Source organism: Amycolatopsis sp. WAC 01375, assembly GCF_003947325.1.
Taxonomy (GTDB): domain Bacteria; phylum Actinomycetota; class Actinomycetes; order Mycobacteriales; family Pseudonocardiaceae; genus Amycolatopsis.
Genome location: NZ_QHHW01000045.1, coordinates 1 through 55,911, shown reverse-complemented (window position 1 = coordinate 55,911; position 55,911 = coordinate 1). Strand labels below are relative to the sequence as shown.

Here is a 55,911-nt window from a genome sequence, read left to right as displayed (position 1 = left end):
TCGAACTCGTCCACGGCGGCGCGACGCGCCAGGGTTCGGAGCTGAACGCCTTGCGCCACTTGACTTCCCGTATCGAGAGCGGCGAGATCGACTCGGTACTGCTGCACGACGCGGCCCGTCCGCTCGTCACCCCGGAACTGATCGCGGACGTCCTCGCCGACACCCGGCGGTACGGGGGAGCGGTGCCCGGGGTCGCGGCCGACGACATCGTGCGCGTGGACGGCGACACCGTTTCCGGCGCGCTGCCCGGCGCGATCCGCGTGCAGACACCGCAGGGTTTCCGCGCCGCCCCGTTGCTCGAGGCGTACGAAACGGCCGAGCGTGAGGGTTTCGTCGGCACGGACACGTCTTCGTGCATGGAAAGGTTCTCCGCGCTGCCGGTGCGGTGGGTTCCGGGCAGCGCGGAGAACCTCAAGATCACCTACCCGCACGACCTCGTTGTCGCCGAGCAGGTGATCGGCCGAGGTTAGGGATCTCCCTGGTCGGCCTTGGTCGGTATGGCGGGCAGGACGGCGACCGGCCGGCGCGCCTCCATCGGGATCACGCAGTCCGGATGTGGTTGCAGCAACTGGATCGGCGCGGCGGCGTCGCCGGGAGCCGGGATCGTGAGCACCGCGCGCAGGGTCCAGTCGGCCGTCGAGTGGTACTGCCAGGAGACGAGTGCAGGCCGGAAGACGTCCGTGTCGGCGAGGGTGGTGACGCGGAAGGCGCTCGCCCGTTCCTCGCCGCGGAGGATGAGGACGTCGGCGCAGGTGTCCCACTGGAACACCGCGGCACAGACCTCCGGTTCCTCCCGGGGACCGAAGATGTAGACGACCCACCGGCGTCTTCGAAGCTCTTCGAGCAGTTCGTCGATGCTCAGGTGGTTCATCGAGCCCCCTAACGGGTTTCGGGAACTCTGCGGAGAGTAACAGGTGTACTAGAGCACCGTCCAGAATGTGTACTAGTACGTAATAATGGGGTGTGAGCAGGATCCTTGGTGCTCGCCCATTGGTGTGCTAGAACGCTTGTGCGCACCGCGCGACCTTGTGAGGAGTCACCTTGCCCGCCGTCGATCGACCCGAACCGCCGTATCTCCAGATCGCGGGAAGCATTCGCGACGACATCGTTTCGGGCAGGCTCAAGGAAGGCGACACGGTCCCGTCCGCGCGAGAGATCGCCAGGAACTGGAACGTCGCGATGGCGACGGCGATGAAGGTGCTCTCGACGCTCCGCGCCGAAGGTCTGGTCCGCGCGAAACGCGGCATCGGGACAGTGGTGCAGACCAGGGCGCTGCACCACTCCGCGCACGATCGGACGATCTCGATCGCGCGAACCGGCAAGGTCTATCCATCGGGCCACTACGCGAAAATCCGCGAAGCAGGCCTTCTGCCCGCACCGGACCGGGTGGCGGGCGCGCTCGGAATCGATGAAGGTACTCCGGTGATCCGTCGGCGACGGACCACGTATGCGGGCGAAGGCCGGCCGGTGTCGACGTCGGTCTCGTGGTTCGACGGCGCTGTCGCGGCGAAGGCTCCTTTGCTGTTCGAGCCGGTGCGGATCGTCGAAGGCACGGTCAAATACGTGGCGGACCGGACAGGTCGCGTTCTGGCTTCGACTCATTCTCAGCACGCCGCGGGGCTGGCGGGTGCCGAGGAGGCGGCGGAACTCGGCGTGGCCGAAGGTTCGGCGATTCTGTTGAGTCGCAACAGGTTCTTGTCCGCCGAGGGTGACGTACTCGAGTACGGCGAATCGGCGGCCTTGCCGGACCACTGGATTTTTTACGAATACAACATCGAGGACGGGGCATGAAGCACATTCACGCGGGTAAGGTCCGGGACCTTTACGAAATCGACGGCGACATTCTGCTCGTCGCGTCGGATCGCGTTTCGGTCTACGACGTCTCGCTGCCGACCCCGATCCCGGACAAGGGCGCCCTGCTGAACCAGCTTTCCGCCTGGTGGTTCGAAAAGCTGGCCGACGTGGTGCCGAACCACGTTCTCTCCACGACCGACGTCCCCGCCGAATTCGCCGGGCGCGCCACGCGCTGCAAGCCACTGAAGATGATCCAGGTCGAATGCATCGCGCGCGGCTATCTCACCGGTCTCGGAATGCGCGAATACCAGCGTGACGGCAAGGTCTCCGGGGTCGAACTGCCCGCCGGTCTCGTCGAGGCCGACAAGCTGCCCGAGCCGATCTTCACGCCCACCACGAAGATCTCCGACACCGGCCACGACGAGTTCATGACCTTCGCCGACGTCGTGAACGACATCGGCAGGGAGACCGCGGACCGCATCCGCGACCTGACACTCGAGGTCTATACCAAGGGCGCGGAGCACGCGGCGAAGAACGGCATCATCATCGCCGACACCAAGATCGAATTCGGCTTCGACGCCGACGGCGTACTGACACTCGGGGACGAGGTCCTCACTTCGGACTCGTCGCGTTTCTGGCCCGCCGACGACTACGAGCCCGGACGGACGCAGCACGCGTTCGACAAGCAGTTCGTCCGCGACTGGTCCACGACCACCGGCTGGGACAAGACACCGCCCGGTCCCGCCATCCCGGACGAGATCGTCGAGGCGACCCGCAAGCGCTACACCGAGGTCTACGAACGGATCACCGGGAAGACCTGGATTCCCGGTGGTGGTCATGCCTGAACAGCAGGTCTACGACCCGTACCGGCTGATCGACGACGTCGAGGGCCTGCTGATCCAGCGCGGCCACCGGCCGGAGCGGCTCGACGGCCGGACCGGTGACCGGGTCGCCGGCGCGAGCAGGTTGTTGCGGGGCTTGGGAATCGATCCCTTGCGCGCCCCCGGCGACGCCCTCGACCTCGACGGTCAGATCGCGTACCAGTCCCGGGTGCACGGCGACTGACGCAATTAGTCACCTACTTGCGCGGAAAAGCGTGCGCAAGTAGGTGACTAATTGCGGGGGGATCAGGGGGAGCGGGTCAGCGTCGGGTCGGTCTCGGTGACGCCGTCGAGGGCCTCGTCGATCGCGGCGAGCAGATCCGCGTCCAGCTTCACGCCGGCCGCCTTGACGTTCTCGTGCACCTGCTCCGGCCGCGAGGCCCCGATGATGGCCGAGGCGACGTTCGGGTTCTGCAGCACCCACGCCACGGACAGCTGGGCCATCGTCAGGCCCGCCTTGTCCGCGATCGGCTGAAGCCGCTGGACGCGCTCGAGGACGTCGTCGTTGAGGAAACGGGCGACCATGTTGGCGCCGCCCTTGTCGTCGGTCGCGCGGGAGCCCTCGGGCAGCGGCTGACCGGGCTTGTACTTGCCGGTGAGCACGCCCTGCGCGATCGGCGACCAGACGATCTGGCTGAGGCCCTCACGCTCGGAAGCCGGGATGACCTGGGCCTCGATGACCCGCCACAGCGCGTTGTACTGCGGCTGGTTCGAGATGAGGGGCACCTTCAGCTCGCGGGCGATCGCCGCGCCCTGGGTGATCTGCTCGGCGGTCCACTCGGAGACGCCGACGTAGAGCACCTTGCCCTGGCGGACCAGGTCGGCGAAGGCGAGGAAGGTCTCTTCGAGCGGGACGGTCCGGTCGAACCGGTGCGCCTGGTAGAGGTCGACGTAGTCGGTGTCGAGGCGCTTCAGCGAAGCGTTCGCCGACTCGATGATGTGCTTGCGGCCGAGGCCCTGGTCGTTGGGACCCTTCGGGCCGGTCGGCCAGTAGACCTTGGTGAAGATCTCCAGGCTTTCGCGGCGCAGGCCCTTCAGTCCGCGGCCGAGCACCGATTCGGCGGCCGTGTTCGCATACGCGTCGGCCGTGTCGAAGGTCGTGATGCCGACGTCGAGCGCCGCCTTGATGCAGGACTGGGCCTGGTCCTCCTCCACCTGGGACCCGTGGGTGAGCCAGTTGCCGTACGAGATCTCACTGACATTGAGGCCGCTGCGGCCCAGTCGTCGAAACTCCATGGGCGCGACTCTACCCCAGGCCGTTAGGCAGGCTAACGACCTGGGTTTCGCCTGATCAGACCTTGTCGCCGGGCTTCACTCGCGGCTTGGGGACCCGCAGCTTGCGGATCTGGCTGGCCCGGATGAACGAGTACCAGCCGACGGAGGTGCCCTTGACCGTCTCGTCCGGGAACTTCAGGCGGACCATCTTCGCGATCCGGCGCCCGCTCAGGAAACCCTCGACGATCATGCCGAGCAGCATCACGGTGCACAGCAGCGTCGCGTACCGCTGCACCTCGGGGTACGGCAGGATCAGCGCGACGAACACCAGGATCGCCAGCGGCATGAACAGGCCGAGCAGGTTGCGCCGCGAGTCGACCAGGTCGCGGATGTACGCCTTGACCGGGCCGCGGTCGCGGGGGAGCAGGTACTTGTCCTCGCCCGCCATCATCCGCTCGCGGCGTTCCTTGGCGGCGTTGCGCTGCTTCGCCTTGTACTCCGGGTCGGCCTTCGCGGACTTGCGGAGTTCCTTGTTCCGCTTCATCGCCTCCCGCATGGTGGTCGGCGGGGGCGCCACCGGGCCGCGGCGCTTGGCCTCGGCCTCACGCCGCTTGGGTGTGGCCTTGCCCTTTCCGGGCGTGTACGCCTTGGCCTGGACCTCGACGGCCTCGTTACCGGGCGTCTCGGTGTCCGTCGTGGCGGAGTCTGTGGTGCTACGGCGCAGGAACCTCACCCCACCAGGGTAGTCGCGGGCGTCACGGTGCCACGCACCAGGCCGAGCGATATGTCACCATGGAGGGGAACAGATCGGGACTCCGACGTGTTGGACCATGTGCAAGACGAGTACCCGCAGCGAGTTCGACCAGAGGGAGAACCATGACGACCGCTGAGCAGGCAGCCGCAGCTCAGGCCGAAACCGCCGAGGAGACCCACGGCGTCACGTTGACCGACTCCGCCGCCGTCAAGGCGAAGGCCCTGCTCGAGCAGGAGGGTCGCGACGACATGCACCTGCGCATCGCCGTCCAGCCCGGTGGGTGCGCCGGCCTCCGTTACCAGCTGTTCTTCGACGAGCGCACGCTCGACGGCGACCTGTTCCGTGACTTCGACGGGCTCCGCGTCGCCGTCGACCGGATGAGCGCGCCGTACGTGACGAGCGCCGTGATCGACTTCGTCGACTCGATCGAGAAGCAGGGCTTCACGATCGACAACCCCAACGCGACCGGCAGCTGCGCCTGCGGCGACAGCTTCCACTGACGCACGTCGGGCATGAAGAAGGGCCGCGAACCTCACCCAGGTCGCGGCCCTTCTTCATGCCCGCGGCTCTTCACGCCGCAGCGGGATCAGACGTAGGCGTCCAGATCGGCGACCTGGGCGAGGCACCGCTCGTCCACGGTCCACGGCGGGGCGATCTGCCGGGGCAGCGGCAGGTTCTCGGCCTGGAGGGACGACGGGATACCGGCACAGTCGGCGATGAGTTCGCCGATCGATTCGGGCTCGAGCTGATACGCGGAAGTGGTCACGAACGACAAGTTAATGACTCATGGTGGAGTAGGACACCACTACCAACCGGTAGTGTTGATGGCCGTGCTCGAAGCAACCCGTATGGGGCATGACCTGCGGGTAACTTAGCCGTCCTCGCCTCGGCGAGGCCGACCGATCAAGGAGAACCGGTGGCAGACAGCGCCAGGATCGCAGTATCCGGCAGTATCGCAACCGATCACCTCATGCACTTCCCGGGCAGGTTCGCCGAGCAGCTCATCGCCGAGCAGCTGCACCGGGTGTCCCTGAGCTTCCTGGCCGATGATCTCGTCGTCCGGCGGGGTGGGATCGGCGCGAACATCGCCTTCGGTCTCGGCGTGCTCGGCAAGCGCCCCATCCTGGTCGGCGCGGTGGGCTCCGACTTCGCCGACTACCGCTCGTGGCTCGAACGGCACGGCGTCGACACCGCCGGCGTGCTGGTCTCCGAGGTCGCGCACACCGCCCGCTTCGTCTGCACCACCGACGAGGACCTCTGCCAGATCGCCACCTTCTACGCCGGTGCGATGTCCGAATCCCGCAACATCGAACTGGCGCCCGTCGCCGCGCACGCCGGTGAACTGTCGCTCGTGCTGATCAGCCCGGACGACCCAGAAGGCATGGTCCGGCACGCCGAGGAATGCCGCCAGCGCGGCTACACCTTCGCCGTCGACCCCTCGCAACAGCTGGCGCGGATGGACGGCGCGCAGGTGCGTTCCTTCGTCGAGGGCGCGAAGTACCTGTTCAGCAACGACTACGAATGGGAACTGCTGCTCCAGAAGACCGGCTGGTCCGAGGCCGACGTCCTCGACCGAGTCGGCATGCGGATCACGACGCTCGGGGAGAAGGGCGTCGAGATCATCGGCAAGGACGGCCTCGCGCTGCAGATCGGCGCCGTCCCGGAACGCGGCAAGGTCGACCCGACCGGCGTCGGCGACGGCTTCCGCGCCGGGTTCATCGCCGGTATCGACGGCGGCCTCAGCCTGGAGCGTTCGGCGCAGCTGGGCTCGCTGATCGCCGTGCTGGTGCTGGAAACCGTGGGCACGCAGGAATGGTCGTTCGACCGCGCTGACGTCCTGGGCCGCCTCAAGGACGCCTTCGGCCCGGAGTCCGCCGAGGAGATCGCGGCGATCCTGCCGGAGTGAGCTTGAGCCTGGCTTGAAGGTCCGTGAAGGCCTCCTTGAGGGACCCAGAGTCCCTCAAGGAGGCCTTCACGGACTTGCTGGCCTATCGCGAAAGCCACTTTCGGGACCTCAGGCGTCGCGAAAGTGGCTTTCACGACGCATCTCGACCATGGGTTTCAGCGACGGCACCTGTGGTAGCGAAGACCCCCTCTTCGCTACCACACCCCTGCCCCAACGTTGCGAAAGCCACTTTCGCAACGTTGAACGTTGCCAAAGTGGCTTTCGCAACCTGTCACCTTTGCCCTGCCCGTCAATAACCCCTCAAGCGGATGCAGCGAAGGGCCCCTTCATACACTTGGGGTGTCTTCCCAGGCTCGTGAGCGTGCCGGGATCCGGCGGCACGTGTGTCTGGAGCCGGATTTCGTGTGTTTCAGGCCGGATCTCACGTGGTGCGGCGAGTTCCGTCCCCGATCACGTGAGTTCGGTCTTCCGTCACGCGTGTTCGCCCTGGCAGGCGGCCGAGGTCTACACGCGTCGGGTCAGGATGGCGGCGATTTCCGCGGGCCGCGAAACGTGGGGGCAGTGCCCGGCGTCGATCTCGATCGCGGTCACGCCGAGCCGGTCCCGGGCGGCCCGGCGCATCCACTCCGGTTTCAGGGTGCGGTCCCGGGTGGGGACGATCACCGTCGACGGGATCTCCGGCGCGGGCCCGGCGGGATGCGTCGCGAGAACGGCGGGGCTGAACAGTCGCAGGCTTTCCAGCGCCAGCCGTTCGGTCTCGGGATCGCAGTCGTGGAAGAGGAACTCGGCCGCCTTCGCGGGGTCGGCCGTCGGGTCGACGCCGATCCAGTCCGGTTCGAGTGCGGTCCTGGCCTCGTCTCGCAGGCTCTTCCCGCCCGCGAAATCGGGGATGTAGGCGGCGACCCACACCATCGCCCGCGCGCCGAGCGCTTCGGCGATCGCGGGAAGCAGCACGCCGGATCCGGAATGGGCCACGACGACCGGCCGTCCGCCGCCGTACTGCTCCCGCGCGTGCTGCGCGTAGCCCTCGATCGGCAGATCCGCCGGGGTCAGCAGGTCCACGGCGATCGCGCGGTGCCCGGCGGCGGTGAGCACCTTGGCCACCCGGTTCCAGCCCGCGGGGCTCTGCGACGTGCCATGAACGAGGACGAAGTCCATCCCGCCATGCTGGCCTCCACGTCGCGAACGGTGAAGGCCGGCACGCGAAGTCGTGACTAGAGCTTCACCGGGTAGACGGGTTCCGGCACCTCGGGCTTGATGCGGTTCTCCACGAAGATGCCGTGCCACAGCATGAACATCAGCAGCGCCCAGAGCTGGCGGCTGCGGTCGTGCTGGCCCTCTTTGTGCTCGTCGAGCAGCGCCAGCGCGGCCTTCTTGTCGATCAGCGCGTCGGTCCGGGAGTCGGAGATGATGCCCTTGGCCCAGTCGTACATCTCGTCGCGCAGCCACAGCCGGATCGGCACCGGGAAGCCGAGCTTGCGCCGGTTGAGCACGTGCCCGGGAATGATCTTCGCCAGCGCCTGGCGCAGTGCGTACTTGCTGGTCCCGTGCGTGAGCTTCTGGTCGACGGGGATGGTCGCCGCGACCTTGAACACCTCGGGGTCGAGGAACGGCACGCGCAGTTCCAGCGAGTTCGCCATGGTCACCTTGTCGGCCTTGACCAGGATGTCGCCGCGCAGCCAGGTGAACAGGTCGACGTGCTGCATCCGCGCGACCGGGTCCCAGCCTTCGGAAACCCGGTACCAGGGAGCGGTGACGTCCTTGAAACCGACGCCTTCCTGGTAGGTGCGCAGCACCTTCCGGAGCTGCTCGTCGCGGAAGTTGCGGGCGTTGCCGTAGTAGCGGTCCTCCAGCGGCAGCGCGCCCCGCCGCAGCAGATCCTTCCCGCGGGTGCCCTCGGGGATCTTCGTGGAGACCTTTCCGAGGATCTTGCGCACCCCGCCGGGGATCTTCTCGAACGGCGCCAGCGAGATCGGCTCGTTGTAGACGGTGTAGCCACCGAAAAGCTCGTCGGCGCCTTCGCCGGACAGCACGGCCTTGACGTGCTTACGCGCTTCGCGGGCGATGAACCACAGCGGTACGAGCGCCGGGTCGGCCACCGGATCGTCCAGATACCAGACGATCAGCGGCATCGCCTCCATCATCTCTTCGGCCGACACCACCCGGACCACGTGCTTCACCCCGATCGCGGCGGCCGTCTCGGCGGCGACGTCCACCTCGGAGTAGCCCTGGCGGTCGAAGCCGCTGGTGAACGCGATGAGGTTCGGGTTGTGCTCCTTCGCCAGCGTCGCGGTCGCGGTCGAGTCGATACCGCCGGAGAGGAACGCGCCGACCGTGACGTCCGGGTCGGAGATCATGTGCTTGCCGACCGAGTCGCGCATCACGTCGGCGATCCGCTCGTACAGCGCGTCCGCTTCGGCCTGGCCGTTGACCGGCTTCGCGGTGAACTGCGGGTGGAAGTAGCGGGTGAATTCGATGTCGCCGCCCGGCACCAGCCGGAACGACGTGCCGGACTCGACGCGGCGGATCCCGGCGTGCAGAGTCTCGGGCTCCGGCACGTACTGCAGCACCAGGTAGTGCTGCAGGGCCGTCTTGTCCAGCTTCTCCTCGACGCCGAGCACGCTCGAAAGCTCCAGCAGGCTCTTCTTCTCGCTTGAGAAGGCGACCTTGCCGGGGCCGGCGGAGTAGAACAGCGGCTTGATGCCGAACGGGTCGCGCGCGCCGAAGACGACCTTCTCCTGGGAGTCCCAGATCATGAAGGCGAACATGCCGCGCAGCTTCTTCACCGCGTCGTCGCCGAGGTAGTGGTACGCCGCGACGATCGCCTCGCCGTCGCCCTCTGTGGCGAACTTCGCACCGTGCTCGGCGGCCAGCTCGTCGCGCAGCTCCTTGTAGTTGTAGATCTCGCCGTTGAAGTTCAGCGTGTAGCGCTCGGGAGCCTCCGGCGGGCCCCAGATCAGCGGCTGGTGGGCGTGGTCGACGTCGATGAAGGCCAGCCGGTTGAAGCCGTAGACCACCTCGGCGTCGGCCCAGGTGTCGTGCTCGTCGGGGCCGCGGTGCCGCTGGCAGCGCATGGCCGCGTCGACGGCGTCACGGGCGCTCGCAGCGTCGGCTTCGGTCGAACAGATCAGTCCAAGCAGGCCGCACACGTCTAGTTCACACACCTCTTGTTGGCCGAGCGGGGAGAAGGGCCCAGTATGCCGGTGGGCGTGTACCCCCGGATGTGGTGGGGGATACGCGTGTTGGGGTCACCCCTTGGTCAGCGCGGCCCCGTAACTCGGCTAGGCTCCGCGTGAACAAGAAGATCGGTCGAGGAGGCTCTGGGTGAAAGGGCAAGGCGCAGTGGGAAATCCAGAGCGCATCCCGGTTAAGCGGGCTGGTCGCGTCGCAGCGCTGGCCGCGCTGGTGATGCTGACCGCGACGGGCTGTTCCGGGGACGAGATCCTCCGCTTCGGCTGGCCTGTCGGGGTGACCCCGCAGGCGCACGACATGCGCACCCTGTGGACGTGGACGGTCGTCGCCGCGCTGGTCGTCGGTGTCATCGTCTGGGCGCTGATCTTCTGGACCGCGATCTTCCACCGCAAGAAGAAGACCGCCGACGGCGCGGAAGAGGAACTGCCCCGTCAGTTCCAGTACAACATCCCGCTGGAGCTCTTCACTGTCGTCGTCCCGACGATCATGGTCTGCGTGCTGTTCTTCTTCACCGCGACCACCGAGAACCGCGTGCTCGCCGAGACGGACAACCCGGACGTCACGGTCGACATCGTCGCGTTCCAGTGGAACTGGGAGTTCAAGTACAAGAGCGACTCCAAGAACCACGACGACCCCGAGATCACCACGGTCGGCAGCTCGACCGAGATCCCGCTGCTCGTCCTGCCGACGAACAAGACGATCCAGTACAACCTGCGGTCGGCCGACGTCATCCACTCCTTCTGGGTGCCGGAGTTCCACTTCAAGCGGGACGTCATGCCGGATCCGGAGAAGAACAACCAGGACTTCACCTTCCAGAACTCGATCGACAAGGAAGGTTCGTTCGTCGGCCGCTGCGCGGAACTGTGCGGCACCTACCACTCGGGGATGAACTTCGAGGTCAGGGCGCTGTCGCCGGACAAGTACGCGCAGTACATCCAGCTCCGTGGCACGGTGAACCCGAAGAGCGGCAAGCCGAACACGGCTTCCGAGGCGCTGACGGCGATGAACTGCGGCGACCTGTGCTCGCCCTACGCCGTCACCACCACCCCGTTCAACACCGACCGCACCGCGCGGGTCGCGTCCAACTGACCCGGCTGTTCGAGCCCGAAACAGGAGTGAGGCAACGTCCATGAAGGTCGAAGGACGGATTTTCTTCCTCGTCGCGGTCTTCTCCGTCGTCGTGGCGGGTATCTACGCGTACATGACCGGAACGATGACCCGGGACGGCGTCGAGCCGGTCGGTGTGGTGGCCCTGATCCTGACCGGTGGCCTGGCCTTCCTGGCCGGGAGCTACCTGCAGTTCGTGGCGCGGCGCATCGAGCCGCGCCCGGAGGACCGGGAAGACGCCGAGATCAGCGACGGCGCCGGCGAGCTGGGCTTCTTCAGCCCCGGCAGCTACTGGCCGATCGGTCTCGCGGCGGCCGCCGCGCTGACCGGTGTCGCGCTCGCGTTCTTCCACATCTGGCTGCTCATCATCGCGCTGGGCCTGGTGATCGTCGCCATCGGCGGGCTGGTGTTCGAGTACCACACCGGTCCGAACCACGAGTGACGTTCTGACGCCGAAACGGCGCCCGCTCCCTGGTGGAGCTGGGCGCCGTTTTCGCGTTCAGAGGACTAGGCGCTGTCCTGCAAGTCATGTTCGCGGTCTTCGCGCCCAGGTGGTCCCTGACGGCGGATGCGGCCGAGTACGACCCGGTACGAGGCCGATCCGCCCGCACCGCCAGGAACCACCTGGATCACGAAGCCCATCGAACAGACTCACAGGACAGCGCCTAGACGCGGGCGGGGTGCGGCGGTTCCTTCGCTTCGGGCTTGGCCGCTCGCTTCGGCGCCAGCGCCGCCGCCAGGACGGCCAGCATCCCCGCGATCTCCGGCCACGTCGGCCGGTGCCCGTAGGCGAGGACGTCCACCACCACCGCGACCACCGGATAGACGTAGGACAGCAGCGCCACCGTCGTGGTCGGCAGCTTGCCGATGCTCGCGTACATCAGGACGTACATCAGCGCGGTGTGCACGGTTCCGAGCAGGACCAGCCACAGCAGCCCCGAGGTGTCCGTGGGCAGCGGCGTGACGAGCAGCGCGGGGGCGAGCACGATCGTCCCGGTCACCAGCTGGACGGCCGCCAGGACGTGCGGGCGCAGGTGCTTGAGCTGCTTCGCGATGAACGAGGCGCCGGCGTAGAGGGCGGCCGCGCCGAGGGCGAGCGCGATCCCCGCCAGTCGTACCGGTTCGCCGTCGGCACCGTGCGCCGACAGGGAGATGAGCGCCACCCCGCCGAACGCGATCAGCGCCCGGACCAGCTGACTCTTCGCCATCTTCTCGCCGAGGAACGCGGCGGCGAGACCGACCAGCATCAGCGGCTGCGTGTGGTACACGACGGTGCTGACCGAGATCGACGACAGCGCGTACGAGGCGAACAGCAACACCCAGTTTCCGACCAGGAACAGCCCGCCGAGGACGGCGAGCAGCAGGTCGCGGCGGCTGAGTGTCCACGGGCGGAGCCAGCCCCGGGCGGCGCTCCACACCAGGAGCAGGAGGCCGCCGACCAGGCTCCTGGCGAACGCGACGGCGGGCGCGTCGGCGCCGCTTTCGAGGACGACGGCGCCGATCGTGCCGGACAGCGCCATCGCGGCCGTCCACTGCAGCAGGGGGTTGTTCTTGTTCATGCCGACCACTTTCGCCCTCGCGTCCGCGTTCAACCAGTGTCAGAGATGACATCGACCGCAAAACTTATGACACACTGCGCGGATGGATGTGAAGAAGGTCGCGGTGGTGCTCGCCGACCAGGTCTCACCGTTCGAACTCGGCGTCGCGTGCGAGGTCTTCGGCACCGATCGCAGCGCCGACGGCATCGAGGGCTGGGATTTCGCGGTCTGCTCGCCCGGCGGCGAGAACGTCCTGAGCTGGTCCGGCTTCGGGCTCGATGGCTTGGAGAGCCTGGACTTCGCGGCGTCGGCGGACCTGCTGATCGTGCCGACCTGCGCCCCGCGCAGCGCGAGCCCGCCGGAGCCGGTGCTCGAGGTCCTCCGCGACGCGGCGAGCCGAGGCGCCTGGGTGGCGGGCTTCTGCGCGGGCGTCTTCTCGCTCGGCTACGCGGGGCTTCTCGACGGGCGTAACTGCACCGTCCATTGGGTCTACGAGCAGGAGTTCCGGTCGCGCTTCCCGACCGCGAAGGTCGACCCGAAGGCGTTGTACGTCGACGACGGTGGCGTCCTCACCAGCGCGGGAACCGTCGCCGCCGTCGATCTTTGCCTGCATCTGGTGCGGGAACTGCGCGGTGTCGCCGCGGCCACCACGCTGGCGCGGCGGATGGTCGCGGCGCCGCACCGGGTCGGCGGGCAGGCGCAGTTCGTGCAGGCGCCGGTGCCCGAGACCGCCGCGCCGGACGACACCGTGCTCGCCGAGGCGCTCGAATGGATCGAGCGGCGGCTGGACCGGCCGTTCACCGTCGCGGAACTCGCCAGGCGCAGCGGGTTGGGGGAGCGCACGTTCCTGCGCCGGTTCTCGGCGGCCACGGGTACGACGCCGCACCGGTGGCTCACCGAACGCCGCCTCGATCGGGCGCAGTCGCTTCTCGAGGAGGGTCGTCTGTCCATTGAGGACATCGCGGTCGCCTGCGGATACGCCTCCGCCGCGGCACTGCGGCATCAGTTCGGCAAGCTGCGCGGGACCAGCCCGAGTGCTTACCGCCGGACGTTTTCCGCGGGCTAGAAGGAGGAGGTCAGGCGCGAGGTGGTCGTGAGTGGCGATTCGGGTTAGAACCCGAATCGCCACTCACGACCCACGGCACCGACCACGCCGCCTTTGCCTTACCCCTCAAGAGAAGGAGATCTCCTGCCCTACGGTGACATGGACGTGGTCGGGGACCTCGTCGTGCTGGTCGCCGACGGTGAGTGTTCCGGTCGGTTCGAACAGCAACAGCGACGCACCGTCCACTGAGGACGGTTTGTGGAAAGTGCCGCGCGGGACGACGAACACGGAGCCGCGGGGGAGCGTGACGACCCGTTCACCCGTGTTTTCGCGCAGCGAGATGTCCAAAGTGCCGTCGAGGACGAGAAAGAACTCGTCGGTGTTCTCGTGGACGTGCCAGACGTGCTCGCCGGCGACCTTGGCGAGGCGGACGTCGTAGTCGTTGACGTGCGCGACGATCCGCGGGCTCCAGATCTCGTCGAATCCGGCCAGCGCGGTCTTCAAATCGATCGGTTGCTTGCTCATGATCCGATCCTGGCCGCTGGACCGCCGGAGCGGTGAGTGCTAGGAATCGCATATGTCGCATGATTTCTCGCACAAGGTCGCCGTCCTGGTGGACGAGGGGTCCAACCCCTTCGAAATGGGGGTCGCGACCGAGCTCTTCGGCCTGCGGCGGCCGGAACTGGATCGCCCCTGGTACGGCCTCACGCTGTGCGCCGCCGAGCCGTCCGTGCGCATGCACCTGGGGATGTTCACGCTGACCGGCATCGCCGGGCTCGAAGCCGTGGAGGCCGCCGACACGGTGATCGTGCCCAACCGGCCCGATCCGGAGAGCCCGGTCCGGGACCCGGTGCTGACGGCCATCCGCGACGCGGCCGCGCGGGGAGCCCGGCTGGTGAGCTTCTGCACCGGCGCCTTCACCCTCGCGCGGGCGGGCGTGCTGGACGGACGGCGTGCGACGACCCACTGGAAGTGGGCGGGACTCTTCCGCGAGCTGTATCCCGAAGTGCTGCTGGAGCCGGACGTCCTCTTCGTCGACGACGGCGACGTCCTGACCGCCGCGGGCAGCGCGGCCGCGCTCGATCTGGGCCTGCATCTGATCAGCCGCGACCACGGCGCCGAGATCGCCAACGCGGTGAGCAGGCGGCTGGTGTTCGCCGGGCATCGCGACGGTGGCCAGCGGCAATTCATCGAACGTCCGCTGCCGCCGGTGCCGGACACCTCGCTGGCGCCGGTGCTCGCCTGGGCGCGCGAACGGCTGGACCACCCGCTCACCGTCGCCGACCTCGCCGCGCGGGCGGCCGCCAGCCAGGCGACGCTGCACCGGCGCTTCCGTGCCGAACTGGGGACCACGCCGCTGGCGTGGCTCACCACCGAACGGATCGCACTGGCGTGCCGGCTCATCGAGCGCGGGGAGCAGCGGCTGGACCGGGTGGCGCGGGCGTCGGGGTTCGGTACCGCTGCGAACCTGCGTACGCAGCTTCGGCGGGCTACGGGACTGACGCCTACGGCTTACCGGGCGCGGTTCAGTACCGCTTCGTAGTCGGTCGCCTGTGCAATGAAAGGCTCCTTCATTGCAAAATTTGCAATGAAGGGGCCTTTCATTGCACGTCGTGAGTGGTCAACGCAAGGATCTTCGCTGACCGCGGTCTCCCGTCGAGCGAGAGGCCTGTCAGGCGAAGGCGATCCACCGGTTCAGCAGGTCGGCCGCCGCGCCCGAATCGACGGCCGAGGCCGCCCGCGCGAGCCCGGCGGCCAGATCGTCTTCCAGCGATCCGGAGAACCCGGCGAAGGCCGCCAGCGCGGCCGCCGAGTTGAGCAGTACCGCGTCCCGCACCGGCCCGGTCTTCCCGGCCATCACCTGCCGGAACACCTCGGCGTTGTGCGCCGCGTCGCCGCCGCGCAGGTCCTCCGCGGTCGCGCGGGCGATGCCCAGCGACGCGGGGTCGAAGCTCCGCTCGGTGATCTCGCCGCCGGAGACCACCCACACCGAACTCGTGGTCGTGGTCGTGATCTCGTCCAGCCCGTCGTCGCCGCGCACGAGCAGCACGGTCATCCCGCGCCGCGCGAACACCTCGGCGAGCACGCGGGTCTTGTCCGCGTACGCGCAGCCGATCAGCGAACTGCGCGGTTGCGCGGGGTTGGTGAGCGGGCCCAGCAGGTTGAACGTCGTCGGCACGCCGAGTTCGCCGCGCGTCGGGCCGGCGTGGCGCAGGGCGGGGTGGAACTTCGGCGCGAAGCAGAAGCCGATGCCCAGTTCGTTCACGCTGCGCTGGACGGTCTCGGGCGGCAGGTCGATGGTGACGCCCAGTTCCTCCAGCACGTCGGCCGCGCCGGACTTCGACGAGGCGCTCCGGTTGCCGTGCTTGGCCACCGGGGCGCCTGCCGCGGCCGTCACCACCGTGGCCATGGTGGAGATGTTGACCGAATTGGACCGGTCGCCGCCGGTGCCGACGATGTCCACCGACGGCCTGTCGATCGTCACCCGTTTGGCGTGCGCCAGCATGGCGTCGGCCATGCCGGAGATCTCCGCCGGTGTCTCGCCCTTCGCGCGCAGCGCGACGGCGAACCCGGCGATCTGGGAGGGCGTCGCCGCCCCGCTCATGATCTGGTCCATCGCCCACGCGGTGTCCTCCTCGGACAGATCCGCGCGCGCGATGAGCTGGTTGAGCAGGGACGGCCAGGTCTTAGTGGTCACCATCGGAAGTCCTCCGGGGGTCTCGACGGCCCAGCTTCCCGCTGGACGCACGGGCCGCGAGATCCGAGTACAGCACCGGTACGAGGACCTCGCGGCCGCACGCCCGGCGGAAACCTGGATCCGCCGAATACCCGCGAAGGACTTCCGATGGCAACCACTTGGCGGCCGCGCTCATCGGCTCAGCCGTGCACGGCCGGCACCCGGCGGGCGCGCAGCACGTCGGCGACGGTTTCGGCGGCGGTCAGCGGGTCGAGCGGGTGGACCAGCACCGCGTCGGCCTGCGACCAGGTCGCGAGCCAGCGGTCGTCCTTGCGCCGGACCGAAACCACGATCGGGGGGCAATCCTCGATCTCGTTCTTCAGCTGGCGGGTCAGCCCGATGCCGCCCGTCGGCTGCGCCTCGCCGTCGAGGATGGCCAGGTCCACGTTGCCCGCGTCCATCTCGACGAGGACCTCGGAGATGCCGGAGGCCTCGGTGTAGTCCACCCGGCCGAGGTCGGCGGCGGGCCTGCGGCCGACGGCGTTGATGATCGCCTCGCGCACCTCCGCCTTGTGGCTGAACACCAGGATCCGCATCGCCTGCTCGCCCATGAGCGCGCCTCCGCCTCGTCTAGTCATGTCGACCCCGCGATGTTATCCGCCATGACCGACATCACGTGGCCGCCCCCGACGGCTGGAGTGCGTCCCAGCCCAGCGAATCGCCGCCGAGCCGCTGCGCGAGGCCCGCCATCCGTGACCGTTCTTGCGCGCAGTGCAGCGCGTCGAGGGTCTGGACGCGCACCGCGTGCGTCAGGGTGAAACCGCCGTCGGACCCGTGTTCCCGCAGCTCCCAGCCGTCCTGGGCGAGGATCGATGTCGCCTCCGCCACCTTTTCGGGCGGCAGTTTCAAGTGGTGGCGCAGGATCGCGGGCGCATCGGCGACCCAAGCGGGTGATCTCGCCAGCACCGAAGAATCCGCCTCGGCCGGATCGAAAGCCTCCGCGACGATCTCCACACCGGGCGTGTCGACGGTCAGACCTGGGAGTTTCGGCTTCTTGACCAGGTCACGAAGCCGATCTAGTAAACCCATGAGTAGCCCTGTTCCCACTTTCGTTCAGATGTGACCCGACACGCACGCGACTTGCCGTGGACCCACCCGGCGGGCCCCGTGCGTGAGAGGACATAATGCGACGCGTGACAACGGCAGCTCCCACCATCAGCCAGCGGGTCCACTCGCTGAACCGGCCGAACATGGTCAGTGTCGGCACCATCGTGTGGCTGTCCAGCGAACTGATGTTCTTCGCCGGACTGTTCGCCATGTTCTTCACCGTGAAGGCGCAGAACGCGTCCGGCCAATGGCCGCCGCCGCTGCACGGTGAGCCCTTCCACCTGAACATCGCGCTGGCGATCCCGTTCACCGTGATCCTCGTGGCGTCGTCGTTCACCTGCCAGTTCGGTGTGTTCGCCGCCGAAAAGGGTGATGTGTTCGGCCTCCGCCGCTGGTACATCATCACGTTGATCATGGGCGCGATCTTCGTCGGCGGCCAGGGTTACGAATACATCAACCTGATCCACGAGGGGCTGACGATCCCGTCCGGCGCGTACGGCACGGTCTTCTACCTCGCGACCGGGTTCCACGGCCTGCACGTCATCGGCGGGCTCATCGCGTTCGTGTACTTGCTCATCCGCACCAAGCTGAGCAAGTTCACCCCGGCTCAGGCCACCTCGGCGATCGTCGTGTCGTACTACTGGCACTTCGTCGACATCGTGTGGGTGGGCCTGTTCGCGGTGATCTACATCCTTCCGTGAACGAAGCCGCCACCACGACCTATCGGCCTGAACTGACAGCAAGGGTTGCCGCAAGATGACCTCCAGCAAGAACAACACGGAGCGCCGCTTTCGCAAGCGGTCGAAGGCACGCAGGCGGTTCGCCGGCGCGCTGGCGCTCGGGATCGCGCTGCTGAGCGTGGGCGGGTTGTACGCCGTTTTCGCCCCGGAGCCGCAGACCGCGCAGGCGCAGGGCGAATCCGCCCTCCTGCGCGAGGGCGAGAAGCTCTACAACAACACGTGTATCGAATGTCACGGGCCGAAGCTCGAAGGTGTCACCGACCGTGGCCCGAGCCTCATCGGCATCGGCGACGCGGCCGTGTACTTCCAGACCTCCACCGGCCGAATGCCGGCGGTCCGCCAGGAAGCCCAGGCGCAGCGGAAGCCGCCGAAGCTGTCCGAGGCCGAGATCAACGCCCTGGGCGCCTACATCCAGGCCAACGGCGGTGGCGCGCAGCGCCCCACCGAGAAGGGTGACGCGCTGCGCGGCGAGGACGTCGCGCGCGGCAGCGAACTCTTCCGCCTCAACTGCGCCTCCTGCCACGGCTTCACCGGCCGCGGCGGCGCGCTCTCCTCGGGCAAGTTCGCCCCGAACCTGGACCCGGCCACGGAAGAGCAGATCTACACCGCGATGCTCACCGGGCCGCAGAACATGCCCAAGTTCTCCGACCGGCAGCTCTCGCCGGAGGAGAAGAAGGACATCATCGCGTTCGTGAAATCCGTTAGTGACGGGAAGAACTCCCCTGGCGGTAGCTCGCTCGGCGGTCTTGGCCCGGCCTCGGAGGGCGCGATCGCGTGGATCGTCGGGATCGCCGCGCTGATCGGCGTGACGTTGTGGATTGGATCGAAGGCATGAGCGCCGAAGGGCCGAAGCCGCCGACAGAGGCGGAATTGGCGGACATGGATCGCGACCAGCTGGTCAAGCTGGGTACCGCGCTCGACGGGGTCGAGATCGTCGAATACCCGACGCCCTGGCCGGTCGAGGGGACGAAGGCGGAGAAGCGCGCCGAGCGCGCTGTCGCCCTCTGGTTCGTGCTGGCCGCGCTGTCCGGCCTCGCGTTCGTGGTCCTCCTCGCGTGGCCGCACTGGTTCGAGTACAAGGAGCCGGGCAAGACCGGCTACACCATGTACACGCTGTACACGCCGCTGCTCGGTGTCACGCTCGGCGTCGCCGTGCTCGCCATCGGCGTCGGCGCCGTCCTCTACACCAAGAAGTTCATCCCGGCCGAGGTCTCGATCCAGGAGCGCGGGGACGGCGGGTCGAAAGAGGTCGACAAGGCCACCATCCTCGCCCAGCTGGCCGACTCGGGCAGCCGCAGCACCATCGCGCGCCGTTCGATGATCAAGCGGTCCGCGGGTGCCGGTGCCGGTGTGCTCGGCCTCGCCGTCGCGGCGCTGCCGGTCGCGTCCTTCATCAAGGACCCGTGGAAGGACACCGAGAACCGCGACTCCCTGTGGCACTCGGGCTGGAAGAAGAACTTCCCGGACGAGGTCGTCTACCTGCGCCGCAACACCGGCCGTCCGCACGAGATCTCCCTGGTCAAGGCCGAGGACCTCGACGCGGGCGCGATGGAGACGGTGTTCCCGTACCGCAAGTCCGAAGAGCACGACGAGCACGCGCTGTCGGCCGCCTTCAAACGCGTCGACAACCCGGTCATGCTGATCCGCCTCCGCCCGACCGACGCCGCCAAGGTCGTCAAGCGGGCGAACCAGGAGGACTACAACTTCGGCGACTACTACGCGTACACGAAGATCTGCAGCCACGTCGGCTGCCCGACCTCCCTGTACGAGCAGCGGACCAACCGCATCCTCTGCCCCTGCCACCAGTCCCAGTTCGACGCGCTCCACTACGCCAAGCCGATTTTCGGGCCGGCGACCCGGCCTTTGGCCCAGCTTCCGATTACAGTGGACTCTGAGGGCTACCTGATCGCGCGCGGAGACTTCAACGAGGCCGTCGGACCGGCCTTTTGGGAGCGTAAGTCATGAGTTCACTCACCACCCCGACGAAGGGGACGAACCCGGTCGAGAAGGCCGCGGGCGCTGGTGCGAAGTGGGCCGACGACCGGTATCACCTGGCCAAGGGCATGCGGCACCAGCTCAACAAGGTGTTCCCGACGCACTGGTCGTTCCTGCTCGGCGAGATCGCGCTCTACAGCTTCATCATCCTGTTGCTCTCGGGTGTCTATCTCACGCTGTTCTTCGACCCTTCCATGGAGGAGGTCGTCTACAACGGCAGCTACACCGGCCTGCAGGGCGTCGAGATGTCGCGGGCCTTCGCGACCACGCTGGACATCTCGTTCGACGTCCGCGGTGGTCTGTTCGTCCGCCAGCTGCACCACTGGGCCGCGCTGATCTTCGTGGCTTCGATGATGGTGCACATGTTCCGGATCTTCTTCACCGGCGCGTTCCGCCGCCCGCGTGAGGCGAACTGGGTCATCGGTGCGCTGCTGCTGGTCCTGGGCATGTTCGAAGGCTTCTTCGGCTACTCGCTCCCGGACGACCTGCTCTCCGGTACCGGTATCCGCGCGACCCTGTCGGGCATCGTGCTCTCGGTGCCGGTCATGGGCACCTGGATCCACTGGGCGCTGTTCGGCGGGGAGTTCCCCGGCAACGAGATCATCCCGCGCCTGTACACGATCCACATCCTGCTGCTGCCGGGCATCATGCTCGGTCTGGTGGCCGCGCACCTCGCGCTGGTCTGGTACCAGAAGCACACGCAGTTCCCCGGCGTGCGCCGCAAGGAGACCAACGTCGTCGGCGTCCGCATCATGCCGGTCTTCGCGCTCAAGGGCGGTGCGTTCTTCGCGCTGGTCACCGGCGTCATCGCGCTGATGTCGGGCCTCTTCCAGATCAACCCGATCTGGAACATCGGCCCGTACAACGCGGCGCAGGTCTCGGCGGGTTCGCAGCCGGACTGGTACATGGCCTGGGCCGACGGCATGCTGCGGATCTGGCCCGCGTGGGAGCTCTACCTCGGGAACTACACGGTCCCGGCGGTGTTCTTCCCCGGCGCGGTCGGGATGCCGCTGCTGATCGGCCTGCTGGTGATGTATCCGTGGATCGAGCGAAAGCTGTCCAAGGACACCGCGCACCACAACCTGCTGCAGCGGCCGCGCGACGTCCCGGTGCGGACCTCGCTGGGCATCATGGCCCTGACGTTCTTCGCGGTCATCATGCTGTCGGGCTTCAACGACATCATCGCGTTCGCCTTCGACATCTCGCTGAACGCGACGACGTGGGCGGGCCGGATCGGTGTCCTGCTGCTGCCGCCGATCGCGTACTACATCACTTACCGGATCTGCCTCGGCCTCCAGCGGGCCGACCGCGAGGTGCTCGAACACGGTGTCGAAACCGGCATCATCAAGCGCCTGCCGCACGGTGAGTTCATCGAGATCCACCAGCCGCTCGGCCCGGTGGACGACCACGGCCACGCGATCCCGCTCGAGTACCAGGGCGCGTCGGTACCGAAGAAGATGAACAAGCTCGGCTCGGCGGGGCACGCCGTCGCCGGTTCGACCTGGTCCCCGGACCCGGTCGAGGAGACGATCGCGCTGGAGCGCGCCCGGTCCAACGGGCACGGCAACGGCAAGGTCGACGACATCGGTGGCGAGCCTTCGCAGGAGCGCAAGGAGATCACCTCCGGGCACTAGCCCGGGAAGAAGTACATGAAGGCCCCCTTCCTTGCGTCAGGCGCAAGGAAGGGGGCCTTCATGTACTTCGGGGCACGCGCTTCAGGGAAAGAGGCTCAGGCGCCTTCGACGCCGATGTCGAACGCCGACTCGCTGTCGGCCTTCGAGTACGAGCGGAACGCGATGTGCGTGACCGTGCTCAGCACGCCGGGGACCTTGCCGATCTTCGCCGGGATCAGATCCGCGAGGTCCTCGTGGGCCGCGACGCGGACCGAGGCGATCAGATCGACGTCGCCCGCGCAGGAGTAGACCTCGCGGACCCCCTCGATGTCCGCGATCGCCTGTGCCGCCTCGGGGATGGCATCGGCCTCGACCTGGATCAGCACGATCGCGGTGATCACTACAGCGCCTCCTACGTCAATGAATCCGGTGCCGGAATCCTAGCCCGCCACGCGTTCGAGTGCCGTCGCGCTCGACGCCAGGTCGAGCCACTCCTGCCAGCCGCCCGCCACGGCGGCGGGCTCCGCCCAGGGCTGCGTCGTGCGCACGAGCCGGACACCCGGTCGGGTCAGCCAGCGCAGGAGGATCTGGATCTCCTCCGGGATCGCGCCGAAGAGCGGGCCGGGGCCGGGGATGACCGTCTCCGCCGAGGCCACGAGCATCTCGACCACCGGCATCGGCGGTACCCCGCGTCGTGCGACACCCGCCGACGCGAGCCTGCCGTACCGGATCACGGCCAGTTCCCAGCCGCCTTTCCCGTCCGGCCCGGCGGCGATCAATTCCGGGATGCCCGCGAGAGCCGCCTGCCGGTGCGCCCGGCCGACCGCGCGGATCAGCCCGGCCAGCTGATCGCGATGCTGGGCGGCCTGTTCGTAGTGCTCCGCCGCGGAAAGCCGGGCGAGTTGCTCGGCGGCGGCTCGCAGCGGACGTCCGTCCGTCCCGGCGATGAGCCCGGACACCGCCAGCACACTCGGCCGGTACGCCTCGATCGTCTGCTGCCCGGCGCACGGCGCTCCGCAGCGTCCGAGTTCGGCGAGGACACAGGGCGTTCCGGTCGGCGCGGTGGCCGAGATCCGCTGGGTGCACGTCCGCAGCCCCGAGGCGCCGGCGAGGGTGTCCGCGGCCGAGCGGGCGTCGGTCTGGGTGCGAAAGGGCCCCAGCATCCCGTCTCGCGGCATGCGGACCACCGAAAGGCGGGGGAACGCCTCCTCGGTCAGCGCGACCCACCAGGCGTGCCGTGGGTTCTTGGAACGGCGGTTGTACATGGGCCGGTGGGCGGCGATCAGCCGGAGCTCCCGGACAGCGGCCTCCAGCGCGTGCGCGCATTCGACCGCGTCGACCCGCTCGGCCAGCGCGACCATCTCCCGGATCCGTCCTCGGCTCTCCGATCCGGTGAAGTACTGCCGGACCCGGCGGCGGAGGTCGGACGACGTCCCGACGTAGAGGACTTCGTCGCTCGGGCCGCGGAACAGGTAGACGCCGGGCCTCGACGGCAGGTGCTCGGCCAGCGATCGTTTGCGGCGCTGGGCCGCCGTCACCTCGGGCAGGTAGTCCAGCAGCTCCTCGAGGGTGTGGACGCCGAGGTTGCCCACGCGTTCGAGCAGTGCGTGCAGGACGTCGACGGTGGCGCGCGCGTCCGCGAGCGCACGGTGGTTCGGTGTCGTGCGCGCCCCGAACAGCGCGGCCAGCGCGGAAAGCCGGTAGCTGGGGGTCTCGTCGCGGGAGATGACCCGGCGGGCGAGCCGGACCGTGCACACGACGGCCGCCTTGGGCCAGCGGTAGCCGTGGCCCTCGCAGGCCGCACGCATGAAACCGGTGTCGAAGGGGGCGTTGTGCGCCACGAGCACGGCACCGGAGATGAACTCGAGGAACGCGGGCAGCACACGCTCGATGCGGGGAGCGTCGTAGACCATCGCGCTCGTGATGCCGGTGAGCTCGACGATCTGCGGCGGGATCGGCATCCCCGGATTGACGAAGGTGGCGAACTCGCCGACGATCTCGCCCGCGCGGACCTTGACGGCGCCGATCTCGGTGATCCCGTCCGGACCGGGTTTCGTTCCCGTGGTCTCCAGATCGAATACGACGAAAGTGGTGTCCCGCAAAGGGGTTCCGAGCTCGTCGAAGGCGAGTTGCGCCGCGCCGGGCCGCCGTCCGGTGTCCATGGTCGGGCACAGTAGGGGTGGGCACCGACAATCCCGGGAACGCCGCACGCCGTCCCATCCAGCGCGCCCCGAGGCCATGGGGCCTACGCTGGAGCGATGCAACCGCAGCCCGCAGAGCCCGAATCACCCGAGGACGCCACCGGTGGTCCTTCGGGTGTCGTGGCGTCGGCGGGCGCGGAGGAGCCATCCGAAGAGGTACCGGCCGAAGGCTGGACGTCCTTGCCGGAGACCGTGCGGGAGCGGATCGCCGAGCTGGCGGCCGCCGCCGTCGGCAAACTGCCGGTCGCCGACGTGCCGAGGCAGCTGCGCCCGGTCGCGAAGTTCGCCCCGGCGAAACGCGCGAAACTCGGCGGGGCGGCGTTGCTCGCCGCGCTGGGGGAGTCTTCGCAGTTCCGGGTCGCGGTCACCGAATGGCTGCGCGACCACCGCAAGGACGCTCTCGACCCGAACGCCCCCGATTCCGTCGCCGCCGCGGCCGCCGCCGTGCTCCTTGGCGAGGCCGGTGCGGCCGGACGGGTCCGGCTGGTGGCGAAGAACGCCGAGGAGACGGCGTTGCGCGCCGAACGCGATGCCGCGCTGGCCCGCAACCAGCGGCTCGAGGCCGAACTGGCGCAGCTGCGCGAAGAGTTGCGCGAGGCCAAGGAGATCGCCGGCGGCGCGCGGGGCGAACGCGAGGCCGAGGTCGAAAAACTGTTGAAGCGCTTGCGAGAGCAAGGTGTCCAGCTGCGTCAGGCCAAGGACGCGGTCGCCGAGGCTCGCGCCGAACTGGAGAGCGGCGGCGCCGAGAGCGCCGTGGAGATCAAGGCACTGAAGGCCCAGCTGGACCGCGAGAAGCAGCGGGTCGCGGCCGAGCGGACGCGCGCGGAGAAGGCCGTCACCGACGCCGAGATCGCCCGTCAGTCCGCCCGCGAGGCGCGTCAGGCCGACGAGGTCAGGCTCGGGCTGCTTCTGGACACCATCGAAGGCGCCGTCGGCGGGCTCCGCCGGGAGCTTTCGGTGAGCGCGCGGGGCCAGCGCCCGGCGGACATGGTCCGCGGCGCGACGTCGGGCCTCGGGGCGGGCGGCAAGATCCAGGACGTCACCGCGCTCGACCGGCATCTCGCGCTGCCCAACGTGCACCTGATCGTCGACGGCTACAACGTCACGAAGACCGGCTACCCGGAACTGGCGCTTTCCGATCAGCGCGACCGGCTGATCCACCAGCTTTCCGCGCTCGCCGCGCGGACTTCGGCCGAGGTCACCGTGGTGTTCGACGGCGCCGGCGTGCTCTCCGTGCCCGCGGCCGTGCCGCGCGGGGTTCGGGTGCTGTTCTCCGAACGCGGCGTCCTCGCGGACGACGTCATCCGGTCCCTGGTCGCGGCCGAGCCGCCGGGACGGCCGATGGTGGTCGCGAGCACGGACCGCGCGGTGGCGGACTCGGTGCGGCGCAAGGGCGCGCATCCGGTGCCGTCCGCGGTACTGGTGTCGCGGCTCAGCCGGGTCTGACATGCGGTAGGGCGGGGCCTCGTGGGTCTTGACCGGCGATGTCACGTGACCGTCCGTCCAATCACGGGTGTCGTCCCTCCCGACACGTGTGTCGTCCGTTCAATCACGGGAACCGCCACCCGCGCACCGGCGGTAGGTACCTAAGCCACCCTTGACTCCGGTGAGCGTTCCTCGCCCGGCGATCATGTCGCTCGACGGCACGACACTTGCTTTACCCCTCAATGACCGTCCTTGCCACTCACGAGGCCGAAACTGTCGGTGGTCGCTCTTAATGTGCACCTCACCACTGAAAGTGAGGAGTCGAGATGGACGGCAAGGCCATCGCCGATATAGCGGATATAGAGACCTTCGTCATCGATTGCGACCGGTGCGCGGTCCGCGGTGACGCATGTCATGACTGTGTCGTCAGCGTCCTTCTCGGCGCGCCGCCCGCGCTCGAATGGGACGCCGACGAGCGGAGGGCGGTGGACGCGCTCGCGGAAGCCGGGATGGTCCCGCGTCTCCGGATGGTCGAAATCGTGGGGCAGGAGCGCCGGAAATCCGCCTGAGACACGCCACGACCGGGGCATTCGACGAGTGGTCGATCCGATCGGGTGAACGGTAGGTAGTCGTGACCAGCCCCAGGATGTAACGCCTGTCACACCTTTCCGCTCATGCTGGTCCGAAGGTGTTTCGGCGCATCACGGAGAGTTTTTGCGCCTGCCATGGTGGACGTGGTGCCTGTGGTTTCGTAACCTGTCCGAGATCTCGTGGCCGGAAGTCGTCGCCAGACGGCGACACGGGATCGCCACTGAAGCAGCTTTGTCGGGGAGTTGCGCCAGAACCAGCCGTACGCCAAACCTGTTGCGATAGCACTCGGCCAGGCGGACGGCGGGAACGCGGGGAACCGCGCGGGCCTCACGGTCGGCGTCGCGGCTTCGCGGAAGAGGGCCCCCCGACCTCTTCGTCCCGGGTTCTGAGTCGGTGGCCGACAGCAAAGGAGACACGCGCGACCGTGCAGTCGCATCCAGTCAAGCGCGTGGTGTCAGGAGCTTTGGCCGCGGCCGCGGTGATCACCGCCGTAACGGTCGCCCAGCCTGCTGCCACTGCTGCCCCAGCCCCCGCCCTCCAACAGCCCCCGTCCGGTTCGGACGCTCTCGCCAAGTACCGCGACCTCGCGGCACAGGCGGAGAAGGCAAACGAAGACCTCCTCAAGGCGAAGGACGATCTCGCCGCGAAGCAGGCAGAACTCGACAAGGCCACGGCAGACGCCGCCGCCGCCAAGGACCTCGGTGTCAAGGCGGCCGGTGACGAGAAGACGTTCCAGGCCGAGGTGAACAAGTTCGCCGGTGCCTCCTTCACCAGCGGTGTGCAGCTGAACAAGCTGTCGTCGCTGCTGTCGGGCGCGTCGACCCAGGACTTCCTGGAGCGCTCCTCGGCGCTCGAGGTCCTCGCCGCGAACAAGAACACCGCCCTGACCAACCTGAGCGGTGCCGTCGCCCAGGCCGCGGCCGCGGCGAAGCAAGCGGCTGACGCCCAGAACACGGCGACCGCCGCTCGTGACACGGCCGCCAAGCTGACCACGGACATCGAGGCGCGCCAGAAGACGCTGAACGACCAGCTCAAGGAGATTCAGCGGGCCAGCGGCAACCTGAGCACCTCGGACCGCAACGCCCAGAAGGACAAGGGCGGCGCGTTCCCGAACCTGCCCGCTCCGGGTCCCGCCGCGGCGGCGGCCCTCTCGGCGGCGAAGAGCAAGCTCGGCAGCCCGTACGGCTGGGGCGACGTCGGCCCCTCGTCGTTCGACTGCTCGGGTCTGATGCTGTGGGCGTACAAGCAGGCCGGGCTCACCCTGCCGCGGTCGAGCCGTCAGCAGTCCACCTTCGGCGCTCCGGTGCAGAGGGCGCAGCTCCAGCCGGGCGACCTGGTGTTCTACAACTCGCCGGTCTCGCACGTCGGCATGTACGTCGGCAACGGCATGATGGTGCACGCGCCGACCACCGGTGACGTCGTCAAGGTGTCGCCGCTGCAGAACAACTACGTCGGGGCTCGTCGCCCGACCGCTTGATCGAACACCCGGATGGGGCGGTACCGCGCGAGCGGTGCCGCCCCTTTCGCATGCGGAGGGCCAAGTAGCCTGCAGAGGTGCTGAGGACCCTGCTGGTGACCAACGACTTCCCGCCCCGGCCCGGCGGCATCCAGAACTACCTGAACTCGCTGGCCACCCGCTTGCCCGCGGACGACCTCGTCGTCTACGCCCCGTCCTGGGAATCGAGCACCGGTTCGCACGGCGAGTTCGACGCCGCCGCCCCGTTCGAGGTGGTGCGCCATCCGACGTCCCTGATGCTGCCGACACCGGACGTGCTCAAGCGGGCGAAGGAGATCATGCGGGCCCGCGACTGCGAGGCCGTCTGGTTCGGCGCGGCCGCGCCGCTGGCGTTGCTCGGACAGCCGCTGCGGGCCGCGGGCGCCCGCCGGGTGCTGGCGTCGACACACGGCCACGAGGTCGGCTGGTCGATGCTTCCGGGTTCGCGGCAGGCGTTGCGCCGGATCGGCGACACCGTCGACGTGATCACCTACGTCAGCAAGTACACACGCTCCCGGTTTTCGGCCGCCTTCGGCCCGATGGCGGGGCTGGAGATGCTCCCGTGCGGTGTCGACACCGCGCTCTACCGGCCGGACCCGGCCGCGGGCAAGGAAATCCGCGAGCGGCACGGCCTCGGCGACCGTCCGACGATCGTCTGCGTTTCGCGGCTGGTGCCGCGCAAGGGCCAGGACATGCTGATCAAGATCCTGCCCGAACTCCGCAAGCGGATCCCGGACGTGGCGCTGCTGCTCGTCGGCGGCGGCCCGTACCGCAAGACGCTCACCGGGCTCGTCGAGGCGATGGGGGTCGAGGACAGCGTCGTCATCACCGGATCGGTGCCGTGGAAGGAGTTGCCCGCGCACTACAACGCGGGTGACGTCTTCGCGATGCCGGCGCGGACGCGCGGGAAGGGACTCGACGTCGAGGGCCTGGGCATCGTGTACCTGGAGGCTTCGGCGTCCGGGCTGCCGGTCGTCGCCGGGAATTCCGGGGGCGCGCCGGAAACGGTGCTGGACGAGGTCACCGGGCACGTCGTCGACGGCCGCGACGAGCAGCAGCTGCGAGAGACGCTGGCCGCGTTGCTGGCGGATCCGGTGCGGGCGCGGCGCATGGGGGCCGCCGGTCGTGAATGGGTCGGCGAGAACTGGCGATGGGACACCATGGCGGGCAGGCTTTCCGGGCTGCTCGACGGCGATCCCGTCGCGGCCGTGCGCTGAGGAGTCAGGGTTCGTAGCGCGCCGGGTGCTTCGGATCGTCGACGCGGACCACCACGTCGGACAGCGCCGCCGGGTCGACTTCCCGTTCGTAGCGCTCGTAGGCGGGGAGCGCCCATGCGTCCGGCACCCGCCGCTTGAGCGCGGCGGGCGAGAGCCACAGGTGCACGCTCAGGTCGAAAGCGAGCCCCGCGCCGAAGAGGAACTCACCGTCCAGCAGGACGACACCGCCTTCGGGCAGCTCGACACGTTCGGCGCGGGTGGCGCGATCGCGGACCGGATCCCACAGCGACGGGAGGACCAGTCCGCTGCCGTCCTCGGCGAGCGGGTCGAGCACCTCGCGGCGCAGGGCGCCGAGGTCGAGCCAGTCGCTGTAGCGCGAGTCCGGATCCTGTTTGCCGCGTTCGAAACGCAGCGAGGCGGGGCGGAGGAAGTCTTTCGCCGAGATCCGCAACGCCGCGTGACCGGCGATCCGCAGGGGATCGACCAGGGCGTCGGCGAGTTCTGTGGTGTTGGTCGCACCGGCCGCGCCGTCGACGGCGACCGCGATCCGGCGGCGGCCTGTGATCGCCGTGATGCGTTCGGTCAGTTCCGAGACGAGCAGAGCGGGAGAAATCGGACGGTAGCGCACGGAAAGAGATCCTCCACCCGGACCGGTGACTGTCGCACGGTACACCCGATGGGATGATGGCCCGGTGGCGAAAGCAACGGCCAAAACAGCCGGAAGTGGTTGGCAGGTAGGCGTTTCCCAGACCGTGCCGTACAACAGCACGCAGGTGTGGGACTTCCTGGTCGGACGTGAGGGTGTGGGGATCTGGCTCGGCCCGGGTGCCGAACTCGGCCGTGAGCTGGGTGCGGCGTACGAGACGGCCAACGGGACCACCGGCGAGATCCGCGGCCGTTCCGAAGGCGACAAACTCCGCCTGACCTGGCGGCCGAAGGACTGGGACCACGACTCGACCCTGCAGATCACGGTGAGCGGCACCGAACAGAAGACCACGCTCCGTTTCCACCAGGAATGGCTCGCGGGCGCCGACGAGCGCGAAGAACAGCGGGCATACTGGACCGAAGTGACCGAGCGAGTGGTGGCCGCGCTGGCCGAACGCTGACCGGCGCGCCGGGGGAGGCGTACCGATGCAGTCGACCGACGTGCACGACCTGGCCGGGGATCTCGTCCAGGAACCACACCGGATCTCCGCGCTGTTGCGTGCGGAAGGCCCGGCCCGCAAGGTCCGGATGCCGCGTGGCCTGGACGTCTGGATCGTCACCGGATACGCCGAGGCCCGCGCGATCCTCTCGGATTCCCGCGTCGGCAAGGATCCGGCGGCCATCCGGCGGCTTTTCGAACGCGACGGCTTCGAATCCGCGGCCGACAGCGCGGTCCGCGCGCTCGGCGGGCATATGCTCAACACGGATCCGCCGGACCACACGCGGCTGCGCAAACTGGTCAACCAGGCCTTCACCGCACGCACCGTTTCCCGGCTGCGGCCGAGGATCGAGCAGATCACCGCGGAACTGCTGGACGGCATCGGCGACGCCGAACGCGTCGACCTCCTGCCCGCCTTCGCCGTTCCGTTGCCGATCCGGGTGATCTGTGAACTGCTCGGCGTGCACGCGGGTGACCGGCCGGCGTTCGCGAAGTGGTCGAACACGATGGTCGCCTGGTCGACGCCGGAGGAACTCCAGGCCGCGGCGGCGAAGATGCACGCGTATCTCGTCGAACTCATCGAGGAGAAGCGCGCCGAACCCGCCGACGACCTGCTTTCGGGTCTGATCCACGCCAGCGACGAAGGCGATTCGCTGTCCGCGGACGAATTGCTGGCCATGGCCTTCCTGCTGCTGGTGGCGGGGTTCGAGACGACGGTCAACCTGATCGCGAACAGCGTTTTCGCGCTGCTTCGTGAACCGGGACAGCTGGCCGCGCTCCAGGCCGATCCCGCCCTGCTGCCCGGGGCGGTCGAGGAGTTCCTGCGCTACGACGGCGCGATCCACCTGGCGACCATCCGGTTCACCCGCGAGCCCGTCCAGGTCGGCGACGTCGAGATCCCGGCGGGCGAATTCGTGCTCGTCTCCCTGCTCGGTGCGAACCGGGACGCCGCGAAGTTCGAGGACCCGCACCGGCTGGACGTCACGCGGCCGGCGTCGGGGCATCTCGCGTTCGGGCACGGGATCCACTACTGCGTCGGCGCCCCGCTGGCCCGCCTGGAGGCCGAGATCGCCCTGCGAGGACTGCTGGAGCGGTTCCCGGCCCTGAGCCTGGACGCCGCTCCGGAAGCCTTGCGGTGGCGGGAAAGCACCCTGGTCCACGGCCTGGAAACCCTCCCTGTCCGCCTGTGCTGAGCGGGGTGTGTCGTAGGGTCGCCGGATGGACGCCGCCGAACTCCTCGCGCTCGACGCGGAACACGTCTGGCACCCGTACGGGCCGATGCCGAGCACGATCGATTCCCTGCTCGTACGCGAGGCGAGCGGGGTCCGCCTCACCCTCGACGACGGCCGCGAACTGATCGACGGCATGTCGTCCTGGTGGGCGGCGATCCACGGCTACCGGAACCCGGTGCTGGACGCGGCGCTGGCCGAGCAGGCGGGCCGGATGAGTCACGTGATGTTCGGCGGGCTCACCCACGAACCGGCCATCAGGCTGGCGAAGACCCTGGTCGACCTCGCCCCGGACGGGTTGCGGCACGTCTTCCTGTGCGATTCGGGGTCGGTGTCGGTCGAGGTCGCCGTCAAGATGTGCCTGCAGTACTGGCAGTCGGTGGGGCGCAAGGAAAAGCGGCGCCTGATGACCTGGCGCGGCGGCTATCACGGCGACACGTTCACGCCGATGAGCGTCTGCGACCCCGAGGGCGGGATGCACGCCCTGTGGCGCGGGATCCTGCCGGACCAGCTGTTCCTGCCCAAGCCGCCGGGTGGTTTCGCCGACGAACCGGATCCGGCGTACCTCGACCTGCTCGCGACCGAGATCGAACGGCACGCGGGCGAACTGGCCGCGATCATCGTCGAGCCGGTCGTACAGGGCGCCGGCGGCATGCGGTTCCACCCGCCCGCGTATCTGCGCGCGCTGCGCGAGCTCACCGAGGCCAACGACGTCCTGCTCATCTTCGACGAGATCGCCACCGGTTTCGGCCGCACCGGCACGATGTTCGCCGCCGAACACGCCGGTGTCACGCCGGACGTCCTATGCCTCGGCAAGGCGCTGACCGGTGGTTACCTCACGATGGCGGCGGCGCTGTGCACGCCGGAGATCGCCGACGGGATCTCGCGCGGTGAGCTGCCGGTGCTGGCGCACGGCCCGACGTTCATGGCGAATCCGCTTTCCTCGGCCGTCGCCAACGCGTCGCTGGGGATCCTGGCCGAAGGCGGCTGGAAGTCCGACGTTCCTCGGATCGAGGCCGCGCTGAAGGCCGGGCTCGAACCGGCTCGTGAACTGTCCTCGGTCGCCGACGTGCGGGTGCTCGGCGCCATCGGCGTGGTGGAACTGGACCATCCCGTGGACATGGCGGTGGCGACCGAGGTCCTCACGGAGAACGGGGTCTGGCTGCGTCCGTTCCGGAACCTGATCTACACGATGCCGCCCTACATCTCCGAGGCGGACGACCTCGCCGCGATCACTTCCGCAATGGTCTCGGCCGCACGAAAAGCGTAAAAACGGCGAAATTCAACCCAAAGAGTGTGACCGTGGCCACAGGAAACCGGGAAGGCCACGCTCGGTACAGAGCGTGGTCATGAGTTGATCTTGGTAAGGCGAACGGGCGAGTCCGATCGAGACCCGTCTCGGGTGCTTTGTCGCAAAAAGGTGTTACGTCCTAGTTCCCTGGTGCACAAGCAAACCTGAGAAACCTTTGCGTAGCGGACTTTTGCGCGACGATCGGGTTTCCTGCCCCCATGATCGACTTCGTTGGTGACGAGCACGACACCGGGCCCCCGGGCCGCCGCAATCCCGCATCGACCCTCCTGAAGAACCTTCGCCACGACCTCCCGGCTTCGGTCGTCGTCTTCCTCGTGGCGGTCCCGCTCTCGCTCGGCGTCGCACACGCCGCCGGAGCCCCCTTGCTCGCCGGACTCATCTCCGCCGTCGTCGGCGGAGTCGTCGCGAGCCTCTTCGGCGCCTCCGCCCTGCAAGTCAGCGGTCCTTCCGCCGCGCTGACCATCGTCATCGCGGAGACCATCTCGACCTTCGGCTGGGCGGCCACCTGCGCGATGACCGCCGCGGCGGGTGTGGTCCAGATCGTGTTCGGCGTCTGCCGCGTCGCACGCGCCACGCTGGTGATCTCGCCTGCCATCGTGCACGGCCTGCTCGCCGGGATCGGGTTGATCCTCGTCCTCGGCCAGTTGCACGTCGTGCTCGGTGGCACGCCTCGGAGTTCCGCGATCGAGAACGTCCTCGCGCTGCCGGGCCGGATCGTCGGGCACCACGACCAGGCCGCGCTGATCGGTGTCGTCACCGTCGGCGTCCTGCTGGCGTGGACCAGGATGCCGGCTTCGGTGCGCCGCGTCCCCGGTCCGCTCGCCGCCGTCGCGCTCGCGACCGGCCTTTCCGTCGCGGCCGGGATGGACCTGCCGCGCGTCGACCTCCCGAACGGCTTGCCGGGGCTGGGTTTCGTCCCCGAGGTGCCGTCCGGATCCTTGGCGGCGATCATCGCCGCCGTCCTCTCCATCGCGCTCATCGCCAGCTTGGAGAGCCTGCTTTCCGCCGTCGCCATCGACAAACTGCGAGAAGGGCCGCGCACCGACCTCAACCGCGAACTGATCGGACAGGGCCTGGCGAACGCCGCGGCCGGTTCGCTCGGCGGATTCCCGGTCACCGGCGTCGTCGTGCGCACCATGACCAACTTCGAAGCGGGCGCCCGGACCAGGATGTCGGCGATCCTGCACAGCGCCTGGATCCTCGGCTGCTGCCTGTTCCTGGCGGGCGCGCTGCGGCTGATCCCGCTCGCCGCGCTCGCCGGTCTCCTCGTCTACGTCGGCGCCAAACTGGTCAACCTCACCAATCTTCGTGAGGTTCGCCGCCACGGCGACCTGCCGGTCTACCTCGCGACCCTGCTCGGCGCGGTCGCCGTCAACCTGCTCACCGGTGTCGCCGCGGGGATCGTGGTGGCGCTCGCGCTGATGCTGCGCCGGACGCTGTTCTCCGGGATCCACGTCGAACCGGACGGTCCGCGGACCCGCGTCGTCATCGAAGGCGCGCTCACTTTCCTTTCCGTGCCAAGGCTCACGAGCGTGCTGGCCGCAGTCCCCGGGCGTTCCGAGGTGACGCTGGAACTGTTCGTCGACTACCTCGACCACGCCGCTTTCGACTGCCTGCGCGGCTGGCAGCGCGCATACGAACGCGCCGGGGGCACCGTGGTCGTCGACGAGATCGGGCATCCGTGGTTCGGCCGCGGCAAGGCGGGCGTGCCGACCGTGCGCCGCGGCGTCGCGTCACGGGTGGTGCCGCGCTGGCTCGCGCCATGGTCGCAATGGCAGGCCGAACACCTCGAACTGCCGAGCCAGCGCGGCGGCAGCGTCCCGTTGTGCCGTGGTGCTTCGGAATTCCAGCGGCGGACGGCGCCGCTGCTGCGGAGCACCTGGGACGGGCTGGCGAGCGGGCAGCGGCCGCATACCTTGTTCATCACCTGCGGCGACGCGCGGATCGTGCCGAACCTCATCACCACCAGTGGCCCGGGAGACCTGTTCACCGTGCGGAACATCGGAAACCTCGTCCCGCACGCCGGTGCCGACGCGGATTTCTCCGTGGGGGCGGCGATCGAGTACGCCGTCGGGCTGCTGCGGGTGCGGGAAGTGGTGGTGTGCGGGCATTCCGGCTGCGGCGCGATGAAGGCGCTGCTCGGGGACGCGCCCGACGGGCTCACGCAGCTCGCCGGCTGGCTACGCCACGGCGAGGAAACCTTGCGGCGCAGGGAAAGGGAGGGACCGGTGCTGCTCGACGGTGCCCGTCCCGCGCACGAAAGTGATCAGCTCGCCCTGCACAACGTGGTGCAGCAACTGGAAAACCTGCGCTCGTATCCGGTCGTCGACGCGGCGCTGGCGCGTGGCGAACTCCGGCTCACGGGTATGTACTTCGACGTCGGCGAGGCGAACGTGTCCCTGCTCGACGAGGTGCCGCGGTCGTTCACCTCGGCCACGACCCCGGTCGGCTCTTAGCCTCCGGAAGTCCGTGAAGGCCTCCTTGAGGGACCCAGGGTCCCTCAAGGAGGCCTTCACGGACATCGGTCGAGTTGGCCGGGCGGCCGACCGATACATCCCAGGATTCGGGAGTACGTAAGGCTTTTCGCAACGCGGAGGACATCTCCGGGCAACAAGCCGGACCGAAAGTGGGCCACGCCACCCGACGGTAGGGTGATATTCACTCGATCAGGTGGTGCATATCGGACAATTCACCAGTTACCTGGTGATCATGATGGTGATCATCAAAAAACCTCTCGCCGTGCTCCGGCACGACCTGCCCGCCTCGCTGGTGGTGTTCCTCGTCGCCGTGCCGCTTTCACTCGGGATCGCTCTCGCGTCGGGGGCGCCGATCGTCGCGGGGTTGATCGCCGCCGTGGTGGGAGGTGTGGTCGCCGGAGCCCTCGGCGGCTCCCCGCTTCAGGTCAGTGGTCCGGCGGCCGGGTTGACGGTGATCATGGCCGAAACCATCGCGACCTTCGGCTGGGCGACCACCTGCGCGATCACCGTCGCCGCGGGCGCGCTCCAGATCCTGCTCGGGCTGAGCCGCATCGCCCGCGCGGCGCTCGCGATCTCGCCTGCCATCGTCCACGGCATGCTCGCCGGTATCGGCGTCACGATCGTCCTCGGCCAGCTCCATGTCGTACTGGGCGGAACGGCCCAGAGCTCGGCGCTCAAGAACATCGCCGAACTGCCGGCGCAGATCGTCGGCCACCACGACACCGCCGCGTTGATCGGCGTGCTCACCATCGGGATCCTGCTGCTGTGGCCTCGGCTTCCCGCGTCCGTCCGCAAGGTGCCCGGTCCGCTCGCCGCGATCGCGCTGGTGACCGTGCTGTCCGTCGCCACCGGGATGACCCTGCCCCGCGTCGACCTGCCGGGTGACCTGCTCAACATCCGCTTCGCGCCCGAATTCCCGGACGCGGGCTGGGGCGCGTTCGCTGTCGCGGTCATCACCATCGCGCTGATCGCCAGCGTGGAAAGCCTCCTGTCGGCCGTCGCCGTCGACAAGATGCACACCGGACCGCGGTCGAACCTCGACCGCGAACTGATCGGACAAGGCGCCGCGAACATGACCTCCGGCGCGCTGGGCGGGCTTCCGGTCACCGGCGTGATCGTCCGCAGCTCCACCAACGTCGTCGCCGGCGCCCGCACCCGGGTGTCCGCGATTCTGCACGGCGTCTGGATCCTGGTGTTCGTCGCCGTGTTCGCCGGGCTGATCCAGAACATCCCGCTCGCGGCGCTGGCGGGACTGCTCGTCCACGTCGGCGCGAAACTGGTCAACCCCGGCCATATGAAGCAGGTCCTCAAACACGGTGATCTGGGGCTGTACGTGGTGACACTCGCCGGTGTCGTCGTCTTCGACCTGCTCACCGGCGTGCTGCTCGGTATCGCGCTTTCGGTGCTGCTGATGCTGCGGCGCACCGTGTGGTCCGGGATTCACGCCGAACGCGACGGTGGCGAATGGCGCGTCGTCGTCGAAGGTGTCCTGACGTTCCTCTCGGTGCCGAGGCTCAGCCGCGTGCTCGCGACCGTGCCCGACGGCGCGAAGGTGACCCTGGAGTTGGTCGTCGACTACCTCGACCATGCCGCTTTCGAGAGTCTTTCGAACTGGCAGCAGGCGCACGAACGCTCCGGTGGGCAGGTGACCGTCGACGAGATCGGGCATCCGTGGTTCGCCAACGGCAAATCCGGCGATCCCACGCTGACCAGGACGGCCGCGATGCGTTCGGTGCCGCGGTTCCTCGCGCCGTGGTCCGACTGGCAGGCGAAGGACGTCGAGGTGCCCGGACAGCGCGGCGGGCCGACACTGCGCGGGGCGACCGAGTTCCAGCGGCGCACGGCCGCGCTCATGCAACCCGCGCTCAGCAAGCTGGCAGGCGGCCAGTCGCCGCACACCCTGTTCATCACCTGCGGCGACGCGCGGATCGTGCCGAACATGATCACCACGAGCGGCCCCGGTGACCTGTTCACCGTCCGCAACATCGGCAACCTGGTGCCCGCCCGCCGGGCCGACCCGTCGATGGGTGCCACCGTCGAGTTCGCCGTCGGCGTGCTGAAGGTGCGCGAGATCGTGGTCTGCGGGCACTCCGGCTGCGGCGCGATGCAGGCGCTGGCCACCGGCGCCCCCGACGGCGCGCCGATGCTGGCGTCCTGGTTGCGGCACGCCGAGCCGAGCGCGCGTCGCGACGTCCCGGTGACCCTCGACGGCGAACGCCCGGACAGGCACGTCGACCGGCTGGCGCTACAGAACGTGCTTCAGCAGCTGGAGCACCTGCGCCACTATCCGCTGATCGCCGAGGCGGAGGCACGCGGCGAACTGCACCTGACCGGGATGTACTTCGACGTCGGGGCGGCGCAGGTCTACCTGTCGGACGACGAGAGCCCGGCGTTCACGCCGGTCGGCGCCGTCGCCGCCGTACCCGAACAGGGGAGCTGACGGTCCCGTTCAGCCTCCCTGTAGACCGACCCACTACATTCATCGCACGTGAGCATGCTGGTCATGACCGGCACCGGTACGGGTGTCGGCAAGACGATCTCCACCGCCGCCATCGCCGCGCTGGCCGCCGGTCAGGGCCAACGCGTCGCCGTGCTGAAACCGGCGCAGACCGGGGTCGGCCCGGACGAGCCGGGTGATCTCGACGACGTGCTCCGGCTCGCCGGCCCGGTCACCACCCGTGAGCTGCGGAGATACCCGGATCCGCTGTCGCCGGAGGCGGCGGCCAGGCTCTCGGGACTGCCGACGCTCGGCCCGAGTGAGATCGCCGCCGCGGCGAGCGACCTCGACGGCGAACACGACCTCACCCTCATCGAGGGCGCGGGCGGCCTGCTGGTCCGGTTCGACGCCGCCGGGGCCACGCTGGCCGACGTCGCGTGGTCACTCGGTGCGCTGGTCATCCTCGTGGCCGAGGCCGGGCTGGGCACGCTCAACGCGACCGCGCTGACCGCCGAGGTCGCGACCAAACGCGGACTCACCGTGGCCGGGGTGATCATCGGCTCGTGGCCGGAGGAGCCGGATCTGGCGGCGGTGTCGAACCTGCGTGACCTGACGGTCGCCGCCGGTGCCCCGCTGCTGGGCGTGCTGCCCGCCGGGCTGGGCACGGCCACTCCCGAGGAGTTCGCGGACCAGGCCAGGGCAGGCCTCTCGCCGTGGTTCGGCGGGGAGTTCGACCCGGAATGCTTCGTCGGCCAGGCGTCGGCCCAGAAGTGACCTGCGTCGCTGTGGCCGAGGCGCCCGGTCGTGCACGATGATGTGCCTTTGCTTCACCGCCCCACCCCGAACAGGAGCCGCCCCGTGACCACAGCCCCGGAGACCGTCGACATCCTCGCCGTGGCGCGCGACCAGGTCCTCGAGCGTGGTGTCGGACTCGCCGAAGAGCAGATCCTCGAAGTCCTGCGGCTCGACGACGACCACCTGACCGACCTGCTGGCGCTGGCCCACGAGGTCCGGATGCGCTGGTGCGGCCCCGAGGTCGAGGTCGAGGGCATCATCAGCCTCAAGACCGGCGGCTGCCCCGAAGACTGCCACTTCTGCTCGCAGTCCGGTCGGTTCCCGACGCCAGTGCGTTCGGCCTGGCTGGACATCCCCGGCCTGGTCAAGGCCGCCCGCCAGACCGCGGAGACCGGCGCGACCGAGTTCTGCATCGTCGCCGCCGTCCGCGGCCCCGACAAGCGGCTGCTCTCGCAGGTCCGCGAGGGGATCAAGGCCATCCGTGAGGACGGCAACGACATCCAGATCGCCTGCTCGCTCGGCATGCTCACGCAGGAGCAGGTCGACGAGCTCGTCGAGATGGGCGTGCACCGCTACAACCACAACCTGGAGACCGCGCGGTCTCATTTCGCGAACGTCGTCACCACACACACGTGGGAAGAGCGCTGGGAGACCCTGCGCATGATCCGCGAGGCGGGCATGGAGGTCTGCTGCGGCGGCATCATCGGCATGGGGGAGAGCATCGAGCAGCGCGCCGAGTTCGCCGCGCAACTGGCCGAGCTGAACCCCGACGAGTGCACGATGAACTTCCTCATCCCGCAGCCGGGTACGCCGTACGAGGGATACGAGATCGTCGAGGGCAAGGACGCGCTGCGCACCGTGGCCGCGTTCCGGCTGGCGATGCCCCGCCCGCTGCTCCGCTTCTCCGGCGGCCGTGAGCTGACCTTCGGCGACCTCGGCACCAAACAGGGCATGCTCGGCGGCATCAACGCGATCATCGTCGGCAACTACCTGACCAACCTCGGCCGTCCGGCCACCGCGGACCTGGAGATGCTCGACGAGCTGAAGATGCCGGTGAAGGCGATCAGTGACGTCCTCTGACCCGCCCGCGTTCTGCGTCCACTGTGGACAGCCGTCCGACGGTGGCGCGGAACACCCCGCTTGTCACAACCCGAGAACGGCACTCGAACCGCCGCGCTACTGCACGTACTGCGCGCGGCGGATGGTCGTCCAGATCACCCCGGTGGGCTGGACGGCCAAGTGCAGCCGTCATGGTGAACTCGCCGGCTGACCACCCGCCCGCTATTCGTCATCCGGTTGCGGTAGTTGCACGCGCAACTACCGCAACCGGATGACGAATAGCGGGAGATGCGCGGCGGGTCGCGTGCGCTGGGGGCGTCATTGGTTACGCTCTGCACAAGCAGTTCGAGGGAGGAGTCCGGGGTTGGGCGAGACGACCGGTAAACCGGCGCACCTGTCTTCCAGCGTGCCCGACCCCTGGTCGGTGCCCGTGCTGCCGAGGCCGCGCCGCCCGTTCCCCAAGGTCGTCGTCAAGGCCGATCTGCTGCCGGCGGTGAGCGTCCTGTCCACGGCGGGACTGCTCGGCTTCCCGCTGGCCTGGCTGTGGGCGCGGCTCGCGCCACCCCAGCGGATGCGGGTGATCAACGACCGCGGCGGCCTCGCCCCGCTGGAACTGGAGAGCTGGCACCGCTTCGACGACCTGGCCGTCTACGGTTTCCTGGCGCTCGGCGCCGGGCTGCTGATCGGCATCGTGACCTGGATGCTGCGGGAGCGCCGCGGCCCGGTCGTGCTGATCGCCGCGACCGGCGGCGCGACCCTCGCGGGCTGGCTGGGGACGACGATGGGGGTCGCGTTCGCCAACGGCCGCTACGAGATCGCCTCGACGCCCGCCGTCGGCGACGTCATCGCGAAGGCGCCGCAGATCGAATCCCCGTGGATCATGCTCGCCGCGCCGCTGATGACCACGCTGGTCTACACGCTGCTGACCGCGTGGAACGGACGGGAAGACCTGGGTCGCCGTCTCGGCTGACGAATTTCCTCTAGGGTGGGCGGCAACTTCTCTAGGGGGCTTACTCTTGACCGACGACATCGAGGTTTCCCGGCACAACGCCGTCCGCTTCCCGGGCATCAGCCCGCGCGCCTACGAACACCCCGTCGACCGCGGCGCCTTGGCCACCTTGCGCGCGGTTCCCGGATTCGCGCAGGTCGTGAAGGCGGTTTCCGGTTTCTACGCCGAACGCGGCGAGCGGCTCATGGCGCTCGCGTCCGGAATCCGGGTCGGGCCGACGCAGTATCCGGAGCTGGACAAGCTGCGCAACGAATGCGCCGAGACACTCGACCTCGACCGCGTGCCGAACCTGTTCGTCGCCCGCAGCCCCGAGGTCAACGCGCAGACGATCGGCATGGACGAGCCGTTCATCGTGCTCAACACCGCGGCCGTCGAGGCGATGGACCTCGCGTCGCTGCGATTCGTGATCGGGCACGAGATGGGGCACGTGCTGTCCGGGCACGCGGTGTACCGCACGATCCTGCTGCGGCTGATCAATCTCCAGATGTCGATGTCGTGGACGCCGGTGAGCGCGATCGGCATCCGCGTCGTCATCGCTGCGCTGCGCGAGTGGTACCGCAAGGCCGAACTGTCCTGCGACCGCGCCGGACTGCTGTGCTCGCAGGACCCGACGGCGGCGCTGCGCTCGCAGATCCTCGTCGCGGGCGGGATCGACCCGTCGAAGATCGACATCCCGGCCTTCCTGAAGCAGGCGGCGGAATACGAGTCGGTCGAGGACATCCGCGACAGCTACCTGAAGCTGCGCTACGTCGAGACGATGTCGCATCCGCTGGCCGTCGTGCGCGCCGCGCAACTGCAGAAGTGGGCCGCGTCGGAGGACTACCGGGGGATCCTGGCCGGCGAGTACCCGCGCCGCGACGCGGACGCGCCGTCGTCCACCTGGACCGACGACCTGAAATCGGCCGCGAAGTCGTACAAGGATTCCTGGAACAGCTCGGCCGACCCGCTGACGAAGGTGTTCAGTGACGTCGGCGAGGCGGTGTCCGGTGCGGCGGGCAAGGTATGGAGCAAGTTCGGCGGGGGCAACGGTCCGGACGAGGAGTCGGCGCCGGAGTCGGGTAAGTAGCGTCTAGCGCGTGCTATGAAAGGTCCCTTCATTGCAAATTTTGCAATGAAGGGACCTTTCATAGCGCTTGAGGGGGGCTCAGTTCAGGTTCGACGGGCGGGTGTACTCGCCGAGTTCCCCCGGCGGCATCGGGACCGCGCCGAGAGTGCTGAGGAACCCGGCCTCCCGCGTCAGCAGCCGGCACGCGATCCGCAGCCGTCGCAGCGGGTTGGTCTCCTCCAGCAGGCGCTGCCGGTCCTCCAGCGGGAGCAGACAGTCCGCGGTGAGCCGGTAGGCGAGGGCCGCGATGTCGCCGTCCTCGGGCGGGGTGGTCCAGTCGTCGGCGTCCCAGGCGGATTCGCAGTAGCGCCGGTGCGCGGCCTTCGCGACGTCGGCGAGCCTGTTCACGGTGTCGCCGGGCACCGTCGCGACCTGGTCGTCGGGCACCCATTCGACCGAGCCGATCAGGTACGGCGCGGAAACGCGGTCGATCTCGAGCAGCCGGAACCGGCGCCGCGCGGTGGTGACGACGTCGAATCTGCCGTCCGGCAGCCGTTTCGCCTCGCGCAGCACCGTGCTGCAGCCGACTTCGTGGACGTGCTCCGGCCCGCTGACCTCCCGGACCATCGCCGAACGCAGCGCGACCACCCCGAACTCGCGGTCCGGGACGACCTCGCCGACGAGGTCCGCCATCAGCTGCCGGTACCGCGGTTCGAAGATGTGCAACGGGAGGTGTGTTCCGGGCAGAAGCACGGTCTGTAGCGGGAACAGCGGCAAGATCGCCTTCCCGGTGGACTCCTCGCTCGGCTCGGTCACCCGTTCAAGGTACGGGGACCGCGAGGACTTCGCAGGACGGTCACTTCCGGGCGGGCGGGCGGAACACCGCGAACGGGTCGGTGATCTGCATCCCCTTGCCCGCGAAGGAGAAGAGCGCCGCCGGGCGGCCGCCGCTGCGACCCGGCGGGGCGGTGTGCCCGGTGGGCAGGAGCAGTCCGCGCCGGGACAGCACACGCTGCAGGTTCGTCGCGGACACCCGGTAACCCAGCGCAGCCGAGTACAGCCCCCGCAACGCCGATACGGTGAACTCTTCCGGGGCGAGCGCGAACCCGAGATTCGTGTAGCAGAGCTTCGAGCGGAGCCGGTCCCGCGCGCGCAGCACGATGGACTCGTGGTCGAACGCCGTCCGCGGCAGCGCGGAGACGTCGTGCCATTCGGTGTCTTCCGGGATCTCGGGGTCCACATCGGACGGTACGAGGCCGAGGAACGCCGTCGCGACGACGCGCGGGCCCGGCACCCGGTCCGGCGCGCTGAAGACCGCCAATTGCTCCACATGCTTCAACTGGCGTACGTCGACCTTCTCCGCGAGCTGCCGCCGGATGGACGCCTCGACGTCTTCATCCGGGCGAAGCCTTCCGCCGGGAAGAGACCAGCGGCCCAGATGGGGATCGAGCGCGCGCCGCCACAGCAGGACCCGGAGTGTGTCCGAGCGCACTTGCAGGACCGCTCCCAAAACCTCGTGGGCGAGGGGGGTCTGGGTGTTAAGATGACTTCGCACGGTTTTCGATTATAAGGCGAAAACCGGAGACAGGTCCAGGAGGGCCAGAACGATGACGAGCACCCTGCACAACGACCTGACCCCGTACGGCGGAGTTGTCGCCGACGCCGCTTGGGCGGAGGAGGTGCGGAGCCTCGCTCGCAAGCGCGACGCCGTCCTGCTCGCGCACAACTACCAGGTCCCCGAGATCCAGGACATCGCCGACTTCACCGGCGATTCCCTCGCGCTCAGCCGCATCGCGGCGAGCAGCGACGCGTCCACCATCGTCTTCTGCGGCGTGCACTTCATGGCCGAGACGGCGAAGATCCTGGCGCCGGAGAAGACGGTCCTGATCCCGGACGCGCGAGCGGGCTGCTCGCTCGCGGACTCGATCACCGGAGACCAGCTGCGCGCCTGGAAGGCCGAGCACCCCGGCGCCGTCGTCGTCTCGTACGTGAACACCACGGCCGAGGTCAAGGCGGAGACCGACATCTGCTGCACCTCGTCGAACGCCGTCGACGTGGTCGCCTCCATCCCCGCTGACCAGGAGGTTCTGTTCCTGCCGGACCAGTTCCTCGGAGCACACGTCAAGCGGGTGACCGGCCGGGAGAACATGCACATCTGGGCGGGCGAGTGCCACGTGCACGCCGGGATCAACGGCGCGGAGCTGGCCGAGCGGGCCGCGGAGAACCCGGACGCAGACCTGTTCATCCACCCGGAATGCGGCTGCGCGACGTCGGCGCTGTACCTGGCGGGCGAGGGCGCGGTCGCGCCCGAGCGGGTCAAGATCCTCTCGACCGGCGACATGGTCCACGCCGCCCGTGACACCAAGGCGAAGTCGGTGCTCGTGGCCACCGAGATCGGGATGATCCACCAGCTGCGCAAGGCCGCGCCGGAGATCGACTTCCGCGCCGTGAACGACCGGGCCTCCTGCCGGTACATGAAGATGATCACGCCCGCCGCCCTGCTGCGGTCGCTGCGCGAGGGCGCCGACGAGGTGCACGTCGACGTCGAGACCGCCGCCCGTGCCCGCGCTTCCGTGCGGCGCATGATCGAGATCGGGCAGCCTGGCGGCGGAGAATGACCGACCCGGTTACCGCCCTTCAGGCGAAAACCCACCCGGCGTGGGAGGCCGCCGCCGATCTCGTGGTGATCGGCAGCGGGGTCGCCGGGCTCACCGCCGCGCTGCGCGCACGGGAGCTCGGGCTGCACGTCCTGGTGGTCACCAAGGCGGCGGTCTCCGACGGGAACACCCGCTGGGCGCAGGGCGGGATCGCGGTCGTGCTGGAGGGTGAGCACGAGCGAGGCGACTCGGTCGGCGAACACGCCGCCGACACGCTCACCGCGGGCGCCGGGCTCTGCGACGAGAGCGCGGTCGGTTCGATCATCGCCGGTGGCCCGGCCGCGGTGGCCAGGTTGCGGGCGGAGGGCGCCCGCTTCGACCCGGCCGTCGAAGGTCGTGACGAACTGGCGCGCACGCGCGAAGGTGGCCACAGCGCGTTCCGCGTCATCCACGCCGGTGGCGACGCGACCGGCGCGGAGGTCGAGCGGACGCTGGTCGCGAAGGCCGGTGACCGGCGGATCCCGGTGCTGGAGCACCACATCGCCGTCGACGCGATCCGGACACCCGCGGGCGAGGTCGTCGGCGTGACCGTCCTGGACCACAACGGTGTGCCCGGTGTCGTCCGGGCGCAGGCGGTGCTGCTGGCCAGCGGCGGGCTGGGGCAGCTCTACCAGGCGACGTCGAATCCGGAGATCGCCACCGGGGACGGGCTCGCGCTCGCGTTGCGCGCGGGGGCGCAGGTCGCGGACGTCGAGTTCGTCCAGTTCCACCCGACGGTCCTGTTCACGCCCGGCGCGCGCGGCCGCCTCCCGCTGGTCACCGAGGCGGTGCGCGGGGAGGGCGCGACCCTGCACGACGCGACGGGCGCCTCCGTCATGCGCGGAGTGCATCCGCTCGGCGATCTCGCGCCCCGCGACGTCGTGTCGGCGGCGATCACGCGCCGCATGGTGCGGGCGCCCGGCGGTATCGACGACCACGTTTTCCTCGACGCGACAGGGATCTCCGGGTTCGCCAAGCGATTCCCGACCGTGCACGCCGCGTGCACGGCGATCGGGCTGGATCCGGCGAAGGACCCGATCCCGGTCACGCCGGCGGCGCATTTCGCCTGCGGTGGTGTGGTGACCACTGTGGACGGACGGTCGAGCGTCCGTGGTCTCTACGCGGCGGGCGAGGTCGCGAGGACCGGCCTGCACGGCGCGAATCGCCTGGCCTCCAACAGTTTGCTCGAAGGACTCGTCGTCGGGCAGCGGGTGGCGGAAGCGGTCGCCATCGATCTCGCCGCCGGCTTGCTGGCCGACCCGCGCCGCGGTGTGCTTTTGCCCCCGTCGAAGGTCGCGGTGGCCGACCGTGACGCGCTGCAGTGCGCGATGAGCCGCTACGCCGCGATCGGCCGCGACGCCGAAGGGCTTTCGGTCGTCGGTTCGGTGCTGGATCTTTCGGTGATCGAGAGTCCTTTGTGGACTCCTCGGATCGTGGAGGACGCGGCGCTCACCTTGGTGGCGGAGGCCTTGGTCGCGGCGGCCGCGCGCCGGACGGAATCCCGCGGCTGCCACGTGCGGACCGATTTCCCCGAACGCGACGACGACGTCTGGCAACGCGGCCAGCTCATCCGGCTCAGCCCGTCCGGGCAGCCGGTGCTGGCCGATCCGATCGCTTTGGAGGGTGTGGCATGAGCGAATTCTCCCCGTGGGTCATCAAGGCGCTGGCCGATCACGGTCTCGACGTCCCCGATGTGCACCGTGTCGTCACCACGGCCTTGGCCGAGGATCTGCGGTACGGGCCCGACGCGACGACGAATGCCACCGTGCCCGAGTCCGCGACCGCGCTGGCCGAACTCACGCCGAGGACGGCGGGTGTGGTCGCTGGGATCCCGGTGGCGCTGGCGGTGTTCGACGTCGTGCTCGGTTCGGAGCTGGAGATCCTGGCCGCCCGCGACGACGGCGACCGGCTGACCGCCGGCGAACCCGCGCTGGTGCTCCGCGGTCCGGTGCGTGGCCTGCTCACGGCCGAACGCACCGCGTTGAACCTGCTGTGTCACCTGTCCGGCATCGCCTCCGCGACCGCCGCCTGGGTGAACGCCCTGGAGGGGACAGGCTGCCGGGTCAGGGATTCGCGCAAGACGCTGCCCGGGCTGCGGTTGCTGGAGAAGTACGCGGTCCGCGCGGGCGGCGGGGTGAACCACCGGCTCGGCCTCGGTGACGCCGTGCTGATCAAGGACAACCACGTGGTCGCGGCCGGTTCGGTGACCGCGGCGCTCGCCGCCGTCCGCGAGCACGCGCCCGAACTGCACTGCGAGGTCGAGGTCGACGACCTCGACCAGTTGGAAGAGGCGCTCGCCGCGGGAGCCGACGAGGTGCTGCTGGACAACTTCACGCCCGACGAATGCGCGAAGGCCGTCGACAGGCGCGACGAGGTTTCGCCGAAGACCCGGCTGGAATCCTCGGGCGGCTTGCGGCTGGACGTGGCGCGGGCGTACGCGGAGTCCGGTGTGGACTTCTTGGCCGTCGGCGCGCTCACCCATTCCTCACCCGCGCTCGACCTCGGGATGGACCTGCGCTGATCCCCGGCAGTAGGATTCCCTTGTGTGACAAGGGAATCCTGGAGGAATGGTGGGCTATGCCGGTAAAACTGCCGTCGCGGGATGCGTCGCTTTCATGGCATCGCTCGGCATCGGAGTCCCGGCGACGGCGGTCGCCGAGCAGTGCGCGAATCCGACGGGCACCTACACCGCTGCCGTTCCGTGGGGGCAGCGGCTGATCGACCCCGTGCGGATCTGGCCGCTGTCGCGCGGCACCGGCCAGCTGGTCGCGGTGATCGGCACCGGGGTCGACGGCGGCAACGGCCAGTTCGCGCCCGGTCAGCTCGCCGGCGGCCAGGGCACCGCGGCCGACGACTGCGACGGCCGGGGCACGATCGCCGCCGGGATCGTCGGCGCGCAACCGGATCCGTCCACGACGTTCACCGGGATCGCGCCCGGCGCCAAGATCCTCCCGATCCGCTACACGCAGGTGAACGGCGGCGGCGATCCCGGGCAACTCGCGTCCGCCATCGAAACCGCGCTGAACCGCGGCGCCGGGATCATCCTGATCGCCGTCCCCGCGGCCGCCGACAGTCCCGCGCTGACCGGCGCCGTCTCGCGTGCGAGGGAGAAAGGCGCGCTGATCATCTCTCCCGCCGCGGGGACACAGCAGGGCCAGACGTCCTACCCGACCGCGACGCCAGGGGTGCTCGCCGTGGGGTCGACGAACCAGACCGGTGCGGCGGTGCAGACGGAATCCGGTTCCTACGTGGGGATTTCCGCGCCCGGTGCCGAACTGGTCAGCACCTCCGCCGGCGCGGGCGGGACGGTGGCGCACCGGTGGCCGGTGAGCGACCCGAGCTTGGCCGCCGCGCATGTCGCGGGTGTCGCCGCGCTCGTGCGCGCGTATCACCCGGAGCTGTCGCCGGAGCAGGTCGTCGCCCGGCTGACGCTGACCGCGCACCGTGGTCCGGGTGGTGGTCACGATCCCCGGCGGGGCTGGGGCGCGATCGACGCCTACGCCGCCGTTTCCGCCTCGATCCCGGCCGGTACGCCCGGCCCGGGAGGACCGCCGAGCGTCGCTCCGGACACCTTCGTCGTCCCCGCCGCCGCGCCCGCCCGAGCCAACGCGGACAAGGTTTCCGGTGTTCTCGCCATCGCCGGGGTGGCCGCCGCCATCGCGGCGGGCGTGGTGGTGGCCGCGGTCCGGCGGGGCAAACGCCGGGGCTGGAAGCCGTCACGGTTCCGCGCCTCGTGAGCGGCAGCGGTGTACTGGGGGACACCGCCACCGCTCACGAGGTCTTCGCGACCCCCTGGGTTTAGGGGACGGGTACGCAGGCCGTCGAGCCCACGATGGCCACGCCGTCGCCGACGCGGGAGACATGCACGTTGAAGTCGGCGCCGTCGCGGCTGAACTGCGCGATCAGCTCACGCGGGTTGCTGCGGTCGCGTGTCCGCCAGCCCTGGTTTTCCATCAGGGGCAGGACGACGTCGACGAGGGTGCGGACCGCGTCGGACGCGTCGTCCACACGGAGGCCGTACTGCCAGCACAGCGACCGGCCCGGCTGAGTCGGGTCGCAGTCCAGTTCGCCTTCCACGGTGCGCTCCGCGGCGGTGCCGAAGGTGCCCGCGACGCCGTCGATGACCGCAGCCAAGTCCTCGGCCAGTGGGTCGAGCACGGTGTTCGTGGTGATCATGACAAACCCTTCACAAGCCTCGTCCCACGCCTTCGATGGCCATCTCGCGCAGCGAGCCGCCGGTGAAGCCTTCGTGCGTGACCGCGCCGCCGGTGATCACACCGTAGATGTTGTTCCACGAATCGGAACCCGGCTTGAGAACACCGCTGTGGGAATCGAAGCCCCACTGCAGGTCACCGTTCGCGTCGCGGCCGGTTTCCAGTTCGACGACGCCGGGGAAGCGGTCGGGGTCCGCTCCGTGCCCGGCGCCGAGCCATTCGAAGAGGCCCGCGTTGCCCTGCGCGACCACGATCGGGTCGAAGGGGGCCGTCATGGAGTATCGCTGCACACCGGACTGGCTGGCCGGGAGGTCGTCCGGGCTCCAGATCCCGTGGCCCATACCCGCGGACTCGACGTGCAGCACCTGATCGGCCCTGAGCCCGAGCTGCTCCGCGAGCCCCACGGTCGCGCCGCCGTAGCTGTGCCCGACGGCGGTGACCACGACACCCGGGCCGGCGTGGCTGTCGATCTGGCCGCGCAGTTCGTCGCCGAACGCCTTGAGATCGGGCGCCATGGTCTGCGCGTAATGCGAGGCAGGCCCTTCGGTGATGACGTTCTGCGGGAAGACCCCGTCGGCCCAGACCACCATCGCGGTCCGCCCGGTGGCGTCCGCGGCGACCAGGCTCTTGCCAAGGTCGGCGTAGCTCTGGAAGTTGTCGAACGAGGTGTTGACGCCGGGGACGAACAACCCGACGTTGCGGGTGCCCGGTTCGATCCGGCCGACCAGTTCGGCGATCCGCCCGTTGCCGGAAGGGTCGAACCGCAGGATCTGCCGGTCGTTGGCGAGGATGTCCTCGTACAACGCGATCCGGGTGCGCGCGTTCGCGATGTCGTCGGCTTTTCCGCCGTGTGCCAGGAGATTCGCGAGCCGCTCACGTTCGGAGGTCAGCGCGTCGGTGACCTTCGTGCGGTTCTCGGCGATCGCGGTCGCCCAGGTTCCGGTGTCGGCCGCGCCGCCGACGCCCGCCGGATTCCCCGCCTTGGGCAACGGGTTCTCCGGCATGAGTGCCCGGTACGAAGCGGCGACCTGGACGTCGGCGCGCCGGTAACCGCCCGCCGCGGACGTGAGTCCTTGATGGATCACCGTCGCCCTGGTGATCCGGCCGTCGAGTTTGCCCGCGACGTCCTTGATCGTCTTGGTGTACGTCGCCGATGCCGCGCCGGAAGCGGAAACCTGGCCGAACGCGGCGGCGGGAACGTTCTCACCCGCCAGCGCGGTCTGCGCGGTCTTGAGCACTCCGGCACGCTGTTCGAGTTCCGCCGCCGCCGCTTCGAGCCTGGTGGGGGCGACTCGGTAACCGCCCGCACTGGATGCCATCACCGAGCCGCCTCTCCTGGTCGGAAAAGATCAGTACTGTTCGGGTTCTTCGCCGAGTACGGCGGGAGCGACCGGGGACGACTGACCCCAGACGTTCTCGGTCTCCACGAGCCACGGCGGGATGCGCCGTCCGGAACCCATGTCGCCGCCCGCGCCCATGCCCATCGGCATCATGGGCATCATCGGCATCGCGCCCTTGGCCGCCGCCGCGCCCGCCGCACCGGCGGCCCCGCCGGCGAGCCCGCTCATCGCGCTGCCCGAGCCGCCGTCGCCCGCCAGACCGGAGAACGCGGCCGGCACCTCGCCGGGACCTGAGACCCCGCCGCCACCGATCGCGCCGCCGTCCAGCGAAGGCGCGCCGCCACCGCCGATCGGGATGCCGCCACCGGCCCCGCCCGCGGTCGCGCCCGCCCCACCGGCGCCGCCACCGCCGAGCTCGCCGTCCTTCTTCTCGTCCTTGGGGTTCTTGCCGTTGGCCCAGCCCGGCACCCGCGGCATGATCGAGCCGAACCGGCCGAACGCGGCGGCCGAGGCCGCGGCGAGACCGGCGGTGAACATGTCGCCGAACAGCGGGTTCGACTTGGGGACCTGGCCCGGCTGGCCGGTGGTGGGCGGCGTGGAACCGTCAGAAGGCAGCGGATGCGTGTTGTCGCCCGGCACGACACCCACACCGGGTGTTCCGCCGATGTTGTTGCCGACCGAGCCACCAGGGGCGGTGCCGCCACCGGTGACCGGCGGCGGGGTGACGGCGTTCGGCGAGGCCGGAATGGACTCTTCCGCCGTCGAGTACTCGCCCGCGAGCTGGGTCATCACCACGATCGCCTTGCCGTGCGCCGCGCTGGCCGCGCCCGCGGCCTGCTGCTGCGCTTCGACGTTCGCGATGGCCTGCTGCCGTTGCTGCGCGGCGTTGATGATCGTCGCCTGCGACGAATCCGGCGGCAGCAGCGGCGGATTGACGGCCAGCGCGAGGTCGGCGGGCGCGACGTCGGGCACCGCTACCGGCGGCGGCATCTCCTTCTTGGCCTTCACCAGCGCGTCCGCCGCGTCTTCGAGGAGGTTGTTCATCGCGTGCGCGGTCTGGGCGACCTTGCGGATGCCGCCGACCAGGTCGGTGATCATCGTGTGGTACTTGTCGGCGGCGCCGCCGGTCCAGCTGCCGGAGAAGTCCTTCAGCTCACCGGTCAGGTTCTCGGCCTGTTCGAACAGGCCGGAGCCGGTGGACTGCCATTTGTGGGCCGCGTGACGCGCCGTGTTCGGATCACCCGACTGCAGCATCGCGTAGAGCTGCTGATGCGAGTACGCGGCGAAGTTCGTGTGCGCGGTCTCGGTCATCCCTTGTTCCCCCCGCCGTTCGAGCCGCTGTTACCGCCCAGCACACCCCCGAGGACGTTGAGCAGCGGATCGAGCAACCCGGTCTGCTGACTCGAGTGGTTCATGTCGCCCGCCACCGAATCGTCGGCCGCCGCGTAGCCGTCGGCAACGGTCGTGGTGACGTCCTGCGCGAAGGTGATCGCGCCCTTGACCTGGTCCAGCAGCCCCTGCATCTCGGCGACGGCCGCCTGGTGCGCCTTGTTGAGTGAACCCGCCTCCCCGAACTCGCCGAACAGCAGCGGCTGTTCGCTCAGGGTCAGCAGGAAGTCGTTCGGCTTGGACATCGCGTGGATCTGGGTCTCCAGTTCCCGCACGAAGTCCTTCAGCGATTCCAGATGGACGTAGTACGACTGGTCTTGCATTGATCCCGGCTCTCTCGTGAACGGCCACGCCGACAAGGGGACGACAACGCGCAAAGCCGGCCGGCCGGTGCCGAGGGGGTGAAAGCACCGGCCGGCCGACGGATGGGGATCAGCCGGCGAACAGGCCCTGGTTGCGGTTCTCCAGGCTGTGCTGGAGATCGTGGGCGTCGCCGACCTTGCCACCGAACTGCGCGATGATCGCCACGATGTCCGCGGTGGCCTGGCGCAGGCGGGTTTCAGACGCACGGGCCGCTTCACCGGCGGAGCTGCCGGAGGCGTACCAGGTCTGGGTGATCGGCTGCAGGTTCGTGTGCAGCTGTTCGAGCTGGGACGTGAGCGCCTTGGCCTTGGCGGCCAGCGAGGCCGAGCTGTGCTGCAGCGCGGCGAAGTTGATTTCGACGACGTCAGCCATGATTGGTGGTCCTCTCGCGGATCAGGGGTTGAGCCGGTGGAACACGGTCTGGTCGACGGTTCCACTGACCCCGGTCAGGCTTTCCCGGACCTGCTCGTCACCCGAGTTGTAGTTCCGGTTGCTCTCGTGCACGAGGCGCGACATCGTGTTGAGCTCGTTCACGGCGATGGTCATCTTCTCCTGCAGACGGCGCTGCAGATCCCAGAACGCGACCGCCTGGTCACCCTTGTAGTTGTGCAGGGTCTGGGTCAGCTCGCTCTCCAAGCTGGCCATCGTGGTCTTGGCGTTCGACGCGGTTTCCTCGAACCCCTGGACGGCGCGCGCCATCGCAGCTGCGTCTGCCTGATATCCCGTACCGGTCATTGATGGGCCACCTCCTCTCATCTCGCTGGAAATCCCGGTGAGCACCAGGGGACGCCCTGTCTGCTCTTGTGAAGGACACGCTAGAAAACAGGGGAGTCCGGTCAAACGGCACAACTGCCGGTCGCGGTGACGGCACTATTACCCACAGGTCGTCGGTAGGGCCTTCCCCACCATCGATCAGGGGGAGTACTCCAGTGCCCGGACCGGCGCCTCCCGGCACCCTCGAATCCATGGTGGACAAGGGTTCCAGGACGGTACTGCATCGGCCGCTGATGATCTTGGCGGCGGCGATGGCGGTGCTCGGGGTGATCGCGCTCGGCGGTCTCGTTTTCGACGATCGCAGCCTCGTCAACGCACCCATCTGGCTCAAACCGCTCAAGTTCACGATTTCCGTGGGGCTCTACGCGGTGACCCTTGCCTGGCTGATCGGGCAGCTCACGCGGGGCAAACGGCTCGGCTGGTGGCTCGGGACGGTGTTCGCGGTCGGCCTTGGCATGGACATGGCGCTGCTGTTCTGGCAGGTCATCGTCCGCGGCAGGACACTCCACTTCAACCAGGCGACCCCGGCCGACCAGTGGATCAACAACATGGTCGCGAACGGTGCCTTCGCCGGATGGGGAGCGACGGCGGCCATCGCGGTTCTCCTGCTGTTCCAACGTCTTCCCGACCGGGCGATGAACTCCGCGTTGCGTGCGGGTGCCGCGTTGTCCGTCGCCGGCATCGGGATCGCGCTGCTGATGTTCGGGCCGAACGAACAGCAGCTGGCCCAGTTCCGCTCCGGCGAACGGCCGTCGATCGTCGGTGCCCACGCGGTCGGCGTGCCCGACGGCGGCCCGGGGTTGCCGGTGCTGGGCTGGAGCACCGTGGGCGGGGACCTGCGGATCCCGCATTTCTTCGGCATCCACGCGATCCAGGTGCTGCCGCTGGTCGCTTTCGGGCTGCTCAAGCTCGCCAGGCGGTATCCGGTGCTCGAATCGGAGTTCGTGCGGCGGAATCTGGTCCGGACCGCTTCGGTGGGCTTCGCGGGGCTGCTGGTGCTGCTCACCTGGCAGGCTCAGCGCGGGCAGTCCATCGTGCACCCCGATTTCTGGACGCTGGTCGCGGGCGCGGGGATCATCGCCGTCGTGGCCGCCGGGTCGGCGCTTTCGCTCCGGACGAGGCGGCCGATGCATCAGCTGCGGTGAGCCTCCGCGAAGTCCAGTCGGGACTTCCTTCGGGATCAGCTGGTTTCGGGTGGGCCGGGCGGGAGCGCGCCGGTGTCCACTTTGGATGGTCGGGCGCTTTCTGGCGGAGACCGACGAACTCGAAGCCGTGCGCCTCCGCGGAGGAGAGCGCCAAGGCAACGGAGATCTGGCGGGCAAGCGAGGGGAACGCGAGATGGTCGTGAGTGGTAGGGACGGTTATTGAGGGGGAAGGCAAAGGTGGCGGGTCGCGAAAGCCACTTTCGCGACGCCTGAGGTCCCGAAAGTGGCTTTCGCGACACGGTCGCCCCGCGTCCGCGAGCGAATCCCCGCGACCCGACACCTTTGCCTTTCTCCTCAAATAGAACCCGGAACGCCACTCGCGACCGGCTCGGCCGCGTAGTGGTGTCAGACTCCCGCGGTGGTGCGGATCCAGTCGCGGCTCGCCGCGACGCTGGCGTAGTTCTGGGTGCCCTGCGGGTTCGTGCCGGAGTTGCTGCCGGTCGAGCAGACACCGACCTGGACGCCGTTCGAAAGCTGCGGGCCGCCGGAGTCGCCGTGCCAGGCCGAACCGTTGACGCCGACGCTGGCGATGGCCTGTCCGCCATACGCGTCGCTACTGGTGCCGGTGATGCGGACGTTGGCCGTCTTCAGGACGCTCGACGGCGGGTTGTCGCCCTGCGTGCGCCCCCAGCCGTAGATCTGGTTCGTGGTGCCGTTGGCCGGGTTCGCGGTGCCGAGTTTCATGTACGTCGCGCTGACCGCGGTGGTGAGGTGCAGCAGAGCGATGTCGCCGCTCGGGGCCGCCTTCTGCTGGTCGACGTCGGCCTCGGTGCCCTGGTTCAGGTTGACGTCGCCGACCTTGACGTGCATGCCGGGCTTGTTGAGGCAGTGCTTCGCGGTGAGGACCCACTGCGGGGCGATGATCGTGCCGGAGCAGTTGAAGCCGCCGAACGCGGTGGCGTCGTCCCAGTAGATCTGGGCGCCCCACGGCGCGGAACTCACGGTGCCGCCGCCGATGATGTCCTGGCCCGCGTTCGCGGCGGGGGTGGCGGCAAGGGTCAGCGCCGCGGCGGCGCTCGCCACCGTTGCGACGATTTTGGACATACGCATGAATACGCCCTTCGGCCTGCGTCGGGGAGTTCGCTTCGAGTTGAAACGGTTTCACCAAGTTAGGCGGCGGTAAGGGTTTTTGTAACCTACCGAAGTCGGTAGGCGTTGCGAGGAAAGTATTGGGCCGTCCGGGTGGCCTTGGGAAAAGCGAGTTCCGTGCGAATTTCAGAATTGGGTGGATACTGCCCTTTGCCGTGGACGTCCGATGTATCCGAATTCCCGGACGTGGCCCGCCTGCCGGTGTCTAAGGTGTTCGCGTGACGACAGTGATCGTGCTGAACGGCGGCTCCAGTTCGGGTAAGTCCGGGATCGCCAGATGCCTGCAGGCGGTGTTGCCGGATCCATGGCTCACCCTCGGCGTGGATACCTTGATCGACGCCATGCCGTCCACGGTGGACGACGGGATCGGCTTCGCCGCGGACGGTGGGGTGAGTGTCGGATCCGGTTTCCGGCGGCTCGAGAACGCGTGGATGACCGGTGTCGCGGCAATGGTCCGGGCCGGGGCCCGGGTCATCATCGACGACGCGTTCCTCGGTGGGCCCGCGTCGCAGCAGCGGTGGCGTGACGCGTTGGACGGACTCGCCGTCCTGTGGGTCGGGGTCCGGTGTGACGGCGTCGTGGCCGCCGGGCGGGAGATGGCGCGTGGGGATCGGGTCACGGGGATGGCGGAGGCGCAAGCAGAAGTCGTGCATCGAGGCGTGGTTTACGACTTCGAAGTGGACACTGGAGCGAACGAAGCCTTGGCCTGCGCGCGGGAGATCGCCGCACGGGTCGAGTGATTTCGTGGGGCGAGGCCGGGCTCCTTGCGGGTGGTGACCTGCCTGGGTGTCAACCGAAGCCGGGGGAGTGTGATGCCGCCGCGAGCGCAGCGCAACGTGGCGGCCACGTTTGTTCCGCACTCGTGTGCGAACTCCAAAGTGGACGAAGCCGTTACGGCCATGACTGAGCCACGAAGGCGCCTCCTGAGGAGCCTTCGTCGAAGTCGGGCGGCATGCTTTATTGACTGGTAAGGCAAAGATGGTGTAGCTGAGCCTCCGATGAAGGGCTTCTTGGGGCACCGCATTTGCTTACTCACTACTCGGGGCTCGCGCTCTGAGATCCCCCCTTGGTCGTCGTGTGGCCTTAGGCGTGACACGCGTGATTGGACGCGGAACTCGCGTGATTGGACGCGGAACTCACGGCGGACCCGGTCACGGGCGAGATCGGCCTCCAATCACGCGAGTTCCGCCTTCAATCACGCGAGTTCCGCGTTTAAACACGCGAGTTCCGCCTTCAATCACGCGCGACGTCCATCGACCTGGTGGTGACATCACCTCACGACCCACCCGCCAACCCGCAGGTCAGACGTAGGCACACAAATGAAGGGCTTCTTCGATGGCTTCAAGGTAGGTAGGAGGCCTTCGTGGCCAGGCTCTGGATTGGCCACGGGAGCCGGCCGCGCCTTGACCATCCTTAAGGGACACTGTTGCCTGACAGGTGTCCCTTAAGGATGGTCAAGAGCGCGCCAGTCTCCTTGGCGACCCCGCTCACGCCACCGACTCGATCACACCACCTTTGCCTTACCCCTCTTCAGAAGGGTGGGGTGTCGTTTTCTGGTTCGGGTCGTGGGTGGTGGAGTGGTTCGGGTGTGGTGGTGTAGGTGCGGCCGGTGGGGGTGGTGATGGTCATGCCGCCGTTGCCGGTGGGTTCGGCGCTCCAGCCGGGTTCTTCTTTGAGGAGGTTGTGGATTTTGCAGGTGGCGTGGCAGTTGTGGTGGTCGGTGCCGCCGTTGCGGGCCCAGGTGGTGATGTGGTCGATTTCGGAGAATTCGGCGGGGCGGTGGCAGCCGGGGTGGGTGCATTCGCGGTCGCGGGCTTTGATCAGGCGGGCGAGTGAGGCCGGGGAGCGGTAGGTGCCGGGGCTGGCTTCGAGGAGTTGCCCGGTGGTGGGGTCGGTGATCA

Annotated in this window: 58 protein-coding genes (1 of these 58 only partly in view); 34 read left to right on the top strand and 24 right to left on the bottom strand. The window is 68.9% G+C overall.

Annotated elements, in window-relative coordinates; all coding sequences use genetic code 11:
• On the top strand, positions 1-470 hold the 3' portion of the coding sequence (locus DL991_RS31145; protein WP_125787966.1) for a 2-C-methyl-D-erythritol 4-phosphate cytidylyltransferase. The gene continues 199 nt to the left of window position 1, outside the view; the window shows 470 of its 669 coding nt (coding positions 200-669); the start codon falls outside the window, past its left edge; the stop codon is at positions 468-470.
• On the opposite strand, the gene DL991_RS31140 is transcribed toward DL991_RS31145, so the two are convergent.
• On the bottom strand, positions 467-871 hold the full coding sequence (locus DL991_RS31140) for a hypothetical protein (protein WP_125787928.1): 405 nt from the start codon (positions 869-871) through the stop codon (positions 467-469). The genes DL991_RS31145 and DL991_RS31140 overlap by 4 nt on opposite strands.
• Positions 872-1,041: 170 nt before the next feature.
• On the opposite strand from DL991_RS31140, the gene DL991_RS31135 reads away from it, so the two are divergent.
• Genes DL991_RS31135 through DL991_RS31125 form a run of 3 tightly spaced genes read left to right on the top strand, consistent with a single transcriptional unit; the run spans position 1,042 to position 2,859 of the window.
• A complete protein-coding gene (locus DL991_RS31135; RefSeq protein ID WP_125787927.1) occupies positions 1,042-1,791 on the top strand; it encodes a GntR family transcriptional regulator in 750 nt (249 codons plus the stop codon).
• Positions 1,788-2,639 (top strand): phosphoribosylaminoimidazolesuccinocarboxamide synthase, encoded by an 852-nt coding sequence (locus DL991_RS31130; RefSeq protein ID WP_125787926.1) that lies wholly within the window; start codon positions 1,788-1,790, stop codon positions 2,637-2,639. Before DL991_RS31135 ends, DL991_RS31130 begins: the two co-directional genes overlap by 4 nt.
• Positions 2,632-2,859: a hypothetical protein gene (locus tag DL991_RS31125; protein ID WP_039795309.1), complete on the top strand. Its 228-nt coding sequence runs from the start codon at positions 2,632-2,634 to the stop codon at positions 2,857-2,859. Before DL991_RS31130 ends, DL991_RS31125 begins: the two co-directional genes overlap by 8 nt.
• A gap of 62 nt (positions 2,860-2,921) precedes the next feature.
• On the opposite strand, the gene DL991_RS31120 is transcribed toward DL991_RS31125, so the two are convergent.
• Positions 2,922-3,911 (bottom strand): aldo/keto reductase family protein, encoded by a 990-nt coding sequence (locus DL991_RS31120; protein WP_125787925.1) that lies wholly within the window; start codon positions 3,909-3,911, stop codon positions 2,922-2,924.
• Between the two features lie 55 nt (positions 3,912-3,966).
• Entirely contained in the window at positions 3,967-4,623 is a 657-nt protein-coding gene (locus DL991_RS31115) for a DUF3043 domain-containing protein (protein ID WP_125787924.1), read from the bottom strand.
• A 143-nt stretch (positions 4,624-4,766) separates the two neighbouring features.
• Here DL991_RS31115 and DL991_RS31110 point away from each other — a divergent pair, with 143 nt between their 5' ends.
• Complete coding sequence (locus tag DL991_RS31110) at positions 4,767-5,144, top strand: iron-sulfur cluster assembly accessory protein (RefSeq protein ID WP_125787923.1); 378 nt, start codon at positions 4,767-4,769, stop codon at positions 5,142-5,144.
• Positions 5,145-5,230: 86 nt separating this feature from the next.
• Here DL991_RS31110 and DL991_RS31105 read toward each other — a convergent pair whose 3' ends face one another.
• On the bottom strand, positions 5,231-5,419 hold the full coding sequence (locus DL991_RS31105) for a hypothetical protein (RefSeq protein WP_125787922.1): 189 nt from the start codon (positions 5,417-5,419) through the stop codon (positions 5,231-5,233).
• A 141-nt stretch (positions 5,420-5,560) separates the two neighbouring features.
• Between DL991_RS31105 and DL991_RS31100 the strand changes: the two genes are divergently transcribed.
• Complete coding sequence (locus DL991_RS31100) at positions 5,561-6,550, top strand: carbohydrate kinase family protein (RefSeq protein WP_125787921.1); 990 nt, start codon at positions 5,561-5,563, stop codon at positions 6,548-6,550.
• Between the two features lie 504 nt (positions 6,551-7,054).
• Here DL991_RS31100 and DL991_RS31095 read toward each other — a convergent pair.
• Positions 7,055-7,708, bottom strand: a complete 654-nt coding sequence (locus DL991_RS31095) for an alpha/beta fold hydrolase (protein WP_125787920.1) — start codon at positions 7,706-7,708, stop codon at positions 7,055-7,057.
• 56 nt (positions 7,709-7,764) lie between these two features.
• The gene (gene asnB / locus DL991_RS31090; protein WP_125787919.1) at positions 7,765-9,699 is read right to left on the bottom strand and encodes an asparagine synthase (glutamine-hydrolyzing); all 1,935 of its coding nucleotides are present in this window, start codon (positions 9,697-9,699) and stop codon (positions 7,765-7,767) included.
• 193 nt (positions 9,700-9,892) lie between these two features.
• Between asnB and DL991_RS31085 the strand changes: the two genes are divergently transcribed.
• Together DL991_RS31085 and DL991_RS31080 are read left to right on the top strand one after the other, a co-directional pair.
• Positions 9,893-10,831, top strand: a complete 939-nt coding sequence (locus DL991_RS31085) for a cytochrome c oxidase subunit II (protein ID WP_199746799.1) — start codon at positions 9,893-9,895, stop codon at positions 10,829-10,831.
• 40 nt (positions 10,832-10,871) lie between these two features.
• The gene (locus DL991_RS31080; protein ID WP_125787918.1) at positions 10,872-11,291 is read left to right on the top strand and encodes a cytochrome c oxidase subunit 4; all 420 of its coding nucleotides are present in this window, start codon (positions 10,872-10,874) and stop codon (positions 11,289-11,291) included.
• 223 nt (positions 11,292-11,514) lie between these two features.
• On the opposite strand, the gene DL991_RS31075 is transcribed toward DL991_RS31080, so the two are convergent.
• Positions 11,515-12,408, bottom strand: a complete 894-nt coding sequence (locus DL991_RS31075; RefSeq protein ID WP_125787917.1) for a DMT family transporter — start codon at positions 12,406-12,408, stop codon at positions 11,515-11,517.
• A gap of 82 nt (positions 12,409-12,490) precedes the next feature.
• Between DL991_RS31075 and DL991_RS31070 the strand changes: the two genes are divergently transcribed.
• A complete protein-coding gene (locus tag DL991_RS31070; protein ID WP_125787916.1) occupies positions 12,491-13,453 on the top strand; it encodes a GlxA family transcriptional regulator in 963 nt (320 codons plus the stop codon).
• A gap of 105 nt (positions 13,454-13,558) precedes the next feature.
• Here DL991_RS31070 and DL991_RS31065 read toward each other — a convergent pair whose 3' ends face one another.
• Positions 13,559-13,957: a cupin domain-containing protein gene (locus DL991_RS31065; RefSeq protein WP_125787915.1), complete on the bottom strand. Its 399-nt coding sequence runs from the start codon at positions 13,955-13,957 to the stop codon at positions 13,559-13,561.
• Between the two features lie 52 nt (positions 13,958-14,009).
• On the opposite strand from DL991_RS31065, the gene DL991_RS31060 reads away from it, so the two are divergent.
• Entirely contained in the window at positions 14,010-14,975 is a 966-nt protein-coding gene (locus DL991_RS31060) for a helix-turn-helix domain-containing protein (protein WP_125787914.1), read from the top strand.
• Positions 14,976-15,104: 129 nt separating this feature from the next.
• Here DL991_RS31060 and trpD read toward each other — a convergent pair whose 3' ends face one another.
• The 3 genes from trpD to DL991_RS31045 form a co-directional block, all read right to left on the bottom strand.
• Positions 15,105-16,133 (bottom strand): anthranilate phosphoribosyltransferase, encoded by a 1,029-nt coding sequence (gene trpD, locus DL991_RS31055; protein ID WP_199746800.1) that lies wholly within the window; start codon positions 16,131-16,133, stop codon positions 15,105-15,107.
• Between the two features lie 176 nt (positions 16,134-16,309).
• Positions 16,310-16,720, bottom strand: coding sequence for a hypothetical protein (locus DL991_RS31050; RefSeq protein ID WP_016336048.1), 411 nt, complete (start codon positions 16,718-16,720; stop codon positions 16,310-16,312).
• Between the two features lie 61 nt (positions 16,721-16,781).
• Positions 16,782-17,198 carry a hypothetical protein gene (locus DL991_RS31045; RefSeq protein ID WP_125787913.1) on the bottom strand — a complete coding sequence of 139 codons (417 nt, stop codon included), beginning with the start codon at positions 17,196-17,198 and terminating at the stop codon, positions 16,782-16,784.
• A 95-nt stretch (positions 17,199-17,293) separates the two neighbouring features.
• On the opposite strand from DL991_RS31045, the gene DL991_RS31040 reads away from it, so the two are divergent.
• The 4 genes from DL991_RS31040 to DL991_RS31025 are packed head-to-tail and all read left to right on the top strand — an operon-like array spanning position 17,294 to position 21,585.
• A complete protein-coding gene (locus tag DL991_RS31040) occupies positions 17,294-17,917 on the top strand; it encodes a heme-copper oxidase subunit III (RefSeq protein ID WP_125787912.1) in 624 nt (207 codons plus the stop codon).
• Between the two features lie 55 nt (positions 17,918-17,972).
• Positions 17,973-18,791 (top strand): c-type cytochrome, encoded by an 819-nt coding sequence (locus DL991_RS31035; protein WP_125787911.1) that lies wholly within the window; start codon positions 17,973-17,975, stop codon positions 18,789-18,791.
• A complete protein-coding gene (locus DL991_RS31030; protein ID WP_125787910.1) occupies positions 18,788-19,921 on the top strand; it encodes a ubiquinol-cytochrome c reductase iron-sulfur subunit in 1,134 nt (377 codons plus the stop codon). The genes DL991_RS31035 and DL991_RS31030 overlap by 4 nt, the downstream gene beginning before the upstream one ends.
• Positions 19,918-21,585, top strand: a complete 1,668-nt coding sequence (locus tag DL991_RS31025) for a cytochrome bc complex cytochrome b subunit (protein WP_125787909.1) — start codon at positions 19,918-19,920, stop codon at positions 21,583-21,585. The genes DL991_RS31030 and DL991_RS31025 overlap by 4 nt, the downstream gene beginning before the upstream one ends.
• Positions 21,586-21,680: 95 nt before the next feature.
• Here the strand turns inward: DL991_RS31025 and DL991_RS31020 are convergent, their stop codons facing one another.
• Together DL991_RS31020 and DL991_RS31015 are read right to left on the bottom strand one after the other, a co-directional pair.
• Positions 21,681-21,965: an Lrp/AsnC family transcriptional regulator gene (locus DL991_RS31020; protein WP_005154220.1), complete on the bottom strand. Its 285-nt coding sequence runs from the start codon at positions 21,963-21,965 to the stop codon at positions 21,681-21,683.
• 39 nt (positions 21,966-22,004) lie between these two features.
• Positions 22,005-23,726 (bottom strand): DEDD exonuclease domain-containing protein, encoded by a 1,722-nt coding sequence (locus DL991_RS31015; RefSeq protein WP_125787908.1) that lies wholly within the window; start codon positions 23,724-23,726, stop codon positions 22,005-22,007.
• Between the two features lie 96 nt (positions 23,727-23,822).
• Here DL991_RS31015 and DL991_RS31010 point away from each other — a divergent pair, with 96 nt between their 5' ends.
• From DL991_RS31010 to DL991_RS30995, 4 genes are all read left to right on the top strand, one after another.
• The gene (locus DL991_RS31010; RefSeq protein ID WP_125787907.1) at positions 23,823-25,211 is read left to right on the top strand and encodes an NYN domain-containing protein; all 1,389 of its coding nucleotides are present in this window, start codon (positions 23,823-23,825) and stop codon (positions 25,209-25,211) included.
• Positions 25,212-25,516: 305 nt separating this feature from the next.
• Complete coding sequence (locus DL991_RS31005; protein ID WP_125787906.1) at positions 25,517-25,759, top strand: hypothetical protein; 243 nt, start codon at positions 25,517-25,519, stop codon at positions 25,757-25,759.
• 446 nt (positions 25,760-26,205) lie between these two features.
• On the top strand, positions 26,206-27,258 hold the full coding sequence (locus tag DL991_RS31000) for an NlpC/P60 family protein (protein ID WP_199746801.1): 1,053 nt from the start codon (positions 26,206-26,208) through the stop codon (positions 27,256-27,258).
• Positions 27,259-27,335: 77 nt separating this feature from the next.
• Positions 27,336-28,493 (top strand): glycosyltransferase family 4 protein, encoded by a 1,158-nt coding sequence (locus DL991_RS30995; protein ID WP_199746802.1) that lies wholly within the window; start codon positions 27,336-27,338, stop codon positions 28,491-28,493.
• A gap of 4 nt (positions 28,494-28,497) precedes the next feature.
• Here the strand turns inward: DL991_RS30995 and DL991_RS30990 are convergent, their stop codons facing one another.
• A complete protein-coding gene (locus tag DL991_RS30990) occupies positions 28,498-29,121 on the bottom strand; it encodes a uridine kinase (RefSeq protein ID WP_125787905.1) in 624 nt (207 codons plus the stop codon).
• Between the two features lie 124 nt (positions 29,122-29,245).
• On the opposite strand from DL991_RS30990, the gene DL991_RS30985 reads away from it, so the two are divergent.
• The 10 genes from DL991_RS30985 (at position 29,246) to DL991_RS30940 (ending at position 41,021) form a co-directional block, all read left to right on the top strand.
• Complete coding sequence (locus DL991_RS30985; RefSeq protein ID WP_125787961.1) at positions 29,246-29,599, top strand: SRPBCC domain-containing protein; 354 nt, start codon at positions 29,246-29,248, stop codon at positions 29,597-29,599.
• Between the two features lie 25 nt (positions 29,600-29,624).
• Positions 29,625-30,830, top strand: a complete 1,206-nt coding sequence (locus DL991_RS30980; protein WP_125787904.1) for a cytochrome P450 — start codon at positions 29,625-29,627, stop codon at positions 30,828-30,830.
• A gap of 25 nt (positions 30,831-30,855) precedes the next feature.
• A complete protein-coding gene (locus DL991_RS30975) occupies positions 30,856-32,136 on the top strand; it encodes an adenosylmethionine--8-amino-7-oxononanoate transaminase (RefSeq protein ID WP_125787903.1) in 1,281 nt (426 codons plus the stop codon).
• Between the two features lie 239 nt (positions 32,137-32,375).
• A complete protein-coding gene (locus DL991_RS30970) occupies positions 32,376-34,634 on the top strand; it encodes a bifunctional SulP family inorganic anion transporter/carbonic anhydrase (protein ID WP_125787902.1) in 2,259 nt (752 codons plus the stop codon).
• A 256-nt stretch (positions 34,635-34,890) separates the two neighbouring features.
• Complete coding sequence (locus DL991_RS30965; RefSeq protein ID WP_125787960.1) at positions 34,891-37,095, top strand: bifunctional SulP family inorganic anion transporter/carbonic anhydrase; 2,205 nt, start codon at positions 34,891-34,893, stop codon at positions 37,093-37,095.
• 48 nt (positions 37,096-37,143) lie between these two features.
• Positions 37,144-37,866: a dethiobiotin synthase gene (bioD, locus tag DL991_RS30960; protein ID WP_125787901.1), complete on the top strand. Its 723-nt coding sequence runs from the start codon at positions 37,144-37,146 to the stop codon at positions 37,864-37,866.
• Positions 37,867-37,950: 84 nt separating this feature from the next.
• Positions 37,951-38,967 carry a biotin synthase BioB gene (gene bioB / locus DL991_RS30955; RefSeq protein WP_125787900.1) on the top strand — a complete coding sequence of 339 codons (1,017 nt, stop codon included), beginning with the start codon at positions 37,951-37,953 and terminating at the stop codon, positions 38,965-38,967.
• Positions 38,954-39,157: a hypothetical protein gene (locus DL991_RS30950; RefSeq protein WP_125787899.1), complete on the top strand. Its 204-nt coding sequence runs from the start codon at positions 38,954-38,956 to the stop codon at positions 39,155-39,157. Before bioB ends, DL991_RS30950 begins: the two co-directional genes overlap by 14 nt.
• Before the next feature lie 153 nt (positions 39,158-39,310).
• Positions 39,311-39,916, top strand: coding sequence for a DUF2567 domain-containing protein (locus DL991_RS30945; protein ID WP_125787898.1), 606 nt, complete (start codon positions 39,311-39,313; stop codon positions 39,914-39,916).
• Positions 39,917-39,962: 46 nt separating this feature from the next.
• A complete protein-coding gene (locus DL991_RS30940) occupies positions 39,963-41,021 on the top strand; it encodes a M48 family metallopeptidase (RefSeq protein ID WP_125787897.1) in 1,059 nt (352 codons plus the stop codon).
• 78 nt (positions 41,022-41,099) lie between these two features.
• On the opposite strand, the gene DL991_RS30935 is transcribed toward DL991_RS30940, so the two are convergent.
• Positions 41,100-41,816, bottom strand: coding sequence for an LON peptidase substrate-binding domain-containing protein (locus DL991_RS30935; protein ID WP_125787896.1), 717 nt, complete (start codon positions 41,814-41,816; stop codon positions 41,100-41,102).
• A 40-nt stretch (positions 41,817-41,856) separates the two neighbouring features.
• Positions 41,857-42,492 (bottom strand): NUDIX domain-containing protein, encoded by a 636-nt coding sequence (locus tag DL991_RS30930; protein ID WP_125787895.1) that lies wholly within the window; start codon positions 42,490-42,492, stop codon positions 41,857-41,859.
• Positions 42,493-42,607: 115 nt separating this feature from the next.
• On the opposite strand from DL991_RS30930, the gene nadA reads away from it, so the two are divergent.
• From nadA to DL991_RS30910, 4 genes are read left to right on the top strand one after another with little or no spacing between them, the layout of a single operon-like run.
• The gene (gene nadA, locus DL991_RS30925) at positions 42,608-43,618 is read left to right on the top strand and encodes a quinolinate synthase NadA (RefSeq protein WP_125787894.1); all 1,011 of its coding nucleotides are present in this window, start codon (positions 42,608-42,610) and stop codon (positions 43,616-43,618) included.
• Complete coding sequence (locus DL991_RS30920) at positions 43,615-45,270, top strand: L-aspartate oxidase (protein WP_125787893.1); 1,656 nt, start codon at positions 43,615-43,617, stop codon at positions 45,268-45,270. The genes nadA and DL991_RS30920 overlap by 4 nt, the downstream gene beginning before the upstream one ends.
• The gene (nadC, locus tag DL991_RS30915; RefSeq protein ID WP_125787892.1) at positions 45,267-46,157 is read left to right on the top strand and encodes a carboxylating nicotinate-nucleotide diphosphorylase; all 891 of its coding nucleotides are present in this window, start codon (positions 45,267-45,269) and stop codon (positions 46,155-46,157) included. The genes DL991_RS30920 and nadC overlap by 4 nt, the downstream gene beginning before the upstream one ends.
• 46 nt (positions 46,158-46,203) lie before the next feature.
• Positions 46,204-47,373, top strand: coding sequence for a S8 family serine peptidase (locus DL991_RS30910; RefSeq protein ID WP_125787891.1), 1,170 nt, complete (start codon positions 46,204-46,206; stop codon positions 47,371-47,373).
• 61 nt (positions 47,374-47,434) lie between these two features.
• On the opposite strand, the gene DL991_RS30905 is transcribed toward DL991_RS30910, so the two are convergent.
• The 6 genes from DL991_RS30905 to DL991_RS30880 all read right to left on the bottom strand — a co-directional run bounded on the left by DL991_RS30905 (position 47,435) and on the right by DL991_RS30880 (position 51,677).
• Positions 47,435-47,812, bottom strand: a complete 378-nt coding sequence (locus DL991_RS30905) for a hypothetical protein (RefSeq protein WP_125787890.1) — start codon at positions 47,810-47,812, stop codon at positions 47,435-47,437.
• Positions 47,813-47,822: 10 nt separating this feature from the next.
• Complete coding sequence (locus DL991_RS30900; protein ID WP_125787889.1) at positions 47,823-49,169, bottom strand: alpha/beta hydrolase; 1,347 nt, start codon at positions 49,167-49,169, stop codon at positions 47,823-47,825.
• A gap of 30 nt (positions 49,170-49,199) precedes the next feature.
• Complete coding sequence (locus tag DL991_RS30895; protein WP_125787888.1) at positions 49,200-50,501, bottom strand: WXG100 family type VII secretion target; 1,302 nt, start codon at positions 50,499-50,501, stop codon at positions 49,200-49,202.
• Positions 50,498-50,902, bottom strand: coding sequence for a hypothetical protein (locus tag DL991_RS30890; RefSeq protein ID WP_038510253.1), 405 nt, complete (start codon positions 50,900-50,902; stop codon positions 50,498-50,500). Before DL991_RS30890 ends, DL991_RS30895 begins: the two co-directional genes overlap by 4 nt.
• Positions 50,903-51,011: 109 nt before the next feature.
• The gene (locus DL991_RS30885) at positions 51,012-51,314 is read right to left on the bottom strand and encodes a hypothetical protein (RefSeq protein ID WP_005155348.1); all 303 of its coding nucleotides are present in this window, start codon (positions 51,312-51,314) and stop codon (positions 51,012-51,014) included.
• 21 nt (positions 51,315-51,335) lie between these two features.
• Positions 51,336-51,677 (bottom strand): WXG100 family type VII secretion target, encoded by a 342-nt coding sequence (locus DL991_RS30880; RefSeq protein ID WP_125787887.1) that lies wholly within the window; start codon positions 51,675-51,677, stop codon positions 51,336-51,338.
• A gap of 230 nt (positions 51,678-51,907) precedes the next feature.
• On the opposite strand from DL991_RS30880, the gene DL991_RS30875 reads away from it, so the two are divergent.
• Positions 51,908-52,861, top strand: a complete 954-nt coding sequence (locus tag DL991_RS30875) for a hypothetical protein (RefSeq protein ID WP_125787886.1) — start codon at positions 51,908-51,910, stop codon at positions 52,859-52,861.
• 405 nt (positions 52,862-53,266) lie between these two features.
• Here DL991_RS30875 and DL991_RS30870 read toward each other — a convergent pair whose 3' ends face one another.
• Complete coding sequence (locus DL991_RS30870; protein WP_199746803.1) at positions 53,267-53,965, bottom strand: trypsin-like serine protease; 699 nt, start codon at positions 53,963-53,965, stop codon at positions 53,267-53,269.
• A 263-nt stretch (positions 53,966-54,228) separates the two neighbouring features.
• On the opposite strand from DL991_RS30870, the gene cpt reads away from it, so the two are divergent.
• Positions 54,229-54,750 (top strand): chloramphenicol phosphotransferase CPT, encoded by a 522-nt coding sequence (gene cpt, locus DL991_RS30865; RefSeq protein WP_233599076.1) that lies wholly within the window; start codon positions 54,229-54,231, stop codon positions 54,748-54,750.
• 790 nt (positions 54,751-55,540) lie between these two features.
• Here the strand turns inward: cpt and DL991_RS30860 are convergent.
• The coding region (locus DL991_RS30860) for an HNH endonuclease signature motif containing protein (protein ID WP_148106373.1) at positions 55,541-55,911 on the bottom strand (371 nt) is incomplete at its 5' end.

Bases quoted from the DNA above. Each gene is read 5' to 3' on its own strand.
- DL991_RS31140 (WP_125787928.1), bottom strand. From the start codon at position 871: ATGAACCACCTGAGCATCGACGAACTGCTCGAAGAGCTTCGAAGACGC.
- DL991_RS31130 (WP_125787926.1), top strand. From the start codon at position 1,788: ATGAAGCACATTCACGCGGGTAAGGTCCGGGACCTTTACGAAATCGAC.
- DL991_RS31125 (WP_039795309.1), top strand. From the start codon at position 2,632: ATGCCTGAACAGCAGGTCTACGACCCGTACCGGCTGATCGACGACGTC.
- DL991_RS31120 (WP_125787925.1), bottom strand. From the start codon at position 3,911: ATGGAGTTTCGACGACTGGGCCGCAGCGGCCTCAATGTCAGTGAGATC.
- DL991_RS31110 (WP_125787923.1), top strand. From the start codon at position 4,767: ATGACGACCGCTGAGCAGGCAGCCGCAGCTCAGGCCGAAACCGCCGAG.
- DL991_RS31095 (WP_125787920.1), bottom strand. From the start codon at position 7,708: ATGGACTTCGTCCTCGTTCATGGCACGTCGCAGAGCCCCGCGGGCTGG.
- DL991_RS31080 (WP_125787918.1), top strand. From the start codon at position 10,872: ATGAAGGTCGAAGGACGGATTTTCTTCCTCGTCGCGGTCTTCTCCGTC.
- DL991_RS31075 (WP_125787917.1), bottom strand. From the start codon at position 12,408: ATGAACAAGAACAACCCCCTGCTGCAGTGGACGGCCGCGATGGCGCTG.
- DL991_RS31070 (WP_125787916.1), top strand. From the start codon at position 12,491: ATGGATGTGAAGAAGGTCGCGGTGGTGCTCGCCGACCAGGTCTCACCG.
- DL991_RS31065 (WP_125787915.1), bottom strand. From the start codon at position 13,957: ATGAGCAAGCAACCGATCGATTTGAAGACCGCGCTGGCCGGATTCGAC.
- DL991_RS31060 (WP_125787914.1), top strand. From the start codon at position 14,010: ATGTCGCATGATTTCTCGCACAAGGTCGCCGTCCTGGTGGACGAGGGG.
- trpD (WP_199746800.1), bottom strand. From the start codon at position 16,133: ATGGTGACCACTAAGACCTGGCCGTCCCTGCTCAACCAGCTCATCGCG.
- DL991_RS31050 (WP_016336048.1), bottom strand. From the start codon at position 16,720: ATGGGCGAGCAGGCGATGCGGATCCTGGTGTTCAGCCACAAGGCGGAG.
- DL991_RS31045 (WP_125787913.1), bottom strand. From the start codon at position 17,198: ATGGGTTTACTAGATCGGCTTCGTGACCTGGTCAAGAAGCCGAAACTC.
- DL991_RS31040 (WP_125787912.1), top strand. From the start codon at position 17,294: ATGCGACGCGTGACAACGGCAGCTCCCACCATCAGCCAGCGGGTCCAC.
- DL991_RS31035 (WP_125787911.1), top strand. From the start codon at position 17,973: ATGACCTCCAGCAAGAACAACACGGAGCGCCGCTTTCGCAAGCGGTCG.
- DL991_RS31030 (WP_125787910.1), top strand. From the start codon at position 18,788: ATGAGCGCCGAAGGGCCGAAGCCGCCGACAGAGGCGGAATTGGCGGAC.
- DL991_RS31025 (WP_125787909.1), top strand. From the start codon at position 19,918: ATGAGTTCACTCACCACCCCGACGAAGGGGACGAACCCGGTCGAGAAG.
- DL991_RS31015 (WP_125787908.1), bottom strand. From the start codon at position 23,726: ATGGACACCGGACGGCGGCCCGGCGCGGCGCAACTCGCCTTCGACGAG.
- DL991_RS31010 (WP_125787907.1), top strand. From the start codon at position 23,823: ATGCAACCGCAGCCCGCAGAGCCCGAATCACCCGAGGACGCCACCGGT.
- DL991_RS31005 (WP_125787906.1), top strand. From the start codon at position 25,517: ATGGACGGCAAGGCCATCGCCGATATAGCGGATATAGAGACCTTCGTC.
- DL991_RS30980 (WP_125787904.1), top strand. From the start codon at position 29,625: ATGCAGTCGACCGACGTGCACGACCTGGCCGGGGATCTCGTCCAGGAA.
- DL991_RS30975 (WP_125787903.1), top strand. From the start codon at position 30,856: ATGGACGCCGCCGAACTCCTCGCGCTCGACGCGGAACACGTCTGGCAC.
- DL991_RS30970 (WP_125787902.1), top strand. From the start codon at position 32,376: ATGATCGACTTCGTTGGTGACGAGCACGACACCGGGCCCCCGGGCCGC.
- DL991_RS30965 (WP_125787960.1), top strand. From the start codon at position 34,891: ATGGTGATCATCAAAAAACCTCTCGCCGTGCTCCGGCACGACCTGCCC.
- nadA (WP_125787894.1), top strand. From the start codon at position 42,608: ATGACGAGCACCCTGCACAACGACCTGACCCCGTACGGCGGAGTTGTC.
- DL991_RS30920 (WP_125787893.1), top strand. From the start codon at position 43,615: ATGACCGACCCGGTTACCGCCCTTCAGGCGAAAACCCACCCGGCGTGG.
- nadC (WP_125787892.1), top strand. From the start codon at position 45,267: ATGAGCGAATTCTCCCCGTGGGTCATCAAGGCGCTGGCCGATCACGGT.
- DL991_RS30910 (WP_125787891.1), top strand. From the start codon at position 46,204: ATGGTGGGCTATGCCGGTAAAACTGCCGTCGCGGGATGCGTCGCTTTC.
- DL991_RS30905 (WP_125787890.1), bottom strand. From the start codon at position 47,812: ATGATCACCACGAACACCGTGCTCGACCCACTGGCCGAGGACTTGGCT.
- DL991_RS30900 (WP_125787889.1), bottom strand. From the start codon at position 49,169: ATGGCATCCAGTGCGGGCGGTTACCGAGTCGCCCCCACCAGGCTCGAA.
- DL991_RS30895 (WP_125787888.1), bottom strand. From the start codon at position 50,501: ATGACCGAGACCGCGCACACGAACTTCGCCGCGTACTCGCATCAGCAG.
- DL991_RS30890 (WP_038510253.1), bottom strand. From the start codon at position 50,902: ATGCAAGACCAGTCGTACTACGTCCATCTGGAATCGCTGAAGGACTTC.
- DL991_RS30885 (WP_005155348.1), bottom strand. From the start codon at position 51,314: ATGGCTGACGTCGTCGAAATCAACTTCGCCGCGCTGCAGCACAGCTCG.
- DL991_RS30880 (WP_125787887.1), bottom strand. From the start codon at position 51,677: ATGACCGGTACGGGATATCAGGCAGACGCAGCTGCGATGGCGCGCGCC.
- DL991_RS30875 (WP_125787886.1), top strand. From the start codon at position 51,908: ATGGTGGACAAGGGTTCCAGGACGGTACTGCATCGGCCGCTGATGATC.
- DL991_RS30870 (WP_199746803.1), bottom strand. From the start codon at position 53,965: ATGTCCAAAATCGTCGCAACGGTGGCGAGCGCCGCCGCGGCGCTGACC.